The organism is Serratia rhizosphaerae, assembly GCF_009817885.1.
Taxonomy (GTDB): Bacteria; Pseudomonadota; Gammaproteobacteria; order Enterobacterales; family Enterobacteriaceae; genus Serratia_B; species Serratia_B rhizosphaerae.
Genome location: NZ_CP041764.1, coordinates 3,088,497 through 3,145,428 on the forward strand (window position 1 = coordinate 3,088,497; position 56,932 = coordinate 3,145,428).

Genomic DNA, 56,932 nt, shown 5'->3' on the forward strand with positions numbered 1-56,932 from the left:
CCCCTGCGCCGGAATACGCGCCAGGCAGTAAGGCACCGGTTCGCCGTCGACCACCAGAATGCGTTTGTCGCCTTCTTTAATCGCCGGCAGGAAGTTCTGCGCCATGCAGAAACGGCCGCCGTGTTCGGTCAGCGTTTCGATAATTACCGACAGGTTCGGGTCTTCCTGCTTAACGCGGAAAATTGAAGCGCCGCCCATGCCGTCCAGCGGCTTGAGGATAATGTCGCCGTGCTGCTGGTGGAACCTGCGGATGTGCGCGGCGCTGCGGCTGACCAGCGTGTCCGGCGTCAGCTCCGGGAACCAGGCGGTGAACAGTTTTTCGTTGCAGTCGCGCAGGCTCTGCGGTTTGTTGACGATCAGCGTGCCTTTGACCTCGGCGCGCTCCAGAATATAGGTCGCATAAATATATTCGGTATCAAACGGCGGGTCCTTACGCATCAGGATCACGTCCAGTTCCTGCAGCGCCAAGTCCTGCTCGGCGCCGAAGCTGAACCAGGATTCTTTGTCTTCCTTGACGCTCAGTACGCGCGTGCGGGCGCGGCCGTCGCCGGCGTGCAGATAGAGATCGTCCATCTCCATATAGTGCAGCTCCCAGCCGCGGCGCTGTGCTTCCAACAGCATGGCGAAGCTGGTGTCTTTCTTGATGTTGATGGATGAGATGGGGTCCATCACTATGCCGAGCTTAATCATTGTTCTTTCTCCTTTAACCCAGATCGCCGAAACGCACCTGGAGGGCGGTAATTGCGGTGAGCGCGGTAGTTTCGGTACGCAGTACGCGTGGCCCCAGCAGGATATCGGTAAATCCGTGCCCGGAGGTCATGGCTATTTCATCGGCGGACAGGCCGCCTTCCGGCCCGATCAGCAGGCGGACGTGGTTCACCGGCAGCGGCAGCGTATTGATGCTGTGGCTGGCGCGCGGGTGCAGATTCAGTTTCAGGCTGTCGTCCTGCTCGGCGCACCAGGCTTCCAACGCCATGGCCGGGCGGATCTGCGGAATACGGTTGCGGCCGCACTGTTCGCAGGCGGCGATGGCGATTTTTTGCCACTGCTGGAGTTTCTTTGCCAGCCGCTCGCCGGACAGCGAGACGCCGCAGCGTTCGGAAAACAGCGGCGTAATGGTGTTCGCCCCCAGCTCGATGGATTTCTGGATGGTGAACTCCATCTTGTCGCCGCGTGAGATGACCTGGCCGAGATGCAGGTTCAGCGGCGATTCGCGATCTTCCAGCCGGCCGTCGGCGATGCGCACCCGTACGCTTTTTTTATCCGCCTGGGTGATTTCAGCGTCGAACACCTGGTTGCTGCCGTCAAACAGCTGCAGAGCCTGGCCCGGACTCATGCGCAACACGCGTCCGACGTGGTTGGCCGCGTCTTCGCTCAGGGCGATTTCCGAATGGGAACTCAGCGGTTCCGGGTGATAGATGCGAGGTATGCGCATAATGACGTTCTAATCCTGACGAAATTCGCAGCCGAAGCGCTGCGTCCTGAAAGACCAAGAGTATATACCCAAAGGCGGCCGATCGGCAGCGGCGCCGTTGCCACTGCCTTTATGCAGACTATTTAGCTTTTGCGCTGCTGGCAAGCCTGCTGAATATACGGGTTATGGTTTCCCTGTACCTTAGCGATGCGTGCCTCGCGGCGACATTCCCAGTCGCTGACCGGGTACTGGCGGTCCCACACCTCAAACAGCCGGGTCTGCTGGCGTGACAGACGCAGCCGGTAGCGATCGCGCATATAGAAATAGGTGCGGGCGATGGCACCGCGGGCGCGGGCCGGCGGTTCCGCCTGTTTGTGTTTGAAGTCGACCTTCATCGGACACTGGCCGTATTGGCCTTCACCGCCGCGCCACTGGCTGTACATAAAGTTACTACGGTCGCCGTTTACTTCGCCGATCGCCGGCTGCAGGTTGTGCAGATCGGTTTCGATTTTACGGTATACCGGATCCTTGTTGCAGTTTTTACGCCCGCCGTCGCGCCAGCACTGCAGCTGGTGGCCGAACTGCCAGGCTGGCACCACGTGTTCCCATTCGATTCGGCCGGCGCGCTGGGCATTTTTACGCGGCTGAAAGCCGCAGCCGTGGAGGTTGGGGATGCCTTTCTTGCCGTGCCACTGAATTTGGCAGCCGCAGTAGAAGCTGCCGGGGGCGTCCTGATTGATTTTGACCGCTGTCGCTTTGGCCTGGGAGAAGTTGTTGATGCCATGCGCGTTAACCGCGCCAGAAATGAAAACCATTGCGAACAAAATTTTGCGAAGCATATTCCAAAACAGCTCAAAATCGGAAAAGCACGCAGGGTAGCGGAAGTCGCAGGCAGTGGCAAATCAGGCTAATTATTTGTTTATCCGGCAGACTTGCCGGCGTTATGCATAGCGAGCCGTGCCGGCCGCTGGCGGAAAGCGGCGGCCGGAAGCGAGGTGAGGGATGGCGGAAAGTCTCAATCGCGCAGTTCGCGCGTTTCGCCGGCGGAGAAGACCAGTTTTTCGCCGCAACGGCGGCAGCGGTACTCGCTTTCGCCGCGCTGGATGCGGTTATGGCGACGCACCGTCAGCTGATGCAGCTGGCAGCGGCACTGGTAGGGAAAGGTTTTGCTCTGCACCGAAGCGATGCCGAATTGATGGGTACGGCTGGCCGGCGTCTGCAGCACTTCTTCCATCATCCAGCGCCATTCGCGGCCGTGCGGCGCTGCCGCCTGACCGAAACGGCGGAACACCAGCAGGTGCGCCAGTTCGTGCGGCACCACTTCATCAATAAACGGCTGCTTGTTTTCCATCAGCAGCACCGGGTTAAGGCGGATCTCCCAGTCTTGCAGCCAGGCAGTGCCGGCGCTGGTGCCGCGCTGCTGGTAAACGACCTTGGGTTCCGGAAATTCTTCGGCAAAATGTTGCCGGGCCAGCTGCAGTTTTTCCCGCAGGCAGCGCATCACTGCTTGTTGCAGTGCGATAGGGATTCTGATTTTGTTCATCGCCGCTAGCATAGACGCGGCGCGCGGGGCTGGCAATATGCCTCAGGATGAAAAAAACGTATCGGTTTATGTAGGCTTACGTGCTTTTTTCACCACAATGATAAGCCGATCGGGCGGTGCGGATTGTAATCAAGGTGTTAACTGCGGGATAATAAAACGTGCCAGATAAGTCTGTACCCGCAGTTCTCACAGGACGTGGTCGAAAAAGCTCAAACGGCATTGCACCCGCGATTCAGGGGCGTTTTGCGATTTAGCGCAATAAGCGGCTACCTAAAAATAAGTAAGGTGTGGTGAGTTTTTTTGACGCAGCGACCCGAGTCATGCGCTGAAAGTGTGAATTTAACGCAGCTAATTGTTGCAAGTGAGAGATAAATGTCGAATAAACCGTTCCATTATCAAGATCCGTTTCCACTGAAGAAAGACGATACCGAATACTATCTGCTAAGCCGCGACCACGTTTCCGTCGCAGAATTTGAAGGGCAGGAAGTCCTGAAAGTTGCACCGGAAGCCCTGACCCTCCTTGCCCAGCACGCCTTCCACGACGCCTCATTTATGTTGCGCCCGGCGCACCAGCAGCAGGTCGCCGATATCCTTGCCGACCCGGAAGCCAGTGAAAACGATAAGTACGTTGCGCTGCAATTTCTGCGTAACTCAGAAATCGCCGCCAAGGGTATTTTGCCGACCTGCCAGGATACCGGCACCGCGATCATCGTCGGTAAAAAAGGCCAGCGCGTCTGGACCGGCGGCGGTGATGAAGCGGCGCTATCGCGCGGGGTGTACAACACCTATATCGAAGACAACCTGCGCTACTCGCAGAACGCCGCGCTGGATATGTATAAAGAGGTGAATACCGGCAGCAACCTGCCGGCACAGATCGACCTCTACAGCGTCGACGGCGACGAATACAAATTCCTGTGCATCGCCAAGGGCGGCGGCTCCGCCAACAAAACCTATCTGTACCAGGAAACCAAGGCGCTGCTGTCGCCGGGTAAACTGAAGGATTACCTGGTGGACAAGATGCGTACCCTGGGCACCGCGGCCTGCCCGCCGTACCATGTGGCCTTCGTGATTGGCGGCACCTCCGCCGAAGCGACGCTGAAAACGGTCAAGCTGGCTTCCACCAAGTATTACGACGGCCTGCCGACTGAAGGCAATGAGCACGGCCAGGCGTTCCGCGACGTGGCACTGGAAGAAGAATTGCTGAAAGAGGCGCAGAACCTGGGGTTGGGCGCACAGTTCGGCGGTAAATATTTTGCTCACGATATCCGGGTGATCCGCCTGCCGCGCCACGGTGCGTCGTGCCCGGTCGGCATGGGGGTATCCTGCTCCGCAGACCGCAATATCAAGGGGAAAATCAACCGCGACGGTATCTGGCTGGAGAAACTGGAGCACAATCCGGGCCGCTATATTCCGCAGGAACTGCGTCAGGCGGGCGAAGGGGAAGCGGTGAAGGTGGATCTGAACCGTCCGATGGCCGAGATCCTCAAGCAGCTGTCGCAATATCCGGTGTCCACGCGCCTGTCGCTGAGCGGCACCATCATCGTCGGCCGTGATATCGCGCACGCCAAGCTGAAAGAGCGTCTGGAGCGCGGTGAAGGGCTGCCGCAGTATGTGAAAGACCACCCGATTTACTATGCTGGCCCGGCCAAAACGCCGGACGGCTATGCTTCCGGTTCTCTGGGGCCGACCACCGCCGGGCGGATGGACTCCTATGTGGATCTGCTGCAGTCCCACGGCGGCAGCATGATTATGCTGGCGAAGGGTAACCGCAGCCAGCAGGTGACCGACGCCTGTAACAAACACGGCGGCTTCTATCTTGGCAGCATCGGCGGCCCGGCGGCGGTGCTGGCGCAGCAGAGCATCAAGAGTCTGGAGTGCGTGGAGTACCCGGAACTGGGGATGGAAGCCATCTGGAAAATTGAAGTGGAAGATTTCCCGGCGTTTATCCTGGTGGATGACAAGGGCAATGACTTCTTCCAGAAGATCCAGAGCTCTCAGTGCACCCGCTGCGTGAAATAACGCGGCTGAAATAAAAACGGGGACGGGCTGCGCGCCCATCCCCGGATAAGGTTTCCCATAAGGGCGCGGCGGATGTCGCGCCCTTATCTGTTTTAGCGTGAGCCGATATCGCGCAGCGCTTTGCCGGACATCAGATTACGCTCGATCTGTTCCAGAGAAATGTTTTTGGTTTCCGGAATCAGCACGATGGTCAGCACGATAAACAGCAGGTTCAGCGCGGCGTATACCCAGAAGGTGTGCGCACTGCCCAGGCTGTTCAGCATGGTCAGGAAGGTGGCGCCGACGATCATATTGGCGATCCAGTTCACCGCCGTGGAGCAGGTGATGCCGAAATCGCGGCCCTTCAGCGGCTGAATTTCCGAGCACAGTACCCAAATCAGCGGGCCGGCGCTCATGGCGAAGCCGACGATAAACATCAGCAGCATCAGGACGGCGAAGTACTGTGCGGCGGTGCTGGCGATGCCGATGTTCATCATGGTGCCGAGTACGCCCATACCGACCGCCATCACCAGGAAGCCCAGTTTCAGCGTCGGCTTGCGGCCCCAGCGGTCAACCAACCCGATGGCGATAAAGGTCGCCAGCACGTTGACCAGACCGACGATCACCGTACCCCACATTTGCTGTGAGGTGCTGGCGAAACCGGCCAGATCGAAGATTTTCGGCGCGTAATACATGATGACGTTCATGCCGGTGAACTGTTGCATAACTTGCAGCAGAATGCCGAGATATACCGCGCGGCGGAAATTCTTGTTGTCTTTAAACAGCGACCAGCCGCCCTGTTTGATCTTCAAGCTTTCGCGGATTTCATCCAGTTCGGCCTTAGCCTGTTCGGTGGTGTCACGCAGCATGTCCAGCACTTGGCGCGCCTCTTCATGCCGTCCGCGTGACGCCAGCCAGCGCGGGCTGCGCGGCAGGAAGAACACGCCGATCAGCAGCAGCAGCGCCGGGATGGTGATGACGCCCAGCATCCAGCGCCAGGCGCCGCTGTAGCTGAACGCGGTATCCGACAGGTAGGCCGCCAGAATGCCGATGGTGATCATCAGTTGGTACATGGAAATCATACTGCCGCGGATGCGCTCCGGCGCGATTTCCGACAGGTACAACGGCGCGGTGAACGAGGCGATGCCGACGGCCAGCCCCAATAGCACGCGGGAAACCACCAGCACTTCGACGTTAGGGGCGAAGGCGGAACACAGCGATCCGATGACAAACAGCACGGCGCCGATCATCAGGCTGTATTTACGTCCCAGTCGGTAGGAGAGCCAGCCGCTGCCGACTGCGCCGACCGCCGCGCCGAACATCATGGAGCTGACTACCCACTCCTGCTGGTGCGCGGTGATCTGGAACTCATTGGTAATAAACGGCAGCGCACCGGCAATAACGCCGATATCCAGGCCGAACAGCAGACCCGCCAGTGCGGCGAGGAAACAGACAAAGAAAGTCATTTGGGCATTTGACCGGCTTTTGCCTGTGGTTGTTACGGTACTCATAACGCCTCCAAAAGGGGGATATAAAACGCCGAGTGGCTTTGGGGGATAATGTTATTGATCATGATGATGGTTAAAAGTGCGCCGGATCACATTAATGTAATCGCTTACATCAGTGGGGGCTTTTGAGAGGATTCCAATCGCCTAGTAAATAAAGATAAAAGCCACTATAGCCAGCCATAGGCGGTCATATTACGGTACTTTTATTGTAATCGTTTTCAATTTGGGGGCAGACGCGCTCCCAAATTAACCAGGGGGAAGCGCTTCCCGCCCGGTTCAGGAGAAATTATGCCATGAGAGAAGGGCTCAGTCCGAGGAAGGACGGATATTTTTTTGTTTCACAATATCAGCCATGACCGCCAGGGCGATTTCCGCCGGGGTCTTGCTGCCGAGCGGCAGGCCAATCGGCGCGTGAATGCGGCTTAGCTGCTGCGGATTAAATTCGGCAATGTTTTGCAGCCGCTGGCGGCGGCGGGCGCTGTTCTGCTGGGAGCCCATCGCGCCGATATAAAACGCCGGGGTATGAATGGCTTCCATCAGCGTCAGGTCGTCCATACGCGGGTCGTGGGTCAGCGCGACTACCGCCGTGTTGCCGTGGCAGCCGCCTTCCTCAATAAATTTGGCCGGAAATTGCCGCACCAGCGTGACCGACGGCGTCAACTGGGCGGCGAAGTTCTCCAGCGCCTCGGGACGGTTTTCACACACCAGCACTTCAAAACCCAGCGCGGCGGCGAAGTCGGCGCAGTACAGCGCCACGCTGGACAGGCCGGCGATCAGCAGGCGCGGCGCGGCGGCGATATGCAGGGCGATCTCCTCACCGCGGCGTTCAATCTGCGTGGCGCTGGCAAAGGGCGTTTCTTCCAGCACGGTGCAGGCGTGCGGCAGCGTCAGGCGTTTGACCAGCGCGTGGTGGCCGTCCAGCGCCGCGGCCATCTGCGCCAGATAGCGAATGCTATGTTCACCGGCCGGCAGGTACTCAATCAGCACCTCCAGCACGCCGCCGCAGGGCAGCGCCACGTTCGGCGTCAGGCCGCCTTCGCCGTAGCGCACCACCTGGCTGGCCGCCTGATAGTCGCCGGCGGCGATGCGCTGCAGAAAATCCTCCTCCACGCAGCCGCCGGAGAGCGAGCCGCAGTAGCGGCCATCGGCGCCGGCCGCCATCAGCGCGCCGGGCGATCGCGGCGAAGAGCCGTAGGTGGCCAGCACGGTGCACAGCCAGACCGGCTGCTGTTGCAGCCAGGACATGGCCTGACCGACGACGGTGATATCGAGATGTTGCATGGAGCTACTCGCTGTCCGCTAACTGAGAGGGAAGATCAATATCCTGTACGATGCCCGGGTTATCAACCGAAATCAGGTGCACTTCCCGGCCAAACAGCACGGAACGTCCACCGTCATCGCCGCGCAGGGCGCACAGCGCGTTGCGCAGCGTAGCGGAAAAGCCGACGGGATGCCCCGGGCGCCCGTTAACGCAGGGGCGGGCGATCGCATATTTTTGTAGCGCCGCTGCGGTTTGCCTGAATATTTCAGCGGGCACAAAGGGCATATCCGCCAGATGGATCAGCCAGCCGTCCCACTGCGGGCGGGCCGCCACGCCGGCGGCGATGGAGTCCCCCAGCCCGCGGCTGTCCAGCAATACCGTCTCGACGTGATGTGCGGCGCAGTGCCGGCGTACGGGCTGATTGTCCGGCCGGGTCACCACCACCAGCGGCAGGCCGCTGGCCTGCGCCTGCTGCAGCGTCTGAGCGAACAGGGTGCGTTCGCCCAGGGGCGCATTCAGTTTGTTTCCGCTGCCGCCGGCCCGGATAAAGCGTTCACTGCGTCCGGCGGCGGCAATCACAATACCTGTCGTCATATTGATCACCTGTTTTGGCTATAGGCATATGCCAACAGCGTTAGGGTAAGCCGGAGCCGCTTATGAAACGGCGCCGACTACAAAAGAAGGGAATCATTATGAATATTGTAACCTGTCACGGCGTCATTTTAGTCACCGCGCCGTAACGGCGGAAGGCGGCATCACTGATTATCCGCCGGTGGTTCGCCAAACAGCGGCATGCCCTGTTCATCCCAGGACAGGGTTTTGATGCGCGTATGCCGGTTAGGGTCGTACAGCGGATCGCCGTCAATCTCGGTGTAGTTGCGTGCGTGGTACACCAGCACGTCGTTGCCGTCCTCATCCTGGGTAAAGCTGTTGTGGCCGGGGCCGTACTGGCGGTTGTCGTAACTGGTGCGAAACACCGGCTGCGGCGACTTATGCCATTGTGCCGGGTCGGTCAGGTCGGCGTCGATATCCGCCCACAGCAGCCCGAGACAGTAATTCTCGTCGGTGGCGCTGGCGGAGTAACTGATGAAAATCCGCTGCCCGCGGCGGATCACCGCCGGCCCTTCGTTCACCCAAAAACCCCGCGTCTCCCAGGGCAGTTCCGGCTTGCTGAGCATCACCGGCTCCCCTTGCAGCGTCCACGGGTTGGCCATTTCCGCCAGATACAGGTTGGAGTTGCCGCGAATGGCCGGATCTTTTTGCGCCCACAGATAGTAATGCCTGCCGCGGTGGTTAAAGTAGGTGGCGTCAAGGGAGAAGCTGTCGAGATGGCTGTGAATGCGTCCTTTCTCCTGCCATTCGCCGGTGAGCGGATCGGCGTCGCTGCAAGCCAGTGCGAACATGCGGTGCTGAAACAGACCGTCCTTAATCTCCGGGCTGTGGGCGGCGGCGAAGTAGATATACCAGACGCCGTCGATCACATGCAGCTCCGGCGCCCAGATCAGGGCGCTCATCGGCCCGCTGGCCGGTTTGCGCCAGACGACGTGCGGCGTGGCTTGCGCCAGACCTGTCAGGCTGGTGGCGCGGCGCAGCTCCAGCCGGTCGTACTCCGGCACCGACGCGATAAAGTAGTAGTTGCCGTCGCTATGGCGCAGGATAAAGGGATCGGCGCGTTGCGTAATCAGCGGGTTGGGATAGATTTTCATCATTTTCTCTCTTAGCTGTGCCGGGTTTCAAGCTGGCGCTCACGGTAGTCGGCCAGTTCCTGGTAGTTGGCGCGGCGCTTGGCCAGATCGCTTTGGATTTGTCGCATCAAATCGCGATCCACTTTCAGCAGCCGCACCACGCCGGCGGTGATCAGGTAGCCGATACCGGGAATGACGGTAAACAGCAGGACGATGCAGTCAAGCGCGCCGGCGCTCTGGCTGGCGGCGTCCGCCTGGTAGCCGGACAGCGACATCAGGAAGCCGACCATCGCGCCGGCCACCGCCAGCCCCACCTTCAGGAAGAACAGATTACCGGAAAAGCTGATGCCGGTGATGCGTTTGCCGGTTTTCCATTCGCCGTAGTCATCGACGTCGGCCATCAGAGACCAGTGCAGCGGCGACGGGATTTGGTGCAGGATATTCAGCAGGAAATAGGCCACCACGATGGTCCAGGTCAGCTGCGGGTTGAGGAAATAGAAGGCGCAGGAGAACAGCGCCAGCGCGATATTAGTCCAGAAGAATACCTGCAGTTTGCAAAAGCGGTCGGTGAGCGGTTTGGCCAGCGCGCTGCCGATCATCATCCCGACCACGCCGAGCGCGATGAACAGGCTGGCGAAAGACGATGACTGCTGCATCACATAGGTGACGTAGTACATGGTGGCCGCCATGCGGATAAAGCCGGGGCAGACGTTGCAGAAGGTCAGCAGCAGAATGCGCACCCACTGATCGTTTTTCCAGACGTCTCGCAGGTCGGCTTTCAGCGCGTCGTTGGTCGGCACCGCCGGACGGATACGCTCTTTGACCGTCGCGAAGCAGAACAGAAACATAAACAGCGCCACCAATGCCAGCACGCCCATTGCCATCTGATAACCGCGCGCCTTGTTGTCGCCGCCGAACCAGTCGGCCAGCGGCAGCAGCGTCAGCGACAGCAGCAGGGTGGCGATGCCGACCATGATAAAGCGGTACGACTGGCAGGAGACCCGCTCATGCGGGTCGGCGGTGATGACGCCGCCCAGCGAGCAGTAAGGAATGTTGATGGCGGTATAGGTCAGCGACATCAGGAAATAAGTGGCGAAAGCGTAGATTACCTTGCTGTTATAGCTCCACTCGGGGGTGGTGAACATCAGCACGCTGAACAGCACATAGGGCAGGGAGAGCCATAGCAGCCAAGGGCGAAAGCGCCCCCAGCGGCTCTGGGTGCGGTCGGCGATGGCGCCCATAATCGGATCGGTGACCGCGTCCAGCACCCGCACCGACAGCAGCAGAATGCCCACCAGCGCCGGCGTCAGGCCGAAAATATCGGTGTAGAAATAGTTGAGAAACAACATGATGGCGCCGCCAATAATATTGCATCCGGCGTCTCCCATGCCGTAACCGATCTTTTCTTTTATCGAAAGGGCATTGCTCTTCATGGACATTTTCTCCGTGCTGACAGGATCAGACTTAATGATCATGATTATTGTCTTGTCTAGCGCTGTCTGGTCAGGAGCTGATGGTTATAGAGCTGGACAAACCTGCCATGGCGGAAGAAGTGTGAGCTTGTTAGCAAACTTGACCCGGAGAAGGGACGGCAGAAGCCGATGGCCCATAGAAGAGAACACGGCGTGAGCCGTGTTTTTTCAGGATGGCGTGGGCATTCAGTGGCTCACGATATGGGAACTGCCGAGACGATGTCCCGGTTTGAAAGCGTATTCACGGGACGACCAGGCGATGGCGAACGCAACGGCCAGCAGGATCAGCAATGCCCAGGGGAAAACGCTGGCCTCCCAGGTATCAAGCAGCATGCCGCCGATCACGCCGCCGCCGGCGATCGCCGAGTTCCAGGCCACCACATTCATGGAGAGCGCCACGTCGGCGCCGTCTCCCGCCGCATCGGCCAGCGCGGTTTGCAACAGGGTTGCCGCACCGCCGAACGTGATGCCCCATACGATCACCCCCAGATAAATCACGGCGGGATCTTGCGCACCGACGCCGAAGGCGAACGCGGTGAGCGCGAAGGCGGCGAGACTGGCCAGTACCGTGGCGCGCAGGTGGCGCTCCACCAGCCGGCCGGTGATCCAGATGCCGGCGAGCGCCGCTGCGCCGAAGGCGAACAGCACCAGATCGGTTCGGTCAGCCATTCCCGCCGGCGCGATAAACGGAGCGATATAGGTATAGAGAATGTTGTGCGCAAGCATCCAGGTGACCACCACCGCCAATACCGGGCGTACGCCGGGCGTGGTGAAGACCCGGCGCAGCGGTATGTGTTGATGGGCGGACTGGCCGGGGTAATCGGGGACTTTGGCGTATACCCAGACGATCAGCAGCAGCGTCAGGGCCGACATGATCCAGAATGCGCTGCGCCAGCCGATAGTCGATCCCATGAAGGTCCCCAGAGGCACCCCCAGAGAGAGAGCGATCGGGGTTCCCACCATGGCGATGGCCAGGGCGCGTCCTTGCTGATAAGGCGCGACCATCCGCCGGGCGTAGCCGGCCAGCAGGCTCCAGGCCAGCCCTGCGGCGACGCCGGCAAAGAAGCGGGCGACCAGCGTGACGGCATAGTGGGTAGATAGCGCGGTGGCTGAGTTGAAGAGAAGGAAGCCGATGATAGTCAGCAGCAGGACGTTACGCCGCCGCCAACTGCGTGTTGCAATCGTCAGCGGGATGGCGGCCAGCAGTGAGCCCAGCGCATATGCCGTCACCATTTGCCCGGCCAGAGCCGGATTGACGCCGAGTCCCTGACTGATTTGCGGTAGCAGGCCTGCAGGCAGCGTTTCGGTCACGATACAGATAAATCCCGTCATGGCCAAAGCCAGCAGGGCGGCGACGGGCAGGCGGGCGGCGGTGGCCGATGTCGCCTGAGTGGATGAGTGATTCACGCAAAAGATCCTTTCGACGATGAGAAGGTTCCGGCGTCGCTTGGTGCAGCCGGCGTCTGAAGCATATCGATATCTATACCGATCGGTATAGATGTAATCATCATCGTCGCTGCGTTGTCAATAAATTATATATCGATTAGTATATATATCGTAAAAGATAAGGAGTCAGCGATGGCGCAAATGGGACGTCCCCGCAGCTTTGACCGCCAGCAGGCCATCGAACAAGCGATGCACCTGTTCTGGGAGCAGGGCTATGAATCAACCTCGCTCAGCCAGCTAAAGGCGAGCATTGGAGGTGGTATCTCCGCCCCGAGTTTTTATGCGGCTTTCGGGTCGAAAGAGGCGCTGTTCAACGAGGCGGTGCAGTGTTATCTGGCGAGTTATGCGCGCGTCACTGCGTGCCTTTGGAACGACGCGCTGGCGCCTCGGGAGGCCGTTGAACTGGCGCTGCGTCAGTCGACGACCATGCAGTGCGAGCCGGGGCATCCGAAGGGGTGTATGGTCGCTTTCGGCGTCATGAGTGCGCCGACGCCCGCGCATGCCGACGTGGCCAAACCGCTGGCGGAATCGCGTGCGCGAACGTATGCCGGATTTATCCGCTGCGTCGAACGTGCCATTGCCGCCGGCGAGCTGACGGCGAACACCGACGCCCGGGCGCTGGCGACCGTATTCAACAGCTTTTTGCTGGGCATCTCAACGTCAGCTCGGGATGGTGTTGACGTAGCGACTTTCCAGGGAGCGATTGCCGAAGTGATGAAAGTCTGGGACGCGCTGCGTAAGCAGGCGTAGCGGGCGGGAAAAGGCGTGATATGAAACAGGCCCGCCGTGGCGGACCTGCGGCAGAGATGAAATCAGCGCGTGGCGCTGCCGAGCGCCCGCTGGCTGCGCTGCTTGATGGCGTAGCCAATCGCCAGCACCGCCACCCAGAGCGGGATCAGCAGCACGGAAATGCGAATGCCCGGCGTCAGATACATAATCACCAGAATACCGGCCATAAACAGCAGGCACAGGTAATTGCTCAGCGGGTACCAGAACGCCTTGAACTTCGGCTCCACGCCTTCACGGCGTTTTGCCGCGCGGAATTTCAGGTGGGCCAGGCTGATCATCGCCCAGTTGATCACCAACGCGGACACTACCAGCGCCATCAGCAGTTCAAACGCGCGCCCCGGCAGCAGATAGTTAATCAGCACGCAGAATGCGGTCGCCAACGCCGAGACGCCGATAGCGACGATCGGCACGCCGCGGCCGTCCACTTTCAGCAGGCTTTTCGGCCCGTTACCCTGCTGCGCCAGGCCGTACAGCATGCGGCTGTTGCAGTAGACGCAGCTGTTATACACCGACAGCGCCGCCGTCAGCACCACGATATTCAGCACCGTTGCCACCAGGTTGCTGTTCAGCGCGTGGAAGATCAGTACGAACGGGCTGCCGCCTTCCACCACTTTGCCCCACGGGTAGAGGGAGAGCAGAATCGTCAGCGAGCCGATATAGAAGATCAGGATGCGGTAGATCACCTGATTGGTGGCTTTGGGAATGCTTTTGGCCGGGTTATCCGCCTCGGCGGCGGTGATGCCGACCAGCTCCAGGCCGCCGAAGGAGAACATGATCACCGCCATCGCCATCACCAGCCCGCTGACGTCGTTCGGGAAGAAGCCGCCCTGCGCCCACAGGTTGCTGACCGTGGCCTCCGGGCCGCCCATGCCGCTCAGCAGCAGGTAGGCGCCAAAGACGATCATGCCGATAATCGCCACCACCTTGATAATGGCGAACCAGAACTCCAGTTCGCCATATACCTTGACGTTGGCAAGGTTGATGGCGTTGATCGCCAGGAAGAACACCGCGGCGGAGACCCAGGTGGGGATCTCCGGCCACCAGTACTGTACATAGATGCCGACCGCCGTCAGTTCGGCCATCGCCACCAGCACATACAGCACCCAGTAGTTCCAGCCGGAGGCGAAGCCGGCAAAGTTGCCCCAGTATTTGTAGGCAAAGTGGCTGAACGAGCCGGCGACCGGCTCTTCAACCACCATTTCACCCAGCTGGCGCATAATTAAAAAGGCGATAAAGCCGCCGATAGCGTAGCCCAGGATAACTGACGGCCCGGCCATTTTTATTGTTTGCGCGATGCCCAGAAATAGCCCGGTGCCGATTGCGCCGCCTAAGGCGATAAGCTGAATATGGCGGTTCTTCAGCCCGCGTTTCAGTTGGTCGCCCTGTTGTTGACCATCCATCAGTGTTTACCCTCTGTCGTTGCAAATGCTCACACGTTGTAAAAGTGTGATTACGATGTGTGTATATTTTTGTTTACGGCGTTGTAGGTATTAATTAAACGGCGCCGCTACCGTTTCATGAAGAATAATGTTATGTGAAAAAGTTTGCATCTCCTTTGTTTTGGTGGTGATTAAGATTTCAGCAGTTTAGGCAACAAAATGCGGATTGTGTGATGAGAACGGCTGTTGCGTGCATGAAATAAGCAATAAATCACATAATTCGCAAAAAGATTGTTCTTACCTCCAACCGATGTCTCATCTTGCCGTTTCCCTCCCGTAACTAACCCTTTATGGTCATAGCTATTCACCAAAGCGTCATAAACATGCAATAAATCTCTGGCATTGACGGTTCACTCTGGAGGGGGAACGGCGAGCCTAAATGATGGAATGTGACCTGTGTCACATAAGGTGGCGACGGCGTCTGGGTAAAGCTTTGTAAATGGTATTACCACTTAAGAGTAGCCAGCAGCGGCGGGGGCGTATTTCAGGTAGTAAAACGTGCGGGCCGCACGGATTTCGGCAGGCGGCCATATGGACAGGAGGTGAATACTTTGTTACTTTACCGTCACGTTTGTGAAATTGGTATTACCAATTGACTCCGCGCTATTCGCAGAGAAGAAATCACCCATGGCCTATAGCAAAATCCGCCAGCCCAAGCTGTCAGACGTTATCGAGCAGCAGCTCGAATACCTGATACTCGAGGGTACGCTGCGCCCAGGAGAGAAGTTGCCTCCGGAGCGCGAACTGGCGAAACAGTTTGACGTTTCCCGCCCTTCTCTGAGAGAGGCAATCCAGCGCCTGGAAGCAAAGGGGCTGCTGTTGCGCCGTCAGGGCGGGGGAACCTTTGTGCAAACCAACCTCTGGCAAAGCTTCAGCGATCCGCTGGCTGAACTGCTGGCCGATCACCCTGAATCACAGTTCGACCTGCTCGAAACCCGTCATGCGCTCGAAGGCATCGCCGCCTATTACGCGGCCCTGCGCGGCACCGACGAAGATCTGGCGCGCATCCGCGATTGCCATATCGTGATTCAGCAGGCGCAGGACAGCGGCGATCTGGACGCTGAAGCCGACGCGGTCATGCAGTATCAAATTGCCGTTACCGAGGCGGCGCACAACGTTGTGTTGCTGCATTTGCTACGCTGCATGGGGCCGATGCTGGAACAGAACGTCCGACAGAACTTTGAATTGCTCTACTCGCGCCGTGAGATGTTGGCGAAAGTGAGCAGCCACCGCGCCGGGATTTTTGAGGCGATAGTGGCGCGCGAGCCGGAAAAGGCCCGCGAAGCCTCTCACCGCCACTTGGCGTTTATTGAGGAAATCTTGCTGGATCTCAGCCGGGAGCATACCCGTCGTGAGAGATCGCTACGGCGGCTCCAGCAACGCAAGGAGTAAGAGCGGTTCCCGTCTTGGGGTAACACCAGCCCAATATCAGGGATAAAGCTCGCAGTGCTTAATTAAGTACTTTAGCGGCAACTAAACTGATGAGCCTGTCTTCGTGCGCTTTGCCGCAGAGCGCAGGAAGACAGGCTCCAAATAAACCATTAGACAGATAAGGAATACCACCATGTCAGAACGTTTAAACAATGACGTGGATCCGATCGAAACCCGCGACTGGCTGCAGGCGATCGAATCGGTCATCCGTGAAGAGGGTGTTGAGCGAGCTCAGTTTCTGATTGATCAGGTATTGGGTGAAGCCCGCAAAGGCGGCGTTAATGTAGCGGCCGGTTCCGCTGCTAACGACTACATCAACACCATCGCGGTGGAAGACGAGCCTGAATATCCGGGTAACCTGGATCTGGAACGCCGCATCCGCAGCGCGATCCGCTGGAACGCCGTGATGACCGTTCTGCGTGCTTCCAAGAAAGACCTGGAGCTGGGCGGCCACATGGCTTCCTTCCAGTCTTCCGCGACCTTCTATGAAGTCTGCTTTAACCATTTCTTCCGCGCACGCAACGCGAAAGATGGCGGAGATCTGGTGTACTTCCAGGGCCACATCTCTCCGGGCGTTTACGCACGCGCCTTCCTTGAAGGCCGCCTGACCGAAGAGCAAATGAACAACTTCCGTCAGGAAGTTCACGGCAACGGCCTGTCCTCTTATCCGCATCCAAAACTGATGCCGGAATTCTGGCAGTTCCCGACCGTGTCCATGGGCCTTGGCCCGCTGAGCGCCATCTACCAGGCTAAATTCCTGAAATATCTGGAACACCGCGGCCTGAAAGACACCTCCGCACAGACCGTATACGCCTTCCTGGGCGACGGTGAAATGGATGAGCCGGAATCCAAAGGCGCCATCACCATCGCCACCCGTGAAAAACTGGACAACCTGGTGTTCGTCATCAACTGCAACCTGCAGCGTCTGGACGGCCCGGTAACCGGCAACGGCAAAATCATCAACGAACTGGACGGCATCTTCTCCGGCGCAGGCTGGCAGGTGCTGAAAGTGATCTGGGGCGGCCGCTGGGACGAGCTGCTGCGTAAAGACACCAGCGGTAAACTGGTTCAGCTGATGAACGAAACCCTGGACGGCGACTACCAGACCTTCAAATCCAAAGACGGCGCCTACGTGCGCGAGCACTTCTTCGGCCGTTATCCGGAAACCGCCGCGCTGGTTGCCGACTGGAGCGACGAGCAGATCTGGGCGCTGAACCGTGGCGGTCACGATCCGAAGAAAGTCTTTGCCGCGCTGAAAAAAGCGCAGGAAACCAAAGGCAAGCCTACCGTTATCCTGGCCCACACCATCAAAGGTTACGGCATGGGCGACACCGCGGAAGGCAAGAACATTGCTCACCAGGTGAAGAAAATGAACATGGAAGGGGTGCACCACTTCCGCGATCGTTTCAACGTGCCGGTTGCCGATGCCGACATCGAAAAACTGCCGTACGTCACCTTCGAGAAAGATTCCGAAGAGTACAAATACTTGCACGAGCGCCGCGAGAAGCTGGAAGGCTACCTGCCGAGCCGTCAGCCTCACTTCAGCGAGAAGCTGGAACTGCCTTCTCTGGAAGACTTCGGCCCGCTGCTGGAAGAGCAGAACAAAGAGATCTCCACCACCATCGCCTTTGTGCGCGCCCTGAACGTGATGCTGAAGAACAAGTCGATCAAAGATCGTCTGGTGCCGATCATCGCCGATGAAGCACGTACCTTCGGTATGGAAGGTCTATTCCGTCAGATCGGTATCTACAGCCCGAACGGCCAGCAGTACACCCCGCAGGACCGTGAGCAGGTGGCTTACTACAAAGAAGACGAGAAAGGTCAGATTCTGCAGGAAGGGATCAACGAACTGGGCGCCGGCGCGTCCTGGCTGGCGGCTGCGACCTCTTACAGCACCAACGACCTGCCGATGATTCCGTTCTACATCTACTACTCGATGTTCGGCTTCCAGCGTATCGGCGATCTGTGCTGGGCGGCGGGCGACCAACAGGCGCGCGGCTTCCTGGTCGGCGGCACCTCCGGCCGTACCACGCTGAACGGCGAAGGTCTGCAGCACGAAGACGGCCACAGCCACATTCAGTCGCTGACCATCCCGAACTGTATCTCTTACGATCCGGCGTATGCCTATGAAGTGGCGGTCATCATGCATGACGGTCTGGTGCGTATGTACGGCGAAGCGCAGGAGAACGTTTACTACTACCTGACCACGCTGAACGAAAACTACCATATGCCGGCGATGCCGCAGGGCGCCGAGGAAGGCATCCGCAAGGGTATCTACAAGCTGGAAACGCTGGAAGGCAGCAAAGGCAAGGTACAGCTGATGGGCTCCGGCGCGATCCTGCGTCACGTGCGCGAAGCGGCACAGATCCTGGCGAACGACTACGGCGTTGGTTCCGACGTGTTCAGCGTGACCTCGTTCACCGAACTGGCGCGCGACGGCCAGGACTGCGAACGCTGGAACATGCTGCACCCGACCGAAGAGCCGCGCGTACCTTACGTTGCTCAGGTGCTGAGCGATGCGCCGGCGGTAGCGTCTACCGACTACATGAAACTGTTCGCCGAGCAGATCCGCAACTTTATCCCGGCCAGCGATTATCGCGTACTGGGCACCGATGGCTTCGGTCGTTCCGACAGCCGTGAGAACCTGCGTCACCACTTCGAAGTGGATGCATCTTACGTGGTGGTTGCTGCTCTGGGCGAGCTGGCTAAACGCGGCGAAATCGATAAGAAAGTGGTTGCCGAGGCGATCGCCAAATTCGATATCGATGCTGATAAAGTAAACCCGCGTCTGGCCTAAGAGGTAAAGAATAATGTCTATTGAAATCAAAGTACCGGACATCGGTGCAGATGAAGTCGAAATCACCGAGATTCTGGTGAAGGTCGGCGATAAGGTCGACGCAGAGCAGTCGCTGATCACCGTAGAAGGCGACAAGGCGTCGATGGAAGTGCCATCGCCGCAGGCCGGCGTGGTGAAAGAAATCAAGGTTGCGGTCGGCGATAAAACCGAAACCGGCAAACTGATCATGATCTTCGAAGCAGAGGGCGCAGCGGCTGCAGCGCCTGCTCAGGAAGCGAAGCAGGAAGCGGCGGCTCCGGCAGCGGCGCCTGCTGCTGCGGCGGCAAAAGACGTTCAGGTTCCGGACATCGGCGACGACGAAGTGGAAGTCACCGAGATCATGGTGAAAGTGGGCGACACCGTGACGGAAGAACAGTCGCTGATCACCGTGGAGGGCGATAAAGCCTCCATGGAAGTGCCTGCGCCGTTCGCCGGCACCGTGAAAGAGATCAAAATCAACACCGGCGATAAAGTAAAAACCGGCTCGCTGATTATGGTGTTCGAAGTAGCTGGCGCCGCGCCGGCCGCAGCGCCTGCTCAGGCGGCGGCACCGGCGGCCGCTGCGCCGGCGGCTTCCGCAGCGAAAGACGTGGCCGTGCCGGATATCGGCGGCGACGAAGTGGAAGTGACCGAAGTGATGGTGAAAGTGGGCGATAAAATCGCCGCTGAACAGTCGCTGATCACCGTGGAAGGCGACAAGGCTTCGATGGAAGTGCCTGCGCCGTTCGCCGGCACCGTCAAAGAGATCAAAGTCAGCACCGGCGATAAAGTGAAAACCGGCTCGCTGATTATGGTGTTCGAGGTGGAAGGCGCAGCCCCTGCCGCCGCCCCGGCTGCCAGCGCCGCTGCGCCGGCTCCGGCTCAGCAGGAAAGCAAAGCCGCCGCGCCGGCCGCGAAAGCGGAAGGTAAAAACGAATTCGCCGAAAACGACGCCTACGTGCATGCGACGCCGGTTATCCGCCGTCTGGCGCGCGAATTCGGCGTTAATCTGGCGAAGGTTAAAGGTACCGGTCGTAAAGGCCGTATCCTGCGTGAAGACGTTCAGGCCTACGTGAAGGACGCGGTGAAACGCGCCGAGTCCGCACCGGCTGCCGCAGCCGGCGGTGGTCTGCCGGGTATGCTGCCATGGCCGAAAGTGGACTTCAGCAAGTTCGGCGAGATCGAAGAAGTGGAAATGGGCCGCATCCAGAAGATTTCTGGCGCCAACCTGAGCCGTAACTGGGTGATGATCCCGCATGTTACGCACTTCGATAAAACCGATATCACCGAGCTGGAAGCGTTCCGCAAGCAGCAGAACGAAGAAGCCGCCAAGCGCAAGCTGGACGTGAAGTTCACCCCGGTGGTGTTCATCATGAAAGCGGTTGCCGCAGCGCTGGAGCAGATGCCTCGCTTCAACAGTTCACTGTCTGAAGACGGCCAGAAGCTGACGCTGAAGAAGTACATCAACATCGGCGTGGCGGTAGATACGCCGAACGGCCTGGTGGTTCCGGTGTTCAAGGATGTTAACAAAAAAGGCATCACTGAGCTGTCCCGCGAACTGATGGCGATCTCCAAGAAAGCGCGCGACGGTAAACTGACCGCCGGCGAAATGCAGGGCGGTTGCTTCACCATCTCCAGCCTGGGCGGTATCGGGACAACCCACTTCGCGCCGATCGTCAACGCGCCGGAAGTGGCTATCCTGGGCGTCTCCAAGTCGGCGATGGAGCCGGTCTGGAACGGTAAAGAGTTCACGCCGCGTCTGATGATGCCGATGTCGCTCTCCTTCGACCACCGTGTGATTGACGGTGCCGATGGCGCACGCTTTATCACCATCATCAACAATATGCTGTCTGACATTCGCCGTCTGGTGATGTAAGGAAAAAAGGGCGCAGCATGCTGCGCCCTTATCGCTTCGGTAGCAGTTTTGTCGGTTTTTGCATGATTCGACAAGATTGTTGAGACACGGGTCACTTCGAACATGCTTTGCAGATTATTAACAATTCTGTAAACTGCTCGCGGTGTAAGCGTCCCGGTGGATGAAGGGCGTTATGAATTCGATTAAAAATATACCCTATAGATTTCACATGGCAGCTAGGCGGCAAATTCTTGAATTCTCAGGAGCTTACTGAAGTAAGTGACTGGGGTGAGCGAATGAAGCCAACAACGCGGCAAGGTGAAAGATGACGGGTATAAAAATGACGTCTGACCCGCCGGACAATAAATTAAGAGGTCATGATGAGTACTGAAATAAAAACTCAGGTCGTGGTACTTGGGGCGGGCCCAGCAGGCTACTCTGCTGCCTTTCGTTGCGCTGACTTAGGTCTTGAAACCGTTCTGGTTGAACGTTATTCCACGCTGGGCGGGGTTTGCCTGAACGTGGGATGTATCCCTTCCAAAGCACTGTTGCACGTTGCCAAAGTGATTGAAGAAGCCAAAGCACTGGCTGAACACGGCATCGTTTTCGGTGAGCCGAAAACCGACATCAACAAGATCCGTACCTGGAAAGAGAAAGTCATCACTCAGCTGACCGGCGGTCTGGCGGGTATGGCTAAAGGCCGTAAAGTTAAAGTGGTTAACGGTCTGGGCAAATTTACCGGCGCTAACACCCTGGTTGTTGAAGGCGAAAACGGTCCGACCACCATCAACTTCGATAACGCCATCATTGCCGCAGGTTCTCGTCCAATCCAACTGCCATTTATCCCTCATGATGACCCACGCGTGTGGGATTCCACCGATGCGCTGGAGCTGAAAACCGTCCCAGAGCGTATGCTGGTGATGGGCGGCGGTATCATCGGTCTGGAAATGGGCACCGTCTACCACGCGCTGGGTTCTCAGATTGACGTGGTGGAAATGTTCGATCAGGTGATCCCGGCGGCTGATAAAGACGTGGTGAAGGTGTTCACCAAGCGTATCAGCAAGCAGTTCAACCTGATGCTGGAAACCAAAGTGACTGCGGTAGAAGCCAAAGAAGATGGTATCTACGTCACGATGGAAGGCAAAAAAGCGCCTGCGGAACCACAGCGTTATGACGCGGTGCTGGTGGCTATCGGCCGTGTGCCGAACGGTAAACTGCTGGATGCCGACAAAGCGGGCGTGGCGGTTGATGAGCGCGGCTTTATCAACGTTGACAAGCAGATGCGCACCAACGTACCGAACATCTTCGCCATCGGCGATATCGTCGGCCAGCCGATGCTGGCGCACAAAGGCGTGCATGAAGGCCACGTGGCGGCGGAAGTTATCTCCGGTCTGAAGCACTACTTCGATCCGAAAGTGATTCCATCCATCGCGTATACCGAGCCGGAAGTGGCATGGGTAGGTCTGACCGAGAAAGAAGCGAAAGAGAAAGGCATCAGCTATGAAACCGCCACCTTCCCGTGGGCGGCGTCCGGCCGTGCTATCGCTTCCGACTGTGCAGACGGCATGACCAAACTGATCTTCGACAAAGAGACTCACCGTGTTATCGGCGGGGCGATTGTCGGCACCAACGGCGGCGAGCTGCTGGGTGAGATCGGTCTGGCTATCGAGATGGGTTGTGATGCGGAAGATATCGCGCTGACCATCCACGCTCACCCAACCCTGCACGAATCGGTAGGTATGGCGGCTGAGATGTTTGAAGGCAGCATTACCGACCTGCCTAACCCGAAGGCCAAGAAAAAGTAATTTTTCCGGCTTAAACGGTTGATAAGCGGCTCCTGAGAAGGGGCCGTTTTTTATGACGCCGCTAAAAGGCCGCTCAGAGAGCGGCCAGTAGCTTACTTGTTCTGGACTATCACGTTCAGCGTCAGGCTGTTGCCGTTGACCGACCAACCGCCTTTATCAACCCCAAACGCCGCGCCCAGTACAATGAGCAGGATAAATAACGAACTCCTTTTCATTGCGCGATCCCTGTGGAACCACGACCACCGCGACTTCACCGGGAAAATCCCGGTGGAACAAGCGCTTTGTGACGCTCGCATCGCAGTTGTGGCAGAACTGTCCTCAAGCCCGGTGACCGGCTGCTAAACCGGCAGAACAGACCCGGTGAGATAGTAACGTGGAATCATGTTTTCCACATTCTTTTTGTTGATTTTTTAAGCGTGATTGCGCAGAATGTCTCTGCTTTGTGGCGCTTGTATCGTACTTAATCGATGTAAGTATTCCGTCCGGTGCCTGCTAACGCCGTACGGAACAAAGGAACCGCCTTAACGGCGGTTTTTTTGTTTTTGTCTCCGGCGTTTTTTCCGCTGTTCAAACAATAGTTATTGTAATAGTGTGGCTATTACGATGCGCCCGACCGCCTTGTCCTGCCTGCATTGCAGCCGATTACTCTGTGCTCAACGATTCAGCAAAGATTTAATGTTGCTTTTATGTGAACGAATTAACAACCGATTCAAATCCTGATATGCTGGCTGGGCGGAACCGGGCACTGTACCTTACAGTCCAGGACATCGACAGCAGTGCCTCGTAATATCGCCGTGCGCTAAAAAACCCGGCTTTGATAACAAATCCGGAGTCTCAGAGGCTGCAGCCGACAGCGCTGCCGTTTCAGCGACGCAAGGTATGGACGCCAGGCACAATAAATGACAATGAGAGCGAGGAGAAAGTCGTGCTAGAAGAATACCGTAAGCACGTGGCCGAGCGTGCTGCAGAGGGCATCGTCCCTAAGCCATTAGATGCATCACAAATGGCAGCGCTGGTCGAATCATTAAAGAATCCGCCGCAAGGCGAAGAAGAATTCCTGTTAGACCTGCTGATTAACCGTGTTCCACCAGGCGTCGACGAAGCCGCCTACGTCAAAGCAGGTTTCCTGGCAGCCATCGCCAAAGGCGAAGCCACCTCCCCCCTGATTACTCCGGAAAAAGCCGTTGAACTGCTGGGCACCATGCAGGGCGGTTACAATATTCATCCGCTGATTGAAGCGCTGGACGATGACAAGCTGGCGCCTATCGCCGCCAAAGCGCTGTCTCATACCCTGCTGATGTTTGACAACTTCTACGACGTGGAAGAGAAGGCCAAAGCGGGCAACGCCTACGCCAAGCAAATCATGCAGTCATGGGCCGATGCCGAATGGTACCTGTCCCGTCCGGAACTGGCGGAAAAACTCACCGTTACCGTCTTTAAGGTAACCGGTGAAACCAATACCGATGACCTGTCTCCGGCGCCGGATGCCTGGTCACGCCCGGATATTCCGCTGCACGCGCTGGCAATGCTGAAAAACGAACGTGACGGCATCGTACCGGATCAGCCGGGCAGCGTCGGCCCGATCAAACAGATTGAAGCGCTGAGCGAAAAAGGCTTCCCGCTGGCTTACGTCGGCGACGTGGTCGGCACCGGCTCTTCCCGTAAATCCGCCACCAACTCGGTGCTGTGGTTTATGGGCGACGACATCCCTCACGTGCCGAACAAACGTGGCGGCGGCGTGGTGCTGGGCGGTAAAATCGCGCCTATCTTCTTCAACACCATGGAAGATGCCGGCGCACTGCCGATCGAAGTGGACGTTTCCGACCTGAATATGGGCGATGTGATCGACATCTTCCCGTACAAAGGCGAAGTGCGTAACCACGAAACCGGCGAGCTGATCGCCAGCTTCGAGCTGAAAACCGACGTGCTGCTGGACGAAGTGCGCGCCGGCGGCCGTATCCCGTTGATCATCGGCCGCGGCCTGACCACCAAGGCGCGCGAGGCGCTGGGCCTGCCGAATACCGACGTATTCCGCATCTCCAAACCGGTTGCGGCAAGCGATCGCGGCTTCTCGCTGGCGCAAAAAATGGTTGGCCGCGCCTGCGGCGTAGCCGGCGTGCGCCCGGGCGAATACTGCGAACCGAAGATGACCTCGGTCGGCTCCCAGGACACCACCGGCCCGATGACCCGTGACGAGCTGAAAGATCTGGCCTGCCTGGGCTTCTCCGCCGATCTGGTGATGCAGTCCTTCTGTCATACCGCCGCCTATCCGAAGCCGGTTGACGTGACCACGCACCACACGCTGCCGGACTTTATCATGAACCGTGGCGGCGTCTCGCTGCGTCCGGGCGACGGCATCATCCACTCATGGCTGAACCGCATGCTGCTGCCGGATACCGTCGGCACCGGCGGCGATTCCCACACCCGTTTCCCGATCGGCATCTCCTTCCCGGCCGGTTCCGGTCTGGTGGCGTTTGCCGCCGCGACCGGCGTGATGCCGCTGGATATGCCTGAGTCGGTGCTGGTGCGCTTCAAAGGTAAAATGCAGCCGGGCATTACGCTGCGCGACCTGGTGCACGCCATCCCTTACTATGCGATCCAGCAGGGTCTGCTGACCGTTGAGAAGAAAGGCAAGAAAAACATCTTCTCCGGCCGCATTCTGGAAATTGAAGGCCTGCCGGAACTGAAGGTTGAACAGGCCTTCGAACTGGCGGATGCGTCCGCCGAACGTTCCGCCGCCGGCTGTACCATCAAGCTGGATAAGTCGCCGATCGAAGAGTATCTGAACTCCAACATCGTGCTGCTGAAATGGATGATCTCCGAAGGTTACGGTGACCGTCGTACGCTGGAGCGCCGTATTCAGGGCATGGAAAAATGGCTGGCGGATCCGCAGCTGCTGGAAGGCGACGCCGATGCGGAGTACGCGGCGGTGATCGAGATCGACCTGGCGGAAATCAACCAGCCGATCCTGTGTGCGCCAAACGATCCGGACGACGCGCGTCTGCTGTCCGACGTGGCCAACAGCAAAATCGACGAAGTGTTCATCGGTTCCTGCATGACCAACATCGGCCACTTCCGTGCGGCGGGCAAGCTGCTGGATCAGCACAAAGGCCAGCTGCCGACCCGTCTGTGGGTGGCGCCGCCGACCAAGATGGATGCGGCCCAGCTGACCGAAGAAGGCTACTACAGCGTATTCGGCAAGAGCGGGGCGCGTATCGAGATCCCAGGCTGCTCGCTGTGCATGGGCAACCAGGCGCGCGTTGCTGACGGCGCGACGGTGGTGTCGACTTCAACCCGTAACTTCCCGAACCGTCTGGGCACCGGCGCCAATGTTTATCTGGCATCGGCAGAGCTGGCGGCGGTGGCTTCGCTGCTGGGGCGCTTACCAACGCCGGACGAGTATCAGACCTATATGGAGCAGGTGGATAAGAGCGCGGCCGACACTTACCGCTATCTGAACTTCAACCAGCTGGAGCAGTATACGGAGAAAGCCGACGGTGTGATTTTCCAGACCGCCGTGTAAAAACCGCACGCTGTTAATGCGCTATCAGGGGAGCCGCCAGGCTCCCTTTTTTTATGCCTGAACTGTGACCTTTTCCGCATTTGTATGTTTTTAATTAACTAAAAATTAAAGGTTATTTTAAATCATTAACCTTTGGCTAATGATTGCCTCTGGTGGTTGATTGATGGTTAATAGTTAGCGTCCTAATCTAATCCTGTCCGTAATTCTTACTGCGTGAAGCGTAAATCAATTAAACCGGGGAGGTTTAGCTATGTCGCTTTATCAACAGCCCGCCCGCGTCTGGGATACCCGGCGTCAGGAGAAACAACGCCGGCTGGCCAGCGTACAGGGGCAGGTGCAAGGGAAGGTGATCCCTACCGCAGATTTAACCGCGGCGCTGGAACGGCTGCTGGTGCCGGGGGACCGCGTGGTGCTGGAAGGGAACAACCAAAAACAGGCAGATTTCCTTTCCCGCATGCTGGCGCAGGTCGACCCGTCGACCGTGCACGATCTGCATATGATTATGCCGAGCGTCGGCCGCGCCGAACATCTGGATATTTTCGAAAAAGGCATTGCCCGCAAGCTGGACTTCGCCTTTTCCGGCACCCAGAGCCTGCGTATTTCTCAGCTGCTGGAAGATGGCCAGCTGGAAATCGGCGCCATCCACACCTATATCGAACTCTATTCGCGTCTGTATGTTGACCTGGTGCCGAACGTGGCGCTGGTGGCCGGCTTCAAGGCCGACCGGCAGGGCAATCTGTATACCGGCCCCAGCACCGAGGATACCCCGGCGCTGGTGGAGGCCGCGGCGTTTAAAGACGGGATCGTGATTGCTCAGGTCAACGAGCTGGTGGACGACGAAACTGACCTGCCGCGGGTCGATATTCCCGGTTCGTGGATCGACTTTGTGGTGGTGGCGGATCGGCCGTTCTTTATCGAACCGCTGTTTACCCGCGATCCACGGCTGATCAAACCCGTCCACGTACTGATGGGCATGATGGCCATCAAAGGCATCTATGCCGAGCATCAGGTGCAGTCTCTTAACCACGGTATCGGCTTCAACACCGCCGCTATCGAACTGCTGCTGCCGACCTACGGCGAGCGGCTGGGGCTGAAAGGCAAAATCTGCAAACACTGGACCCTGAACCCGCACCCGACCCTGATCCCGGCGATTGAAAGCGGCTGGGTGGAAACCGTGCACTGTTTTGGCGGCGAACTGGGCATGGAGGATTACATCGCCGCGCGTCCGGATATTTTCTTCACCGGCCGCGATGGTTCGATGCGTTCCAACCGCGCCTTCTGCCAGATGGCGGGCCAGTACGCGGTGGATATGTTTATCGGCTCCACGCTGCAGATTGACGCCATGGCGCACTCGTCCACCGTAACGCGCGGGCGGCTCTCCGGCTTCGGCGGCGCGCCGAATATGGGCCACGATCCGCATGGCCGCCGTCATGCCACTCCCGCATGGCTGGATATGATCGAGGAGCCGGATCCGCTGGCGCGCGGCCGCAAGCTGGTGGTGCAGATGGTGGAAACCTTCCAGGCCGGCGCGAAGCCGACCTTTGTCGAGAAGCTCGATGCAATCGACGTCGCCAAAGACGCCGGCATGCCGCTGGCGCCGGTGATGATTTATGGCGATGACGTCACCCACGTACTGACCGAAGAGGGCATCGCCTATCTGTACCGCGCCCGTTCGCTGGAGGAGCGCCGCGCGATGGTCGCCGCCGTGGCCGGCATTACCGATATCGGCCTGGGCGTGGACGCCGCGCGGGTGGCGCAGCTGCGCCGCGAAGGCAAAGTGGCGTACCCGGAAGATATGGGCATCCGCCGCACCGAGGCCGATCGTTCGCTGCTGGCGGCGGGCAGCGTGGCCGATCTGGTGGACTGGTCCGGCGGTCTGTACAACCCGCCGGCTAAATTCCGGAGCTGGTGATGACACTTTCCCCCTGCAGCAGTGCGTCGCGGGTCGATGCCGTCGCGCTGAGTCTGGCGGACGCCGCCACTCAGGCGCTGATTGACGAGGCGCGCCTCAGCCCGAAGCCGGGGCTGGTGGACGCGCGCGGCAGCGGCGCGCATCAGGATCTGACGCTGGCGCTGATGGAGCGCTCTGCTCTCAGTCTGCATGACACCTTTTATGCGTTGGCGATCGCCGGCTGGCAGCGCCCGGCGGACGGCGCGCTGCGTCAGGAGGTTGGCCGCATCGGTCGCGAGGGCGAACGGCGGATGATGGCGGCGACCGGCGGGGTGAACACCCATCGCGGCGCCATCTGGGCGCTGGGGCTGCTGGTGACGGCGCTGGCGATGCGGGAGGGGCGCGCCGACGCGCGGCAAACCTGCCTGCGGGCGGCGCAGCTGGCGCAGTTGGCAGACCCGGCCAGCCCGAAATCGTTCAGCAACGGGCTGCGCGCTTCCCGGCGCTATCGGGTGCCTGGCGCGCGGGAAGAGGCGCAGCAAGGGTTTCCGCACGTGATGCGTCTGGCGCTGCCGCAGCTGTGGCGCAGCCGCGCAGCCGGCGCCGACGAACAGGCGGCCCGGCTCGACGCGCTGATGGCGATCATGACCAGCCTGAGCGACACCTGCGTACTGTCGCGCGGGGGCTGGCCGGCGCTGCAGGCGATGCGGCAGGGCGCGCAGGCGGTACTGTGCGCCGGCGGCTATCAGCGGCCGGAAGGGCGGGTGCAGCTGGCGCGGCTGGAACAGCGGCTGCTGGCCTGCAACGCTTCGCCGGGCGGGGCGGCGGACTTATTGGCGGCGGCGCTGTTGCTCGATCGGGCGGCGGGCCGCTGAACATCTATTCGGGAGGACGTTATGGAACGTATTGAATTGAGCTATCCGGCTGCGGAGCGCGTGGTCGGCCAACGGTTGGCCGGCGTGGTTGGCTCCGGCGATATGGAGGCGCTGTTTGAGCCTGCAGAGGGCGACGTGCTGCGGGTGGTGATTAAAACCTCGGTCGACGGCAGCCAGCAGCGTTGGCGGCATCTGTTCGAGCGTTTGGCTGCGCTGCGCAGCCTGCCGGCGGGGCAACTGGAGATCAACGATTTCGGCGCGACGCCGGGGGTGGCGCGTCTGCGGATTGAACAGGTATTTGAGGAGGCCGGCCATGCGTGAAGATCTCAGCTTTATTGAACTCAGCGCCCGCGAGCGGGCGCGGCATTTACTTGACGACGGCAGCTTCCGCGAACTGCTGGGGCCGTTTGAACGTATTACCTCACCGTGGCTGGAGCCGCAGGGCATCGTCACCCAGGCGGATGACGGCATGGTGGTGGCCAAAGGCACCCTGAACGGCCAGCCGGCGGTGGTGGCTGCGGTTGAGGGGGCGTTCCAGGGCGGCAGCATGGGCGAAGTCTCCGGCGCCAAAATGGCGGCGGCGCTGGAGCTGGCGGCAGAGGATAACCGCAACGGCATTCCGACGCAGGCGGTGCTGCTGCTGGAAACCGGCGGCGTGCGTTTGCAGGAGGCCAATCTGGGGCTGGCGGCGATCGCCGATATTCATGCCGCCATCGCCGACCTGCGGCGCTATACCCCGGTGGTGGGCATTATCGCCGGTACCGTCGGCTGCTTCGGCGGCATGTCGATTGCCGCCGGCCTGTGCAGCTACCTGATCGTCACCCGCGAGGCGCGCCTGGGGCTTAACGGTCCGCAGGTGATTGAGCAGGAGGCGGGAATTGACGAGTACGACTCCCGCGATCGGCCGTTTATCTGGAGCATGACCGGCGGCGAGGTGCGTTACCGCAGCGGTTTCGCCGACGTTGAAGTGGAGGACGCGCTGCATCAGGTGCGCGCTGCGATGCTGGATTGCCTGGCGCGCGGCGTGCCGGGGCAGCACCGCAGTGAACGCTATGACTATTACCTGCCGAAACTGACGCAGTTTGACAGCCGTCAGCAGGCGGACGCCGCCGTGGTGGCGCAACTTTTCACTCGGGAGGATCGCGCATGAGCACGCAGACAAAAAGCCGCGGCGACTATTGGTTTTCGCTGCTGACGCAGGGGGGTGAGGAACGGTGCGGACAGTGCGCCTCGGTCAGGGTCGCCGACGGCGATCTCGACGGACAGGCGGCGCGCTTTATCGCCGTGGTACCGGACGCCGACAACCATTACCCGCGCGCCGCGCGCGGCGAGGTGGGACTGCTGGAGGGCTGGACGCTGGCGCAGGTGGTGAGTGAAGCGGTGGCGGCAGACCAGAATCAAACGCAGAAACGCGCCATCGTGGCGATTATCGACGTACCGAGCCAGGCCTACGGCCGCCGCGAAGAGGCGTTCGGCATTCATCAGGCACTGGCGGGCGCGGCGGGTGCCTACGCGGCGGCGCGGCTGGCCGGGCATCCGGTGATTGGGCTGATCGTCGGCAAGGCGATGTCGGGGGCGTTTTTGGCGCACGGCTATCAGGCTAACCGGCTGATCGCCTTTAACGATGACGGCGTGATGATCCACGCCATGGGCAAGGCATCCGCCGCGCGCATTACGCTGCGTTCGGTCGAGGCGCTGGAGAAGCTGGCCGCCTCTATCCCGCCGATGGCCTACGACATCGGTCACTACCGTTCGCTGGGGCTGCTGGACCAGTTGCTGGACATCCGCGATCCGCAGCGGGCGACGCAGCAGGAGCTGGCGCTGGTGCGCCAGACGCTCGCCACGGCGATCGCAGACAGCCGGCAGCAGGGCTGCGGGCTGGAAAATCGCCTGGGGGCGGACAATCGCCGCAGTTCCGCGCTGGTGCGCGAGCGCATGCGCGCCGAATGGTAAGACAGGCTTTCGTTAACGTCAGTTCGTCATAACCGGGCCGGGGAGGGAGCGAACCCTTTCCGGCTGATAACAACCAATCGCTACCTTCATCTGCATCTTTGCTACGGGCACGACAACACCAGTAAATAAGAAACACATCGCACCTGAACTGACTGAATTTTTTTCTTTTTAACAGGTGATTTATGACATACATCATTATTCATGCGTTGGCACCGATTTTTGTCATCATGCTGCTGGGGTTTTACGCCGGCAAGACAAAAATGGTCGATAACCAGAATGTTTCTTTGCTTAATATTTTTGTGATGGATTTTGCTTTGCCCGCGGCGCTGTTCAGCGCCACCGTACAAACCCCGTGGTTGGGCATCGTGCAGCAGTCGCCGTTGATTGTGGTGCTGGTGTTGGCGATGTGGCTGACCTACGCGGCGATTTATGCCGTCAGCACCCGGCTGTTTCACAAATCGCCGCAGGATGCGGCGGTGCTGACGCTGACCGTGGCGCTGCCTAACTATGCGGCGCTTGGCCTGCCGATCCTCGGCAGCGTGTTGGGCGAGTCGCCGGGCACCTCGCTGTCGGTGGCGGTTTCCATTGCCTGCGGCTCGGTGCTGATGACGCCGTTTTGTCTGCTGATCCTGGAGCGAGAAAAAGCCCGCGCCGGCGGCGGTGCACAGCAGGCGGGGTTGCGTATGCTGCCGCTGCTGATGTGGCGCTCGGTGATTAAACCGATTGTCTGGGGGCCGCTGTTGGGCGTGGTGCTGTCGGCCATCGGCGTGCGGATGCCGGAGATGGTGCTGGCGGCGATCAAACCGCTCGGGCTGGCGGCCACCGCGGCGGCGCTGTTCCTGACCGGGGTGATCTTGTCGGCGCGCCGCCTGCAAATCAATGCCTCGGTGCTGCTGGCCAGCGTCACCAAACTGCTGATCCAGCCGTTTATCGCCTGGGGCATCGTGCTGGCGTTAGGGCTGCACGGCAGCGTGGCGATCACCGCGATCCTGATGATTGCGCTGTCGGCGGGCTTTTTCGGCATCGTGTTCGGCAACCGTTTCGGCGTCCAGTCGCCGGATGCGGAAGCCACACTATTGATAAGCTCGGTGCTGTGTATCCTGACGCTGCCGCTGTTTATCACTCTGACTGCCGGTCTGTAACGGAGGAAACCATGATACGTCCGCATGACCTGCTATGGACGGAAAGCGTCGAGGCGCTGATATTTCCCGGCGTTTCACCGACATGGGTGGCGCGGCAGCAGCTGCGCGACTTGCCGCTGGTGGTGCGGCGCGATATGCCGCGCGACGGCGCCGTTCCGGTGGGGATCCGCGGCGAAACGCGCGCGCAGCGGGCGGCGGCCTGGTTGCCCCCTGCGGCGGTGCGCCGGCGGGTGACGCCGGAGTCGCTGGTGGCCGGGCTGTCGGCGGCGTCGCCTTTCGCCGCCCTGCCGCCGGTGCGGGCGCTGCGCGAACTGGCGGCGCAACCGTGGCGCTGGGCGTGGGGCGTGACCGGCAGCTGCGGCTATGCGCTGGCCACCGGCCTGCCGGTGATGCATCCGGACAGCGATCTGGACCTTACCGTACGCTGCCCGCAGCCCGTCGGGCGTGCGGCGCTGCATGCGCTGGCGCAGCGGCTGCGCACGCTGCCGTGCCGGGTCGATCTGCAGGTTGAAACCCCATACGGCGGTTTTGCGCTGAACGAGTGGCTGCGCGACGGACGGGTGCTGTTAAAAACCAACGGCGGCCCTTATCTGACCGATGCGCCATGGTCGGCGCCGCAGGAGTGACGATGAAGATTCTGTTTACCTTTCCCGGCCAGGGGCCGCAGACGCCGCAGATGCTGCATCAACTGCCGGATAACGCCGTCAGCCGCGAGCTGCTGGCGCAGGCGCGCCAGGTGCTGGGGGAGGATCCGCTGTTGCTGGACAGCGCGCAGGCGCTGCGAAAAACGCGCGCGGTGCAGCTCTGTCTGCTGATTGCCGGCGTAGCCTATGCCCGCGAACTGGAGCAGAACGGCGTGACGGCCGATTTCGTCAGCGGCCTGTCGATCGGCGCATTTCCGGCGGCGGTGGTGGCCGGCGCGCTGAGTTTCGAGGATGCGCTGCAGCTGGTGGCGCTGCGCGGCGAGCTGATGGAGCAGGCTTATCCGCAGGGCTATGGTCTGGCGGCGCTGGTTGGTCTGTCGCAAGGCCGGGTGGAGGCGTTAATCGCGCAGCTGCATGGCGGGCAGTCGCCGCTGTATCTGGCCAATATCAACGCCGAAGATCAGATGGTGGTGGCCGGCAGCGACGACGCGCTGCAGCAAATTATGGCGCTGGCAAAGCAGGACGGTGCGGCGAAGGCCAGCCGGCTGGCGGTCAGCGTGCCGTCCCACTGCCCACTGCTGGCGCAGCCGGCGGACAGGCTGGCGGCAGCTATGCGGGCGGTGACGCTGCGGCGTCCGCGCATTGCCTATCTGAGCGGCAGCAGCGGGCGGGTGCTGTGGCAGCCTGAACGTATCGCCGACGATCTGGCCTATAACATGGCGCGCACCGTGCGCTGGCATGAGGCGATGACGGCGGCGTATGAACGGGAGGTACGTCTGGCGGTTGAGATGCCGCCGGGGGCGGTGCTCACCGGGCTGACGCGTAAGGTGATGACGCAGGGAGAAGCGCTGTCCCGCTGCCAGCTGGGGCTGGCGGCGGTCGTCGGCATCGTCGCGCGCTATCGCCGCGAGGTTTAACGGGGCCGCTCCCCGCGGGCGTACATGCGGCTCTCCGCCGTCAGCGCCAGCAGGTTCGGATCCTGCTGCTGATTGCGGTTGAACACCAGCGCGATGGTCTGGCGCATTTGGTAGCGTTCGCACAGCGGCATCAGACGCACCGTGTGCTCGTAAACCTTTTTCATGCGGCCGGGCAGCAGGGTATAGCCGACGCCGGCCTGCACCAGACTGAGCATCGAGAAGATATCGTTGACCCGGGTGACGATCTCCGGCTCAAAACCGGCGATCTGAAAAGCTTCGGTAAAGCCGTGGTAGGTGGCGAACCCTTCGGTCAGCGAGACAAATTTCTGGCTGCGGAAATCCTGCAGGTCCGCCGGGCCGTCGACGATCAGCGCGGAGCTGGCGGGCGCGGCAAGAAAAATATCGTCTTTAAACAGCGGCTGGATCTCAAAGCGCTGCGGATCTATCTGGCTGTCGGAGACGGAAATCAGAATCGCGTCCAGCTGCTGCGTCTGCAATTGCGCCAGCAGCGCGGCGTTAGAACCCATCGTCAGATTGATTTCCAGCTCCGGGCGGCGCAGTTTAAGGCCCATAATCAGGCGCGGCACCGTTTCCAGCGTCAGCGAATAGAGCGTGCCGAGCCGCAGGCGCTGCTGCCCGAAGCCGGCCTTCAGCCGCGTCTCTTCAATACCTTTATGGGTCAGCCCGACGATATCGCGGGCGTAGTCCGCCAGCGTATGGGCGGCGGGCAGCGGCTGCAGGTTGCGCCCCTGATGGATAAACAGCGGGCAGCGTATGCCGGCTTCCAGCGTATGCAGCGCGCGGTGGACGCTGACGCCGCTCAGCCCCAGCCGTTCGGCGGCGCGGGCGATGTTTTCCGTCTCCATAAAGGCCAGAAAGATTTCCAGTTTTTTCAGGGTTATTTCACTGTCGATCATTGACGCGTCCCTTGGCGGTGTCTGCGCATCATCATAACAACAATCGCGGCGGGCGGCTTCCCATTGCCGCGTCAAGCCGCTATATTGCCCGCCGCAAAAAAGAGCTGAACTTTGCGAGCGCTCGCTGAAATCTGGGCTGAACAAAGCAGTACACTTACCATAAACAGGCCTGGGGAGGGCGCACGATGGATTACGAATTTCTGCGGGATGTGACCGGTCAGGTAATCGTCAGATTTTCTATGGGACATGAAGCCATCGGCCATTGGATCAATGAAGAGCTGAAAGGCGATCTGAATCTGCTGGACCGGATTGAGAGCGGCGCAGCGCAGGTGAAGGGCAGCGAACGTCAGTGGCAGCTGGAAGGGCATGAATATACGCTGCTGATGGACGGCGAAGAGGTGATGATCAGAGCCAATCAGCTGCTGTTCGAAGGCGACGAGATGGAGGAGGGGATGAGCTATTACGATGAAGAGAGCCTCTCCTTCTGCGGCGTGGAAGACTTCCTGGCGGTGCTGAAGGCCTACCGGCACTTTATGTTGAACTACTGAACCAGGCTGTTGCTGACCGGGCGGCGTCCGCCGCCCGCATATTCTTATTTTAGCCACCACCTTGTTGATTAAATAAAATCAAAAAATCATCTTCCGGTCGTGATAACTGCGATCGCGCTCTCTATTTTTTATAATTTGATTCAATATAATCATTATGATTAAAATGAATCAAAAATGAGGGTGCTATGAAACTGAAAGCGGCAATAGAGAAGATCCCCGGCGGGATGATGGTTGTTCCGCTGGTGCTTGGCGCGCTGTTGAACACGTTTACACCAGAGGCTTTAGACATTGGCGGCTTCACCACCGCGTTATTCAAAAACGGCGCCGCGCCGCTGATCGGCGCTTTCCTGCTGTGCATGGGGGCCGGCATCAGTTTTAAAGCGGCACCGCAGGCGCTGCTGCAGGGCGGCACCATTACGCTGACCAAACTGCTGGTGGCGATGGCGCTGGGGCTGGGCGTGGAACGGCTGTTTGGCGCCGACGGCGTCTTCGGCCTGACCGGCGTGGCGATTATCGCGGCGATGAGCAATTCCAACGGCGGCTTGTATGCGGCGCTGGTCGGCGAGTTCGGCAATGAGCGCGATGTCGGCGCTATTTCCATTTTATCGCTCAACGACGGCCCCTTCTTCACCATGATCGCGCTCGGCGCCGCCGGCATGGCCAACATTCCGCTGATGGCGCTGGTCGCGGTGCTGGTGCCGCTGTTGGTGGGTATGTTGCTGGGCAACCTCGATCCGAACATGCGCGAGTTTCTGACCAAAGGCGGCCCGGTGCTGATCCCGTTCTTCGCCTTTGCGCTCGGTGCCGGCATTAATCTGGAAATGCTGCTGCAGGGCGGGCTGGCGGGCATTCTGCTGGGGGCATTGACCACCTTTGTCGGCGGTTTCTTTAACATCCGCGCCGATCGGCTGGTCGGCGGCAGCGGTATCGCCGGGGCGGCGGCTTCCAGCACCGCGGGCAATGCGGTGGCGACGCCGCTGGCGATTGCACAGGCGGACCCCTCGCTGGCATCGGTCGCTGCGGCGGCTGCGCCGCTGATTGCCGCCTCGGTGATTACCACGGCGATCCTGACGCCGGTTCTTAGTTCCTGGGTGGCGAAGCGTAATGCAGCAGCGAAGGAGAAGGCGGCATGAAAATGATTGTGATTGCCGATGATTTTACCGGCGCCAATGATACCGGCGTGCAGCTGGCGAAAAAGGGCGCGCGCACCAATGTGCTGTTGAATGACCGGCAGCAGGCGCCGCGCGGCGGCGATGTGCTGGTGATCAATACCGAAAGCCGTGCGCTGCCGGCTGCGGAGGCGGCGCGCAAAGTCAGCGATGCGCTGCGTCCGTACTGCGACGATGAACGGCCGCCGCGGGTGTACAAAAAGATTGATTCCACCTTCCGCGGCAACGTCGGGGCGGAAATTGCCGCAGCGATGCAGGCCAGCGGCGCACGGCTGGCGATTGTCGCGGCGGCGATCCCGGCTGCCGGACGGGTTACGCGGGATGGGGCGTGCTGGGTGCACGGCGTGCCGCTGCTGGAAACCGAATTCGCCAGCGATCCGAAAACGCCGATTGCCTCGTCACAAATTAGCACCCTGATTGGCCTGCAAACCGATATTGCCATCCATGAACTGGCTCTGGCGACGGTGCGCGGTGCGCAGTTGGATGAGCGACTGGCGCTGCTGGCGCAGCAGGGCGGCATTGTGGTGGCGGACGCCGAACTGGATGGCGATCTGGCGCTGCTGGCGCAGAGTATCGGCCGGCTTGCCACGCCCGTTCTGCTGGTGGGCGCCGCCGGCCTGGCGAATGCGCTGCCGTCGGACTGGTATCTCAGCGACCGGCATCGGCTGCCGGTGCTGGTGGTGGCCGGCTCGATGAGTGAGGCCACCCGTCGGCAGATTGCCTTCGCCGAGCAGGAGAAGTCGCTGGGCATCGTCGATATCGATGTGCAGGCATTGCTGTCGGCACATGGCGCGCAGGTGTGCAGCGACATCGTCGCGCAGGCGGTGGCGATACTGCAGGCGCGTCAGCACTGCGTACTGCGTACCTGCCGTGACGACGATGCGCGTCAGCAGGTCGAGCAGCTGTGCGCCGAATTGTGCATCAGCCGCCAGCAGTTGGGCGATCGCATCAGCCAGTCGCTGGGGGAGATGACGCTCGGGATTATCAACCACACGCGTATCGGCGGCCTGTTCCTGACCGGCGGGGATATCGCGATTGCCGTCGCCCGGGCGCTGGGGGCGGAAGGCTACCGCATTAACGGCGAAGTGGCGCCCTGCGTACCGTGCGGCGCCTTTATCAACAGTGAAATTGACGATCTGCCGGTGATCACCAAGGCCGGCGGCTTTGGCGGCGAAACCACGCTGCGCGATGCGCTTTATTTTATTGAGGAGATGTACAGTGGCAAATAACATCATAGCGATTACCATGGGCGACCCGGCGGGCATCGGGCCGGAAATTATCATCAAGGCGCTGGCCGAGGGAGAGCTGTCCGGCGCCCGCGTCGTGGTGGTGGGCTGCTTGCAGACGCTGCAGCGTATCCAGGCGCTGGGCATTACGCCGGCGGCGGAACTGCGGCCGATAGCAACGGTGGCCCAGGCGCGTTTTGCGCCGGGGGTGATCAACGTGATCGATGAGCCGCTGGCGGATCCCGCGGCGCTGGAGGCGGGCAAAGTACAGGCGCAGGCGGGGGATCTGGCCTACCGCTGTGTAAAACGCGCTACCGAGCTGGCAATAGCGGGTGACGTGCAGGCTATCGCCACCGCGCCATTGAACAAAGAAGCGCTGCATCTGGCGGGACATATGTACCCGGGTCATACCGAGCTGCTGGCGACGCTGACCCACAGTCGTGATTACGCCATGGTGTTGTATACCGATAAACTGAAAGTGATCCACGTTTCCACCCACATTGCCCTGCGCACGTTCCTGGATACATTGAGCGCCGAGCGGATCGAAACGGTAGTGTCGATGGCGGATACCTTCCTCAAACGGGTGGGCTTCAGCCAGCCGCGCATCGCCGTCGCCGGCGTTAACCCGCACGCCGGGGAAAACGGCCTGTTTGGTGATGAAGAGATCAAGATTGTCAGCCCGGCGATTGCGGCGGCGAAGGCGCGGGGCATTGATGTCTACGGGCCTTGCCCGCCGGATACGGTTTTCCTGCAGGCCTATGAAGGGCAGTACGATATGGTGGTGGCGATGTACCACGATCAGGGACATATTCCGCTGAAGCTGCTGGGTTTTTATGACGGGGTGAATATTACCGCCGGGCTGCCGTTTATCCGCACCTCCGCCGACCACGGTACGGCCTTTGATATTGCCTGGACAGGTAAAGCCAAGTCTGAGAGCATGGCGATCTCGATACAATTAGCCACGCAGCTTGCCTAATCAAGGGACTATGAAGCCACAACATCGTCTGGACCAGATTCTGGACTATTTAAAGGGCCATAATCTGGTCACGGTTGAACAACTGGTTGCGGCGATCGACGCATCGCCGGCCACCATTCGCCGCGACCTGATCAAACTGGATGAACAGGGCGTTATCAACCGCAGCCATGGCGGCGTGGCGCTCAATCGTTTTATTCCCGCCCAGCCCACCACCAATGAAAAACAGCTGCGTCATCTGCAGGAAAAGCGCGCCATTGCCCGGCAGGCGCTGGCGCTGATTAAGCCCGGCGATGCGGTGGTGCTGGACGCCGGCACCACCATGCTGGAGCTGGCGCGTAATCTGACCCATCTGCCGTTGCGGGTGATCACCGCCGATCTGCGCATCGCCCTGCTGCTGTCGGAGTTCAAACAGATAGAGGTCACCATTATCGGCGGACGCATTGATGACAGCAGCCAGTCCTGCATCGGCGACCATGGCCGCCGGCTGCTGCGCGGCGTCTATCCGGACATTGCCTTTATCAGCTGTAACTCCTGGAGCCTGGAGAAGGGTGTCACCACGCCGACGGAAGAGAAGGCCGGGCTGAAGCAGGATCTGGCGGCCAACGCGCGCCGGCGCGTGTTGTTGGCGGACAGCAGCAAATACGGCGCCTATTCGCTGTTTTGCGTGACGCCGCTGGCCGAGCTGACCGACATTGTGACCGACGGCGCCCTGCCGGCGGAGATACAGCAGCAATTAACGGCGTTGCCCGCACAGTTGCATCTGGCGTAGCCGTCCGCAGGCCTGGCGGGCCGCTCGTCCGCCAGGCGTTATTCCCCCCCTCTATTTTCCCCGTGTATGTCACCGACGGACAACGTGACCTACCCCCGGTTTAATGCCGATTTATTTTGTATCCCTACCATTTTTAGGTTACATCTTGTTAATAAATATAAATCATTTTGTTACAAATAAGGCAGGGGGAAGCGATGGATTGGGTGATCGCGGGGTTGTCGGCCGTTAATGGCGTGGTATGGGGTGTCCCGATGCTGATCGGCATTCTGGGCATTGGTATTTTTCTGCAGGTTCGGCTCTCTTTTTTGCCGATTCGCCGGTTAGGCACCGGCTTTAAGCTGCTGTTCGAGCGTAATCACGACCGTGGCGACGGGCAGATCTCACCGTTCAACGCGCTGATGACCGCGCTGTCCGCCACCATTGGCACCGGCAATATTGCCGGCGTTGCCACGGCGGTGGTGCTCGGCGGCCCCGGTGCGCTGTTCTGGATGTGGATCACAGCGCTGGTGGGCATGGCGACCAAGTATTCCGAGGCGGTGCTGGCGGTGCGCTTTCGTGAGGTTGACGATCGCGGACACTATGTCGGCGGGCCGATGTACTACATCAAGCACGGGTTAGGCAAAAAATGGATGTGGCTGGGGACGCTGTTTGCCTTTTTCGGCAGTATCGCCGGCTTCGGCATCGGCAATACCGTGCAGGCCAACTCGATTGCCGAGGCGCTGAACAGTAACTTCGGCATTTCCCACGGGATGACCGCCGGCGTTCTGGTGGTGCTGGTGGGGGCGGTGCTGATCGGCGGTATTAAACGCATCGCCGACGTGGCGGGGAAACTGGTGCCGCTGATGACGGTGGGCTATTTCGCCGCCGGCATCATCGTGCTGGGGCTGAACGTGAGCGAGATCCCTGCGGCCTTCTCGCTGATTATTACCTCCGCCTTTACGCCGGTGGCGGCGCAGGGCGGCTTCGCCGGCGCGGCGGTCTGGGCGGCGATTCGCTTTGGCGTGGCGCGTGGGGTGTTCTCCAACGAGGCCGGTCTGGGCAGCGCGCCGATCGCCCACGCGGCAGCAAAAACGCAGAACCCGATTCGTCAGGGGCTGATCGCCATGCTGGGCACCTTTATCGACACCATCATCGTCTGCTCCATCACCGGTCTGACCATCATTATCAGCGGTAAATGGATCAGCGGTGAGACGGGCGCGGCGCTGACCTCGACGGCCTTCTCGTCGTCTCTGCCGGGCGGTAACTACATCGTGGCGGTGGCGCTGGCAATTTTTGCCTTTACCACCATTCTGGGCTGGAGTTTTTACGGCGAAAAGTGCATTCAGTATCTGTTCGGGCCGAAGATGATCGTGCCGTTCCGCATAGCCTGGATCATCGCGCTGCCGATTGGCGCCACCCAGTCGTTGGAGTTTGTCTGGCTGCTGGCCGATACGCTGAATGCAATGATGGCGATCCCGAACCTGATCGCCCTGGCGCTGTTAAGCCCGGTAGTGTACCGCCTGACGCGCGCGCATATTAATGACGTGAATGCGCCATCGGTGCAGGCCGACAGCACTAATCAGTAGCGTTGGTCGCTAAAACAGCGGGGCAGCCTTGGCTGCCCCGTGTGGTTTACAGGTGAGGAATATTCCGCCCGTAATAGATCTCCTGCATCTCTTTCCACAGCAGATCGGTAATCCGTTGTCGTTCTTCCTCGCTCAGCGCCTCGGGTTTGGCGTTGAACAGATAGTGCTTCAGGTCGAAATCTTTCAGCAGCATCTTGGTATGGAAGATATTTTCCTGATAAACGTTCACATCCATCATGTGGTACAGCGCCTTCATATCCTCAGACATAAAGTTCTGGATCGAATTGATCTCATGATCGATATAGTGCTTCACGCCGTTAACGTCACGGGTAAAACCGCGTACGCGGTAATCCATGGTGACGATATCCGACTCCAGCTGGTGGATCAGATAGTTCAGCGCCTTCAGCGGGGAAATCACGCCGCAGGTTGAGACTTCTATGTCGGCGCGGAAGGTGCACAGACCGCCCTCCGGATGGCTCTCCGGGTAGGTGTGTACGCAGATATGGCTCTTGTCCAGGTGTGCCACCACCGTATTGGGCAGCGGGCCGGGGTGCTCCGAGGTATCAACATCTTTCGGATCGACCGGTTCTTCGCTCACCAGAATGGTGACGCTGGCGCCTTGCGGCTCGTAGTCCTGACGTGCGATGTTCAGAATATTGGCGCCAATGATCGAGCAGGTCTCGCTGAGGATCTCGGTCAGGCGATTGGCGTTGTATTGTTCGTCAATGTAGGCGATATAGCCATCGCGGTCGTCCGCGGTTTTGGCGTAACAAATATCGTAAATACAAAAACTCAGGCTTTTGGTCAGGTTATTGAAGCCGTGCAGTTTCAGCTTTTGCAATTTGGTTCACCCCCTTTGTTTTTCTCGGGTCTAGCGTGGAATGCGCTCTTTGCCGCTTATGCCGGTGCGTTGGCCAGGGCATTGAGCAGGTATTGCGGCAAGGCAAAGCTGCCGCTGTGGACCGCCGGGTTGTAATAACGGCAGTGTAAACCGCTTTGGTTAAAGCGCTGTTGCAGCGTGGCGAGGTCAAGCTGACGCAGCGCCGGGTTCTGGCTGGCCCAGGCAAAGGTCATAATGCCGCCGTAATAGGTCGGGATTGCCGCCTGATAAAAGCTGACGTCCTGGAAATAGTGGCTTAACCGGGTGTGGCTGTTGACGGCCTCATCCTGCTGCAGGAAGCAGACGCCGTTCTGCGCGACGAAAATGCCGTTCTCATTCAGGCAGCGGGCGCAGCCTTCATAGAATGCCGAGGTAAACAGGCTTTCGCCGGGGCCGATCGGGTCGGTGCAGTCGGAGATAATCACATCGAATTTTTCATCGGTCTGATTAACGAAGTTAACGCCGTCGTCGATCACCAGTTTGAAACGCGGGTCGTCGTAGGCGCCGGCGTTGTGGTTGGGCAGGTACTGGCGGCAGAACTCCACCACGCCGGCATCAATTTCCACCATGGTGATCTGCTCAACGCCGCGGTGGCGGCTGACTTCACGCAGCATACCGCCGTCGCCGCCGCCGATGATCAATACTTTCTTCGCCTGGCCGTGGGCCAGCAGCGGTACGTGAGTCATCATCTCGTGGTAGATGAACTCGTCGCGTTCGGTGGTCTGCACCACGCCGTCGAGCGCCATCACGCGTCCTAACACTGCGTTTTCAAAGATCACCAGATCCTGATGCTCGGTTTTTTCACGGTACAGCTCTTTCTCTACCGCGAAGTACTGACCAAAGCTGTCGTGCAGCGTTTCATACCAAATTTCTTTTTGGGCCATGTCGGGATGCTCCGTAATAACAGCCATGAAAAATCGGCGCAACATAATAGCTAACTCTGCTACAGGTTGCACGGTGGAATTTCACACAATCGGCGGGAAAAGGGACGAGCGGCGGCGGGGGAGCCGGCCGCCTTTAGTTGGCGTAGGCCAGCAGGCTGAGGGAGTCGCGTGCCAGCGATTTGCACTTGGTCGGCGTGGGGATGGCGATGCCGCTGAGATCGCGGTAGCTGTCCTCGCCCAAGGCTTTCATATCAAAGTGATTATAGTTGCTGAGATCCCAACGGTTCTGCTGGGCAAAATAGACGATGGCTCGTTTGACCTGCTCGTTAGGCAAATCTTTGTAACCACAGTTGTTTTTCAGGTACACAAACACCGCGGTCAGATCCGCCAGGTCTTCCGCCTCTGATTCATTGAGCGCCAGGCTGGCGTTGGAAAAGCCCAGCGTACTCAGCAACAGTATCAATAAAGTTGTCTTTTTCATCGTGACAATGGGGCCGTTGGTTGTCTGCAGACGTTACCACACTTTTTCCCTTCCCACTCTACTTTCGTCTGCGGGGGATGCTTTGCAGTTTATCCGGCCTGCACGTATGATTTCTGTTCGTTTCACAGGAGGGTAGGCACAAGGAGTGTATAACGATGACGGCATTAATGTTCCCCTGTACGGTATTCGAGACCCAAAAACGGATGGATGACTACGGAGCGGAGGATATGCGCAGCGGCGACCTGACGGCTGGCCAGTTAAAGACGCAGTTTCGTTTAACGGACATCTCTACCAAGGTAGAGCCGTACACGCTGAGGCGGCTCGCCGCTTTTGGCGGCCGGTCGTCAATGTTCAGGCCGCCGGCTGCGGGTGGGCCGGTAGGGCGTCAGGAATGCGCCCGGATACTGTTTGATGAGTTCCGGGAACTGTCAGCGACCTTTGCGCTATACGGCCCGTATCGGCATTTGATTGGCAAGATGATCAACCATATGCAATACGGTAACGGCACGCCGTTTCGGGATGCGTTGTTAGACCAGGCGCTGAAGGAGCATATTCTTAATGATAGGACTGACGAGAGTTCATTAATAAGAATAAGGGATACATTAAAAACATATATTAACAAGGATAGGAAAATATACCCATCCGGAGATTTTGATAAAATAAACTCAATCATACGTGGGAGTAAACTTCCTAAGTTTGATCGGTTCCAGGATAACTTTAATGGCATGGGGATTACAGTTCATGATACATGGGCTACACATATAAAAATAAAGTCTTTAAAGATAAATGACGCTGGTTATTTAGCTGTGGTGAACTACAAAGTACAAGATCACTTCGGTTTGGATGCAGAGGATGTTTTAAAATTCAAATTTCATCAGTTTCGTTTTTTTCGCATCTGGTTTGTACTTCAGCGCTATAATCAATTTGGTTTCAAACCTTTCATGACAAATATGGAAGTTGATATCCATGTTAAGGAGATGATATGAGAGATGCTAAGAGTGCTAAAGGAAAGGTTTTTTTTATCTTTATTAGTGCTGTATTTACTGTTTTTTTATTATACTTAATGCTTCGTCCAGTTAAAATTATTGGGTTTCATTCCCTTAGTGATGATGTTAACGTTATTTTAGTAGATAATTTTCCGCTAACTGATAAAGGAAAGATTGACTGGTGGTTAAAAAATGAAAAGAAATTAGAAGAAATGAATGAAATACCTGATGGAAATGGAGATGGGTATTATCATATTGATTTTCTTGATTTTGGTGATGGATATAAAGAAGAAGGTAAGTATGATCGCCTTTGCTTTTATGATATGAATACAGAAAAAAACTGCATTGATAAAAACATCGTTTTTTCTGTTAGTAAAAGTCGTAATTTGGGAACTGTGTTTACAACTTATGAGGGACGCTACAGATTGGGGAAAAACGATGAAATTATTGAGGATAAGATTTCCTTTAAAGTCTGGTGAACTGATGGGGGCGAGTCTTAAATGCTCAGTGATTGAGTCAAAAATAGCGCGTTGGTCACACATCATTGTACTGTTGTCATGATTATTGCAGGCATCGGTTGTCGAGCCCAAATAACTTGACGTAACTTAACAAAACAAGACGAATCAAACTATTATTGATACTTGACCTTCCACCAAGGGGAGGGTTTAGGCTGGCCTGATGCTTTCATGTAACTGGAAAAGGGAGTCAGCTATGTTACGTCGTGATTTTATTAAGTTTACCGCTGCGCTGGGCGCGGCCAGCGCATTACCGCTCTGGAGCCGGGCCGCCTGGGCGGCCGATCTGCCCGCGCTGCCGATACCGCCGCTGCTGATGCCGGATGCGCAAGGAAAGCTGGCGCTGGCGCTGCAGACCGGCGAGATGAACTGGCTGCCGCAGGCGGCGACCAAAACCTGGGGCGTCAACGGCGCTCTGCTGGGGCCGGCGGTGCGTTTGCAGCGCGGCAAGCCGGTGACGGTCGATATCAACAACCAACTGCCGGAAGCCAGCACCGTACACTGGCACGGGCTGGAAATTCCCGGCGACGTCGACGGCGGCCCACAGGCGCTGATCGCGCCGGGCACTACCCGCACCGTACATTTCACCATTGACCAGCCGGCGGCCACCTGCTGGTTCCACCCGCATACGCACGGCAAAACCGGCCATCAGGTGATGATGGGGCTGGGGGGGCTGGTGCTGCTGGAAGATGAAGAGAGCGGCAAGCTGCCGCTGCCGAAAACCTGGGGTAAGGACGATATCCCGGTGATTTTGCAGGATAAACGCCTGGGCAAAGATGCGCAGATTGAGTATCAGCTCGATATCATGAGCGCGGCGGTGGGCTGGTTTGGCGACCGCATGTTTACCAACGGCGCGCAGTATCCGCAGCACATCGCGCCGCGCGGTTGGCTGCGCCTGCGTTTTCTTAACGGGTGTAACGCGCGCTCGCTGCAGCTGGCGACCAGCGATCGGCGCCCGCTGTATGTGATCGCCAGCGACGGCGGCTTCCTCGGTGAGCCGGTGAAGCTGACGGAACTGCCGATGCTGATGGGCGAACGGTTTGAGGTGCTGGTTGACGCCAGCGACGGTAAACCGTTTGATATCGTCACGCTGCCGGTACAGCAGATGGGCATGACGCTGGCGCCGTTCGATCGGCCGCTGCCGGTGCTGCACATTCAGCCATCGCTGGCGCAGGGGATTAAATCCATGCCGGACAGCCTGGTGAAACTGCCGGCGCTGCCTGCCGCCGCCGGCGTACAGCAGCGTGAGTTCCGTCTGATGATGGATCCAAAGCTGGATATGCTGGGGATGAAAGCGCTGATGGACCGCTACGGCCATCAGGCGATGGCCGGCATGAGCATGGATCACGGCAGCATGGGCCACGGCGCACCGGAGAGCGGCGACAAGATGGCCGGTATGGATCACGGCAAGATGGATCACGGCAACATGGCCGGTATGGATCATGGCAAGATGGACCACAGCAAGATGGCGGGGATGAAGCACGGCGAGCAGCCGTATGATTTCAGCCACGGTAATACCATCAACGGCAAGGCGTTTGATATGAGCAAGCCGATGTTCGCCGCCAAGCGCGGACAGTATGAGAAGTGGGTCATCTCCGGTGAAGGCGACATGATGCTGCATCCTTTCCACATTCACGGCACCCAGTTCCGTATTTTGAGTGAAAACGGCAAGCCGCCGGCGGCGCATCGCGCTGGCTGGAAGGACACGGTGCGGGTGGAAGGCGCGCGCAGTGAAGTGCTGGTGCAGTTCAACCATGAAGCCAGCGCGGAGCACGCCTATATGGCGCACTGCCACCTGTTGGAGCATGAAGATACCGGCATGATGATGGGCTTTACCGTCGCCTGACGGTAAAAATAGCAGGGCGGCGCGCTCGCGTCGCCTCTGCTGTCAGGCTATGCTAGAATCTGCGCCTTTCTTCCGGCAATAGACCTGAAAACTATGAAACACACTGTAGAAGTAATGATTTCCGAGCAGGAAGTTAAGACCCGAATCGCCGAACTTGGCCGCCAGATCACCGAAAATTACCGCGACAGCGGCAGCGATATGGTGCTGGTCGGGCTGCTGCGCGGCTCATTTATGTTTATGGCCGACCTGTGCCGCACCATTGAGGTGTCGCATGAGGTTGATTTCATGACCGCCTCCAGCTACGGCAGCGGCATGTCCACCACCCGCGACGTGAAAATCCTCAAAGATCTGGATGAAGACATCCGCGGCAAAGACGTGCTGATCGTGGAAGATATTATTGATTCCGGCAATACGCTGAACAAAGTGCGCGAGATTCTGGCGCTGCGCGGCCCGAAATCACTGGCGATCTGTACGCTGCTGGATAAACCGGAGCGTCGTGAAGTGGATGTGCCGGTAGAGTACGTCGGTTTCTCTATTCCGGACGAGTTTGTGGTCGGCTACGGCATCGACTATGCCCAGCGCTACCGCCATCTGCCGTATGTCGGCAAAGTGGTGCTGCTCGACGAATAATCAAGATTGGGGGCGGCGCGGTTTAACGCGCGCCCCGCCAGCTTACCGCTATCTATCAGACTTCGCTTACGGCTGCTGTAAGCCTTTACTCTGCAACAGCGTCGAAATGCCTTTGTTATAGCCCAGCTCCAGGCTTTCGCGGCTGGTCGCCGTAACGTCCAGATCGCGCAGACGCCCGTCCTGAATGCCATATACCCAGCCGTGAATCATCACTTTCTGGCCGCGCTGCCAGGCGGACTGCATGATGGTGGAGTGGCCCAGGTTATGCACCTGCTCGATCACGTTGATTTCGCAAAGGGCGTTGAGACACTCTTCCTTTTCGAGTTTTTCCAGTTGCGGGCTATGCTTGTACCACAGATCGCGGATATGCAGCAGCCAGTTGTTGATCAGCCCCAGTTCCGGGTTTTCGACCGCCGCCTGCACGCCGCCGCAGCCCAGGTGGCCGCAGATGATGATATGTTCGACCTGCAGGACGTCAACGGCGTACTGCACCACTGACAGACAGTTCAGATCGGTGTGTATCACCAGGTTGGCCACATTGCGATGCACGAACAGTTCTCCCGGCTCCATCCCGGTCAGACGTTCGGCAGGCACGCGGCTGTCGGAACAGCCAATCCACAGAAAACGCGGTTTTTGCGCCTGCGCCAGACGTTCAAAGAATTCGGGGTCTTCCTGGTTGATGTTAGAGGACCACGCTTGGTTGTTGGCAATTAGCCTTTCGATCTCTTTCATGGAGGTTATGCACCTGTAATGAACACTTTGCGTTTGAGTAATATAGGACAAGCGTCACAGTTTTGAAATCGGAACAGTGGCGTTAACCGCACGGATTCAACTCGGCAGGCGCGCCGTTGATGGTAAGATCAGAGAAATTATTCAATAACATCAGTCTCGAAGACATGGTCATAGGGTACCCTTATCGCTTATGAATTATGCACTGGAATTAACACAGTTGACCAAGACCTACGCCGGCGGGGTCAAGGCATTGCGCGGTGTCGACCTTCGTGTCGAAGCCGGTGATTTCTATGCCTTGCTGGGGCCGAACGGCGCGGGGAAATCCACCACAATCGGCATCATCAGCTCGCTGGTGAACAAAACCTCCGGCAAGGTGCAGGTGTTTGGTTACGACACTGACAAAGACATCGTCAACGCCAAACGCCAGCTGGGGCTGGTGCCGCAGGAATTCAACTTCAACCCGTTTGAAACCGTGATGCAGATTGTGGTCAATCAGGCGGGCTATTACGGCGTGACGCGGCGCGATGCGCTGTCGCGCGCGGAAAAATACCTGACGCAGCTGGACCTGTGGGAAAAACGCAACGAGCGGGCGCGCATGCTGTCCGGCGGGATGAAACGCCGCCTGATGATCGCCCGTGCGCTGATGCATCAGCCCAAGCTGCTGATCCTCGATGAGCCGACCGCCGGGGTGGATATTGAACTGCGCCGCTCCATGTGGGGCTTCCTGAAAGACCTCAATGCGCAGGGCACCACCATCATTCTGACGACCCACTATCTGGAAGAGGCAGAGATGCTGTGCCGCAATATCGGCATTATCCAGAACGGCGAGCTGGTGGAGAACACCTCGATGAAAGGGCTGCTGGCGAAGCTGAAGTCGGAGACCTTTATCCTCGATCTGGCGGCGAAAAGCCCGCTGCCGGCGCTGGACGGCTATCACAGCCGCCTGGTCGACACCTCGACGCTGGAAGTGGAAGTAATGCGCGAACAGGGGCTGAACGGGCTGTTCAGCCAACTGAGCGCGCAGGGCGTACAGGTGCTGAGCATGCGCAACAAGGCCAACCGGCTGGAAGAGCTGTTTGTCACCCTGGTTAATGGTAATGGAGAAAAAGCATGACACGTTTGTACTGGGTGGCATTGCAGAGCATCTGGGCGAAAGAAGTGCACCGTTTTGCGCGCATCTGGGTGCAGACCCTGGTGCCGCCGGTAATCACCATGACGCTGTATTTTATCATCTTCGGTAATCTGATCGGTTCGCAAATCGGCAGTATGCATGGTTTCACCTACATGCAGTTTATCGTGCCCGGTCTGATTATGATGGCGGTGATCACCAACTCGTACGCCAACGTCGCCTCATCGTTCTTCAGCGCCAAATTCCAGCGCAATATCGAAGAGCTGCTGGTGGCGCCGGTGCCGACCCACGTGGTGATTGCCGGTTACGTCGGCGGCGGTGTGGCGCGCGGCATCTGCGTGGGCGTGCTGGTGACGGCAATCTCGCTGTTCTTCGTGCCGCTGCAGATCCACGCCTGGTGGGTGATTGCCGTCACGCTGCTGCTGACGGCGATCCTGTTTTCGCTGGGCGGCCTGCTTAATGCGGTCTTCGCCACCACCTTTGACGATATCAGCCTGATTCCGACCTTCGTGCTGACGCCGCTGACCTATCTGGGCGGGGTGTTCTACTCGCTGTCGCTGCTGCCGCCGTTCTGGCAGGCGGTGTCGAAGCTGAACCCGATCGTGTATATGATCAGCGGCTTCCGCTACGGCTTCCTCGGCGTGCACGACGTGCCGCTGACGCTGACCATGGCGGTGCTGCTGGCGTTTATCGCGGTGTTCTACCTGCTGGCCTGGTATCTCATTGAGCGCGGCCGCGGTCTGCGCACCTGATGTTTTCTCCCCTCCCGCATTGTTTACAGCGGGAGGGGATGTTGCTTATCCCGCCTTTTTCTCCCCGCTGTAAATCATGCTATGCTGACGCACCCCCGACTTCTGGTCATTACGCACGGTTAAGCAGAACACTCTCATGCGGTTTCACATCAAAATAGCGGCCACGCTGGCTGGCGTGTTGACGTCGCTGCTGGCGCCTGCGGCGTCGGCCGGCCTGGTGTCGGCAGACAACGCGCTAAAATCCGGTTATATGGAAGCAAAACGCGACAGCGAAATCTATTCGCTGATTGGCGAACAGGTCATTCCGGTGGGAGAAGTGAAGGAAGGGCAGCTGGTGCAGGTCTTTCCGGCGGACGCGGAATATTATGAGCTGAAGTTCGGCCACGGCGTGGGGTTTATCGATAAGGATGACGTCGATCGCCTCAACAGGGCGCAGGCGGAAAAGGTGAAAGATCCGTTGGGTGAGCTGAACAAGCCGCTGACCAATCAGAACCTGATTACCCATAAAGCAATCAACGTCTACACCGCAGCGGATAACAAAAGCGAAATCTTCGGCATTCTGGAAGAGAACCTGCGCTACCCGATTATCGGCCGGCTGAAGGATCGGTTGAATAACACCTGGTATGAAATCAATCTCGGCGACCGGCTCGGTTACGTCAGCGAGCTGGACTGTGAGGTCGATAACGGTATCCCGGTGCTGACCTACCACCACCTGCTGAAAAACGACGAGAATAAGCGTTTTCGGCATACCTCCACTACCACCTCGGACGTGGCCTTCAGCAATCAGATGACCTACCTGAAGCAGGCCGGTTATGACACCATTTCGCTCTATCAGCTGGAAGCCTATCTGAAGAACCGGATTAACCTGCCGGGCAAAGCGGTGGTGCTGACCTTTGACGACGGCCTGAAATCGGTATACCGCTATGCCTATCCGGTGCTGAAACAGTACGGCTTCCGCGCGACGGCGTTTATTATTTCGTCACGCATCAAGCGTCATCCGCAGAAGTGGAACCCGGACTCGCTGCAGTTTATGAGCATTTCAGAGCTGAAGCAGCTGCAGGATGTGTTTGATATCCAGTCGCATACCCACTTCCTGCACCGCATCGACGGCTATAAACGGCCGATCCTGCTGAGCCGCAGCCTGCACAATATCACGTTTGATTTTGAGCGCTCACGCCGCGCGCTGTCGCAGTTCAACCCGCATGTGCTGTACCTTTCCTACCCGTTCGGCGCCTATAACCAGAAGGCGGTGCAGGCTGCAGAAGACGCCGGCTTCCATCTGGCGGTGACGACGGTGCAGGGAAAAGTAAAGCCGGGCGACAACCCGTATAAGCTGAAACGGCTGTATATTCTGCGCACCGATTCGCTCCAGACGATGGCGGACCGCATCGCCAATAAGCCGGGCACGGTGGTGCAGTAACGCCGATAAAAAAGGGGCTGAACCCGGTTCAGCCCCTCGTCATGTTTTCCGACCGTCAGGCAACCTGTACCGGCACCGCTTTTGCTTTGCGCTGCAGCTGGTTATCGCCCTCAAAGTAGGCGACTTTCGGGTGATGCTGGCGGGCATCGGCATCGCTCATCTGCACGTAAGAGCAGATAATCAGCAGATCGCCGACGCAGGCGCAGCGGGCCGCCGCGCCGTTGACGGAAATAATGCGCGAGCCGCGTTCGGCGGCGATGGCGTAGGTCGAAAAACGCTGACCGTTATCAACGTTATAAATATCGATAGCTTCATATTCCAGAATGCCGGCGGCATCCAGAAAATCCTGGTCGATGGCGCAGGAGCCTTCATAATGCAGGTCTGCCTGGGTGACTTTTACCCGGTGCAGTTTGCCTTGCAGCATAGTACGTATCATAGCGTTACCTTTCACAGGCGTGAGTTAAGTTCCGACAGCGAACAGCAATATCGTCACCGATATCTCCGGCCTTGTCTACTTGGCTGCGGGGGAAATGGTGACGACTGTACAAAAAATGGTTACTCGGTCAGGTCGACCTGCTGATTATCAATCAGCCGGGCCTTGCCCAGCCAGGCGGCCATCAGCACCACCGCGCGCCGGCTGTCGGTGCCGAGCGGCTGCAGGCTGTCGGCGTCGCGGATAAACAGCTCGTCCGGGGTGAAGCCGGCGTTGCGCAGTTGCTCGGCGGTCTGCGTCAGCAGTTCATCAATCTGCCGCTCGCCGTTGCCCAGCCGTTCGGCCAGCGCCTGCATGATGCGGCTGAGCTGCGGCGCCTTCTTGCGTTCGTCCGCCGTCAGATAACCGTTGCGCGAGCTGAGCGCCAGGCCGTCTTTGGCGCGCACGGTCGGCACGCCGACGATCTCGATGTCATAACCCATATCGGCCACCATTTTGCGAATCAGCGCCAGCTGCTGGTAGTCTTTCTCGCCGAAGCAGGCCAGATCCGGCTGCACCAGGTTGAACAGTTTGCTGACGATGGTCGACACGCCGCGGAAATGGCCGGGACGGCTGGCGCCCTCCAGCATTGCGGAAATGCCGGGGACTTCGACGAAGGTCTGCTCGCCCAACCCTTGCGGATAGACCTCCGCCGGCGCCGGCGCAAACACCAGATCGACGTTGTTGCGGGTCAGCTTCTCGCAGTCTTCCTGTAGGGTGCGCGGGTAGTTGGTCAGATCTTCCGGCCGGTCGAACTGCATCGGATTGACGAAGATGCTGACCACCACGATATCGCCGCGGGCGCGGGCCTCGTCGATCAGCGTCATATGACCGTCGTGCAGATTGCCCATGGTCGGCACCAGCGCGATGCGTTTTCCTTCCTGACGATAGCGGCGAATATGCTGGCGCAGCAGCGGCAGGGTTTGAATAATTAACATGTTGGCTCCCGGTTCAATAGGGCTGACGCTTAGTTAAATGAGTGTTCGGCCGCAGGATAAATACCCTGTTCGACTTCCTGAATATATTGCTGCACCGCGCTGCGCAGATCGCCGCTTTGGGCGAGGAAGTTTTTGGCGAATTTCGGCGTATGGCCGCCGGTGATGCCAAAGGCGTCGTGCATCACCAGAATCTGACCGTCGGTGCCGTTGCCCGCGCCGATGCCGATCACCGGAATAGACAGCATGGCGGTGATTTTACGCGCCAGCTCGGTCGGCACGCACTCCAGCACCAGCAGCTGAATGCCGGCCTGCTCCAGATTTCTGGCGTCTTCAATCAGCTGGTTGGCTGCCGCCTCATCGCGGCCCTGCACCTTGTAGCCGCCGAAGATATTGACCGACTGCGGGGTCAGCCCCAGGTGGCCGCACACCGGTACGGCGCGATCCACCAACATCTTCACCGTATCGCACAGCCAGCTGCCGCCTTCGATTTTGATCATATTGGCGCCGGCGCGCATCACTTCCGCCGCGTTGGCGAAGGTCTGTTCCGGAGTGGCGTATCCCATAAACGGCAGATCGGCCAGCAGCAGGCAGGCCGGCGCGCCGCGGCGTACCGCGCGGGTGTGATAGGCGATGTCGGCCACGGTGACCGGCAGCGTGGAGTCGTGTCCCTGCAGCGTCATGCCCAGTGAGTCGCCAACCAGCATGAGTTTGATACCCTGTTCTTCAAACAGTCTGGCGAAGCTGGCATCGTAGGCGGTCAGCGTCGCAAATTTGCGCTGCTCCTGTTTCCACTGGCGTAAGTGGGTCACGGTGGTGGGTTTCATCACAACGTCTCCTTGATAGCGCCGTGTGGCGTGCACCGGCGCTGACGGAAAAAAAGTGCAGTCATTCTACTGTAACCCTTCGGGGGTGGGTAGCGACGATAGTTATGGTTAAGATGTTCTTAAGAACCTTATGATGTAATAAGTAAATATCTCTTTCCAGACGGCCCGGCGAGCGCTGAAAACATGGCCGCCTGCGGCGAACAAAAGGACGCGCATGAGAATTCTGCTGATTGAAGACGACAAGATTATCGGCGACGGCATCAAGGTCGGGCTGAGCCAGCTGGGTTTCACCCTCGACTGGTTTACCGACGGCAAGCTCGGCAGACAGGCGCTGGGCAGCGCGCCCTATGATGCGGTGATCCTCGATCTCAGCCTGCCGGGCATCGACGGCCTCGATCTGCTGCGCGAATGGCGTCAGGCCGGCGAGGACGTGCCGGTGCTGATCCTGACCGCGCGCGATGCGCTGTCGCAGCGGGTGGACGGTCTGCAGAGCGGCGCCGATGACTACCTGTGCAAGCCGTTTGCGCTGGCGGAGGTGGCGGCGCGCCTGCAGGCGCTGATTCGCCGGCGTCACGGCCAGCTGAGCGCGCAGCTGACGCACGGCCGGCTGGTGTTCGACACCGCCGCGCGCAGCGTCACGCTGGACGGCGGGGTGGTGACGCTGACGCCGCGTGAACTGGCGGTGCTGGAGCTGTTCTTGCACAACAAGGGGCGGGTGCTGGCGCGGCCGCTGATTCAGGAAAAGCTGTACAGCTGGGACGATGAGGTGAGCAGCAACGCGGTTGAGGTGCATATTCACCACCTGCGCCGCAAGCTGGGCAACGGCTTTATCCGCACGGTGCACGGCGTGGGCTACACGCTGGGGGATGCCGGGTGAAACGTCTGAGCCTGCGGCTGCGTCTGATTATCCTGTTCAGCCTGCTGGCGCTGCTGACCTGGTGCGTCGCCAGCGCGGTGGCGTGGAACATCACGCGCGATAACCTGAATGAAGTGTTCGACACCCAGCAGATGCTGTTCGCCAAACGGCTGGCGACGGCCAACCTCGGCGATATCCCGCGAGCCGCGAGTCTGCCGAAAACCAAAAAGCTGGTGCGCCACGGCAAGCGCGGCCAGCAGGATGACGATGCGCTGGCGTTCGCGATTTTCGACCGTCAGGGGCGCATGCTGCTGAACGACGGTGAGAACGGCAAGGACATCGAATTTGACGGCCAGACGGCAGGGTTCGTCGATGGCCGGCTGAAAGGTGATGACGACCGCTGGCGGCTGGTCTGGCTGACCAGCCCGGACGGCCGCCAACGCATCGCCGTCGGCCAGGAGATGGAGTATCGGCAGGATATGGCCTGGGCGCTGGTGACCGGGCAATTGACGCCGTGGCTGGCGACGCTGCCGCTGCTGATGCTGCTGATCGCCATTGTGGTCGGGCGCGAGCTGCGTCCGCTGCGCAGCGTGGCGCAGGAACTGCACCGCCGCGCGCCGGATGATGACGCGCCGCTCAGGGCGCACCGGGTGCCGAGCGAAGTACGCCCGCTGGTGGAGGCGCTTAACGCGCTGTTCGCCCGCATCAGCGCCATGCTGCAGCGCGAGCGGCGCTTTACCTCAGACGCGGCGCATGAGCTGCGCAGCCCGCTGGCGGCGCTGCGGGTGCAGACCGAGGTGGTGCAACTGGCCGGCGATAACGTCGAGGTGCGCGCGCACGCGCTGGAGAACTTGACCATCAGCATCGATCGCGCCACGCGGCTGGTGGACCAGCTGCTGACGCTGTCGCGGCTGGATGCGCTGCCGGATCTGCATCAGCAGGAGCGGGTTGACTGGCATCAGCTGGTGACGGCGACGCTGGCCGAACAGGAGCACGACGCTCATCGCGCGGGGATCGTGCTGCGTTATGAGGCGCAGGGAGCGCCGGCGCCGAGGCCGGGGCAGTCGCTGCTGCTGTCGCTGCTGGTGCGTAACCTGGTGGATAATGCGCTGCGCTATACGCCATCCGGCGGCACGGTGACCGTGACGTTAGAACAGCGCGTGCTGACGGTGGAGGATAACGGGCCGGGGGTGACGGATGAACATCTGGCGCGGCTGGGGGAACGTTTTTATCGTCCGCCGGGGCAGGAACAGACCGGCAGCGGGCTGGGGCTGTCGATTGTACAGCGGATTGCGGCGCTGCATGGTTTGCGGGTCAGCTTTGCCAACCGGCAAAACGGGGGCTTTAAAGTGCGGGTGATGCTGTAGCCGGCGTCAGGCCGAGTGCCACAGCGTCATGCCGTTCATCGGCACACGCTGCAGGCAGGCGGCCAGCGGCTCGCCGTCCGGCAGAATCAGGTCGGGGGCGATTTCCGCCAGCGGGTAGAGCATAAACTCGCGTTCTTTCAGGCCATAATGCGGCACCGTCAGGCGCTCGCTGTCAATCACGCTGTCGCCGTACAGCAGCATATCGAGGTCGAGCGTACGCGGCCCCCAGCGCTCATCCTTGCGCACCCGCCCCTGGTTGCGCTCAATCTCCTGCGTGTGATCGAGCAGCTGTTCGGCGGGCAGCAGCGTATCCAGCGCCGCCACGGCGTTGAGAAAGTCCGGCTGGTTCTGCGGCCCCAGCGGTTTGGTGCGATAGAACGATGAACAGGCGATCAGCCGGCTGCGCGGGAGATGCTCCAGCGCCTCCAGCGCGGCGTGAACCTGTTGCAGCGGCTGCGCCAGGTTGCTGCCCAGCGCGATATAAACGCGGATCATTATGCCCCTTCTTTACGCGGCGCGCGGCGGCGCGGGCGGCGCTGACGTGAACGGCGCGGCGCGGGATCGTCGCCCAGCGAGCTGAGCATGGTTTTTTGTCGCGCCGGCGTTGCATCCTGGAACTCGGCCCACCATTCGGCCAGGCGCTGCATCTCCGGGTTGTTCTCCACCTGGGCGCGTAGCGCCAGCAGATCGTAAGCGGCGCGGAATTTCGGATGTTCCATCAGCTTGTGCGCACGCTTGCCCTGACGACGCGACAGACGCAGCTGCAGCTGCCAGATATCGCGCACCAGCGTGGTGATGCGTTTCGGGATCGCCAGCGAGCGGCACTGCTCGTCCAGCACGTCGTTCATCGCCAGCGCGAAGGCGTCGTAATAGGCCAGGCCGCTCTCCTGCGCCAGTTTCTGCGCGTGCTCCAGCAGCGGATACCACAGCATGGCGGCGAACAGGAACGCCGGGTTGACGCGCATATTGTTCTGCAGACGGTGGTCGGTGTTTTTCAGCACCTGCACCAGAATACGCTCCATCGGCGTATTGTGGTTCGGCGTGAACTGACGGGCGATCAGCGGGAACAGCGGCTGGAACAGCTGGTATTCGCACAGTTTCAGGTAGGTCTGGAAGCCGTAGCCGGACTGCAGCAGCTTCAGCGACTCTTCAAACAGGCGCGCCGGCGGAATATCGTGCAGCAGCGACGCCAGGCGCGGAATCGGCTCGGCGGTTTCTTCGCTGATGGTCATATCCAGCTTGGCGGCGAAGCGCACCGCGCGCAGCATGCGCACCGGGTCTTCGCGGTAGCGGGTTTCCGGATCGCCAATCAGGCGAATCACGCCCTGTTGCAGATCGCGCAGGCCGCCGACATAGTCGCGCAGGGCGAAGTCCGCTACGCCGTAGTACAGGCTGTTGATGGTGAAGTCGCGACGCTGGGCATCTTCCTCAATGGAACCGAAGATATTGTCGCGTAGCAGCATGCCGTTCTGGGCCTGCTGGGAGGAATTCTTGTCGTGCTCCGGATTCTGCTCATGATGGCCGCGGAACGTGGCGACCTCAATGATTTCCGGCCCGAACATCACGTGCGCCAGACGGAAGCGGCGGCCGACCAGACGGCAGTTGCGGAACAGCTTGCGTACCTGCTCCGGCGTGGCGTTGGTG

52 protein-coding genes (2 of these 52 only partly in view) are annotated in these 56,932 nt (G+C 59.3%); 30 read left to right on the forward strand and 22 right to left on the reverse strand.

Going from position 1 to position 56,932, the window contains the following annotated elements; translation table 11 throughout:
• The 4 genes from gshB to FO014_RS14420 all read right to left on the reverse strand — a co-directional run.
• On the reverse strand, positions 1-690 hold the 5' portion of the coding sequence (gene gshB, locus FO014_RS14405; RefSeq protein ID WP_160030039.1) for a glutathione synthase. Its footprint begins 261 nt before the window's first position; 690 of the gene's 951 nt are visible here — the first part of the coding sequence; the start codon lies at positions 688-690; its stop codon lies off the left edge, out of view.
• Positions 691-703: 13 nt separating this feature from the next.
• On the reverse strand, positions 704-1,435 hold the full coding sequence (gene rsmE / locus FO014_RS14410) for a 16S rRNA (uracil(1498)-N(3))-methyltransferase (protein WP_160030040.1): 732 nt from the start codon (positions 1,433-1,435) through the stop codon (positions 704-706).
• Between the two features lie 122 nt (positions 1,436-1,557).
• A complete protein-coding gene (gene endA / locus FO014_RS14415) occupies positions 1,558-2,253 on the reverse strand; it encodes a deoxyribonuclease I (RefSeq protein ID WP_160030041.1) in 696 nt (231 codons plus the stop codon).
• A gap of 176 nt (positions 2,254-2,429) precedes the next feature.
• The gene (locus FO014_RS14420) at positions 2,430-2,957 is read right to left on the reverse strand and encodes a SprT family zinc-dependent metalloprotease (protein ID WP_160030042.1); all 528 of its coding nucleotides are present in this window, start codon (positions 2,955-2,957) and stop codon (positions 2,430-2,432) included.
• A 372-nt stretch (positions 2,958-3,329) separates the two neighbouring features.
• Here FO014_RS14420 and fumA point away from each other — a divergent pair, with 372 nt between their 5' ends.
• On the forward strand, positions 3,330-4,976 hold the full coding sequence (gene fumA, locus FO014_RS14425; protein ID WP_160030043.1) for a class I fumarate hydratase FumA: 1,647 nt from the start codon (positions 3,330-3,332) through the stop codon (positions 4,974-4,976).
• 92 nt (positions 4,977-5,068) lie between these two features.
• Here the strand turns inward: fumA and FO014_RS14430 are convergent, their stop codons facing one another.
• The 6 genes from FO014_RS14430 to FO014_RS14455 form a co-directional block, all read right to left on the reverse strand.
• Positions 5,069-6,466 carry a sugar porter family MFS transporter gene (locus FO014_RS14430; protein ID WP_160030044.1) on the reverse strand — a complete coding sequence of 466 codons (1,398 nt, stop codon included), beginning with the start codon at positions 6,464-6,466 and terminating at the stop codon, positions 5,069-5,071.
• Positions 6,467-6,769: 303 nt separating this feature from the next.
• On the reverse strand, positions 6,770-7,744 hold the full coding sequence (locus FO014_RS14435) for an XdhC family protein (RefSeq protein WP_160030045.1): 975 nt from the start codon (positions 7,742-7,744) through the stop codon (positions 6,770-6,772).
• 4 nt (positions 7,745-7,748) lie between these two features.
• Complete coding sequence (locus tag FO014_RS14440; protein WP_160030046.1) at positions 7,749-8,318, reverse strand: nucleotidyltransferase family protein; 570 nt, start codon at positions 8,316-8,318, stop codon at positions 7,749-7,751.
• A 161-nt stretch (positions 8,319-8,479) separates the two neighbouring features.
• Positions 8,480-9,430 carry a glycoside hydrolase family 43 protein gene (locus FO014_RS14445; protein ID WP_160031417.1) on the reverse strand — a complete coding sequence of 317 codons (951 nt, stop codon included), beginning with the start codon at positions 9,428-9,430 and terminating at the stop codon, positions 8,480-8,482.
• A gap of 11 nt (positions 9,431-9,441) precedes the next feature.
• Positions 9,442-10,842: a glycoside-pentoside-hexuronide (GPH):cation symporter gene (locus tag FO014_RS14450; protein ID WP_160030047.1), complete on the reverse strand. Its 1,401-nt coding sequence runs from the start codon at positions 10,840-10,842 to the stop codon at positions 9,442-9,444.
• A gap of 225 nt (positions 10,843-11,067) precedes the next feature.
• Entirely contained in the window at positions 11,068-12,288 is a 1,221-nt protein-coding gene (locus FO014_RS14455) for an MFS transporter (protein WP_160030048.1), read from the reverse strand.
• Between the two features lie 171 nt (positions 12,289-12,459).
• Here FO014_RS14455 and FO014_RS14460 point away from each other — a divergent pair, with 171 nt between their 5' ends.
• Positions 12,460-13,077: a TetR/AcrR family transcriptional regulator gene (locus tag FO014_RS14460; RefSeq protein WP_160030049.1), complete on the forward strand. Its 618-nt coding sequence runs from the start codon at positions 12,460-12,462 to the stop codon at positions 13,075-13,077.
• A 62-nt stretch (positions 13,078-13,139) separates the two neighbouring features.
• Here the strand turns inward: FO014_RS14460 and FO014_RS14465 are convergent, their stop codons facing one another.
• Complete coding sequence (locus FO014_RS14465) at positions 13,140-14,516, reverse strand: amino acid permease (protein WP_105232488.1); 1,377 nt, start codon at positions 14,514-14,516, stop codon at positions 13,140-13,142.
• Positions 14,517-15,182: 666 nt separating this feature from the next.
• Here FO014_RS14465 and pdhR point away from each other — a divergent pair.
• The 4 genes from pdhR to lpdA all read left to right on the forward strand — a co-directional run bounded on the left by pdhR (position 15,183) and on the right by lpdA (position 22,461).
• Complete coding sequence (pdhR, locus tag FO014_RS14470) at positions 15,183-15,947, forward strand: pyruvate dehydrogenase complex transcriptional repressor PdhR (protein WP_015673774.1); 765 nt, start codon at positions 15,183-15,185, stop codon at positions 15,945-15,947.
• Positions 15,948-16,119: 172 nt separating this feature from the next.
• Positions 16,120-18,783 carry a pyruvate dehydrogenase (acetyl-transferring), homodimeric type gene (gene aceE / locus FO014_RS14475; RefSeq protein ID WP_105232487.1) on the forward strand — a complete coding sequence of 888 codons (2,664 nt, stop codon included), beginning with the start codon at positions 16,120-16,122 and terminating at the stop codon, positions 18,781-18,783.
• A 13-nt stretch (positions 18,784-18,796) separates the two neighbouring features.
• Entirely contained in the window at positions 18,797-20,677 is a 1,881-nt protein-coding gene (gene aceF / locus FO014_RS14480; RefSeq protein ID WP_160030050.1) for a pyruvate dehydrogenase complex dihydrolipoyllysine-residue acetyltransferase, read from the forward strand.
• Between the two features lie 359 nt (positions 20,678-21,036).
• Positions 21,037-22,461 carry a dihydrolipoyl dehydrogenase gene (gene lpdA / locus FO014_RS14485; RefSeq protein WP_105232485.1) on the forward strand — a complete coding sequence of 475 codons (1,425 nt, stop codon included), beginning with the start codon at positions 21,037-21,039 and terminating at the stop codon, positions 22,459-22,461.
• Between the two features lie 92 nt (positions 22,462-22,553).
• On the opposite strand, the gene FO014_RS24175 is transcribed toward lpdA, so the two are convergent.
• Positions 22,554-22,676, reverse strand: a complete 123-nt coding sequence (locus FO014_RS24175) for a hypothetical protein (protein ID WP_255265501.1) — start codon at positions 22,674-22,676, stop codon at positions 22,554-22,556.
• 710 nt (positions 22,677-23,386) lie between these two features.
• Here FO014_RS24175 and acnB point away from each other — a divergent pair.
• The 9 genes from acnB (at position 23,387) to mdcH (ending at position 33,406) form a co-directional block, all read left to right on the forward strand.
• Positions 23,387-25,984, forward strand: a complete 2,598-nt coding sequence (gene acnB, locus FO014_RS14490) for a bifunctional aconitate hydratase 2/2-methylisocitrate dehydratase (protein ID WP_160030051.1) — start codon at positions 23,387-23,389, stop codon at positions 25,982-25,984.
• Positions 25,985-26,234: 250 nt separating this feature from the next.
• The gene (gene mdcA, locus FO014_RS14495; RefSeq protein ID WP_160030052.1) at positions 26,235-27,896 is read left to right on the forward strand and encodes a malonate decarboxylase subunit alpha; all 1,662 of its coding nucleotides are present in this window, start codon (positions 26,235-26,237) and stop codon (positions 27,894-27,896) included.
• On the forward strand, positions 27,896-28,750 hold the full coding sequence (locus FO014_RS14500) for a triphosphoribosyl-dephospho-CoA synthase (RefSeq protein WP_160030053.1): 855 nt from the start codon (positions 27,896-27,898) through the stop codon (positions 28,748-28,750). The genes mdcA and FO014_RS14500 overlap by 1 nt, the downstream gene beginning before the upstream one ends.
• Positions 28,751-28,771: 21 nt before the next feature.
• Positions 28,772-29,071: a malonate decarboxylase acyl carrier protein gene (gene mdcC, locus FO014_RS14505; RefSeq protein WP_160030054.1), complete on the forward strand. Its 300-nt coding sequence runs from the start codon at positions 28,772-28,774 to the stop codon at positions 29,069-29,071.
• Positions 29,064-29,900, forward strand: coding sequence for a biotin-independent malonate decarboxylase subunit beta (locus tag FO014_RS14510; protein ID WP_160030055.1), 837 nt, complete (start codon positions 29,064-29,066; stop codon positions 29,898-29,900). Before mdcC ends, FO014_RS14510 begins: the two co-directional genes overlap by 8 nt.
• Entirely contained in the window at positions 29,897-30,703 is an 807-nt protein-coding gene (gene mdcE / locus FO014_RS14515) for a biotin-independent malonate decarboxylase subunit gamma (protein ID WP_160030056.1), read from the forward strand. Before FO014_RS14510 ends, mdcE begins: the two co-directional genes overlap by 4 nt.
• A gap of 182 nt (positions 30,704-30,885) precedes the next feature.
• Positions 30,886-31,845 carry an AEC family transporter gene (locus tag FO014_RS14520; RefSeq protein WP_105232478.1) on the forward strand — a complete coding sequence of 320 codons (960 nt, stop codon included), beginning with the start codon at positions 30,886-30,888 and terminating at the stop codon, positions 31,843-31,845.
• Positions 31,846-31,856: 11 nt separating this feature from the next.
• Positions 31,857-32,471 carry a malonate decarboxylase holo-ACP synthase gene (locus FO014_RS14525; protein ID WP_160030057.1) on the forward strand — a complete coding sequence of 205 codons (615 nt, stop codon included), beginning with the start codon at positions 31,857-31,859 and terminating at the stop codon, positions 32,469-32,471.
• Between the two features lie 2 nt (positions 32,472-32,473).
• Complete coding sequence (gene mdcH / locus FO014_RS14530) at positions 32,474-33,406, forward strand: malonate decarboxylase subunit epsilon (protein WP_160030058.1); 933 nt, start codon at positions 32,474-32,476, stop codon at positions 33,404-33,406.
• Here mdcH and FO014_RS14535 read toward each other — a convergent pair.
• Positions 33,403-34,323 carry a LysR family transcriptional regulator gene (locus FO014_RS14535; protein WP_105232475.1) on the reverse strand — a complete coding sequence of 307 codons (921 nt, stop codon included), beginning with the start codon at positions 34,321-34,323 and terminating at the stop codon, positions 33,403-33,405. The genes mdcH and FO014_RS14535 overlap by 4 nt on opposite strands.
• Before the next feature lie 185 nt (positions 34,324-34,508).
• Here FO014_RS14535 and yacL point away from each other — a divergent pair, with 185 nt between their 5' ends.
• The 6 genes from yacL to FO014_RS14565 all read left to right on the forward strand — a co-directional run bounded on the left by yacL (position 34,509) and on the right by FO014_RS14565 (position 40,576).
• Positions 34,509-34,871: a protein YacL gene (gene yacL / locus FO014_RS14540; RefSeq protein WP_054307103.1), complete on the forward strand. Its 363-nt coding sequence runs from the start codon at positions 34,509-34,511 to the stop codon at positions 34,869-34,871.
• A gap of 185 nt (positions 34,872-35,056) precedes the next feature.
• Positions 35,057-36,004 (forward strand): 2-keto-3-deoxygluconate permease 1, encoded by a 948-nt coding sequence (locus FO014_RS14545; RefSeq protein ID WP_105232474.1) that lies wholly within the window; start codon positions 35,057-35,059, stop codon positions 36,002-36,004.
• On the forward strand, positions 36,001-37,269 hold the full coding sequence (gene dtnK, locus FO014_RS14550) for a D-threonate kinase (protein ID WP_160030059.1): 1,269 nt from the start codon (positions 36,001-36,003) through the stop codon (positions 37,267-37,269). Before FO014_RS14545 ends, dtnK begins: the two co-directional genes overlap by 4 nt.
• Positions 37,229-38,242, forward strand: coding sequence for a D-threonate 4-phosphate dehydrogenase (locus FO014_RS14555; protein WP_160031418.1), 1,014 nt, complete (start codon positions 37,229-37,231; stop codon positions 38,240-38,242). The genes dtnK and FO014_RS14555 overlap by 41 nt, the downstream gene beginning before the upstream one ends.
• 10 nt (positions 38,243-38,252) lie before the next feature.
• Complete coding sequence (locus FO014_RS14560) at positions 38,253-39,011, forward strand: DeoR/GlpR family DNA-binding transcription regulator (RefSeq protein ID WP_105232471.1); 759 nt, start codon at positions 38,253-38,255, stop codon at positions 39,009-39,011.
• 194 nt (positions 39,012-39,205) lie between these two features.
• The gene (locus tag FO014_RS14565) at positions 39,206-40,576 is read left to right on the forward strand and encodes an alanine/glycine:cation symporter family protein (protein ID WP_160030060.1); all 1,371 of its coding nucleotides are present in this window, start codon (positions 39,206-39,208) and stop codon (positions 40,574-40,576) included.
• 46 nt (positions 40,577-40,622) lie between these two features.
• Here FO014_RS14565 and speD read toward each other — a convergent pair whose 3' ends face one another.
• The 3 genes from speD to FO014_RS14580 form a co-directional block, all read right to left on the reverse strand.
• Complete coding sequence (gene speD, locus FO014_RS14570; RefSeq protein ID WP_015673754.1) at positions 40,623-41,417, reverse strand: adenosylmethionine decarboxylase; 795 nt, start codon at positions 41,415-41,417, stop codon at positions 40,623-40,625.
• Between the two features lie 56 nt (positions 41,418-41,473).
• Positions 41,474-42,340: a polyamine aminopropyltransferase gene (gene speE, locus FO014_RS14575; protein WP_111736504.1), complete on the reverse strand. Its 867-nt coding sequence runs from the start codon at positions 42,338-42,340 to the stop codon at positions 41,474-41,476.
• Positions 42,341-42,473: 133 nt separating this feature from the next.
• Positions 42,474-42,821: a YacC family pilotin-like protein gene (locus FO014_RS14580; RefSeq protein WP_105232467.1), complete on the reverse strand. Its 348-nt coding sequence runs from the start codon at positions 42,819-42,821 to the stop codon at positions 42,474-42,476.
• A 155-nt stretch (positions 42,822-42,976) separates the two neighbouring features.
• On the opposite strand from FO014_RS14580, the gene FO014_RS14585 reads away from it, so the two are divergent.
• The 4 genes from FO014_RS14585 to hpt all read left to right on the forward strand — a co-directional run bounded on the left by FO014_RS14585 (position 42,977) and on the right by hpt (position 46,798).
• Entirely contained in the window at positions 42,977-43,807 is an 831-nt protein-coding gene (locus FO014_RS14585; protein WP_160030061.1) for a DUF3289 family protein, read from the forward strand.
• Complete coding sequence (locus tag FO014_RS14590) at positions 43,804-44,286, forward strand: DUF943 family protein (RefSeq protein ID WP_160030062.1); 483 nt, start codon at positions 43,804-43,806, stop codon at positions 44,284-44,286. Before FO014_RS14585 ends, FO014_RS14590 begins: the two co-directional genes overlap by 4 nt.
• Before the next feature lie 232 nt (positions 44,287-44,518).
• Positions 44,519-46,168, forward strand: a complete 1,650-nt coding sequence (gene cueO, locus FO014_RS14595; RefSeq protein ID WP_160030063.1) for a multicopper oxidase CueO — start codon at positions 44,519-44,521, stop codon at positions 46,166-46,168.
• A gap of 93 nt (positions 46,169-46,261) precedes the next feature.
• Positions 46,262-46,798, forward strand: coding sequence for a hypoxanthine phosphoribosyltransferase (gene hpt, locus FO014_RS14600; protein ID WP_105232463.1), 537 nt, complete (start codon positions 46,262-46,264; stop codon positions 46,796-46,798).
• A 66-nt stretch (positions 46,799-46,864) separates the two neighbouring features.
• Here the strand turns inward: hpt and can are convergent, their stop codons facing one another.
• A complete protein-coding gene (gene can, locus FO014_RS14605; RefSeq protein ID WP_105232462.1) occupies positions 46,865-47,530 on the reverse strand; it encodes a carbonate dehydratase in 666 nt (221 codons plus the stop codon).
• 190 nt (positions 47,531-47,720) lie between these two features.
• Between can and FO014_RS14610 the strand changes: the two genes are divergently transcribed.
• The 3 genes from FO014_RS14610 (at position 47,721) to FO014_RS14620 (ending at position 50,831) form a co-directional block, all read left to right on the forward strand.
• On the forward strand, positions 47,721-48,644 hold the full coding sequence (locus tag FO014_RS14610; RefSeq protein ID WP_160030064.1) for an ABC transporter ATP-binding protein: 924 nt from the start codon (positions 47,721-47,723) through the stop codon (positions 48,642-48,644).
• Positions 48,641-49,411, forward strand: coding sequence for an ABC transporter permease (locus FO014_RS14615; RefSeq protein ID WP_105232461.1), 771 nt, complete (start codon positions 48,641-48,643; stop codon positions 49,409-49,411). Before FO014_RS14610 ends, FO014_RS14615 begins: the two co-directional genes overlap by 4 nt.
• Before the next feature lie 136 nt (positions 49,412-49,547).
• A complete protein-coding gene (locus tag FO014_RS14620; protein WP_160030065.1) occupies positions 49,548-50,831 on the forward strand; it encodes a polysaccharide deacetylase family protein in 1,284 nt (427 codons plus the stop codon).
• A 55-nt stretch (positions 50,832-50,886) separates the two neighbouring features.
• On the opposite strand, the gene panD is transcribed toward FO014_RS14620, so the two are convergent.
• From panD to panB, 3 genes are all read right to left on the reverse strand, one after another.
• Positions 50,887-51,267 (reverse strand): aspartate 1-decarboxylase, encoded by a 381-nt coding sequence (panD, locus tag FO014_RS14625; protein ID WP_015673742.1) that lies wholly within the window; start codon positions 51,265-51,267, stop codon positions 50,887-50,889.
• A gap of 119 nt (positions 51,268-51,386) precedes the next feature.
• Entirely contained in the window at positions 51,387-52,241 is an 855-nt protein-coding gene (gene panC, locus FO014_RS14630; RefSeq protein WP_160030066.1) for a pantoate--beta-alanine ligase, read from the reverse strand.
• A gap of 29 nt (positions 52,242-52,270) precedes the next feature.
• Positions 52,271-53,065 carry a 3-methyl-2-oxobutanoate hydroxymethyltransferase gene (panB, locus tag FO014_RS14635; protein ID WP_105232458.1) on the reverse strand — a complete coding sequence of 265 codons (795 nt, stop codon included), beginning with the start codon at positions 53,063-53,065 and terminating at the stop codon, positions 52,271-52,273.
• Between the two features lie 214 nt (positions 53,066-53,279).
• On the opposite strand from panB, the gene qseB reads away from it, so the two are divergent.
• Both qseB and qseC read left to right on the forward strand, forming a co-directional pair.
• Positions 53,280-53,942 (forward strand): quorum sensing response regulator transcription factor QseB, encoded by a 663-nt coding sequence (qseB, locus tag FO014_RS14640; RefSeq protein WP_160030067.1) that lies wholly within the window; start codon positions 53,280-53,282, stop codon positions 53,940-53,942.
• Positions 53,939-55,288 (forward strand): quorum sensing histidine kinase QseC, encoded by a 1,350-nt coding sequence (gene qseC, locus FO014_RS14645; RefSeq protein WP_160030068.1) that lies wholly within the window; start codon positions 53,939-53,941, stop codon positions 55,286-55,288. Before qseB ends, qseC begins: the two co-directional genes overlap by 4 nt.
• Before the next feature lie 6 nt (positions 55,289-55,294).
• On the opposite strand, the gene folK is transcribed toward qseC, so the two are convergent.
• Entirely contained in the window at positions 55,295-55,783 is a 489-nt protein-coding gene (gene folK, locus FO014_RS14650) for a 2-amino-4-hydroxy-6-hydroxymethyldihydropteridine diphosphokinase (RefSeq protein ID WP_105232455.1), read from the reverse strand.
• Positions 55,783-56,932: the 3' portion of a polynucleotide adenylyltransferase PcnB gene (gene pcnB, locus FO014_RS14655; protein ID WP_246167969.1), read on the reverse strand. 167 nt of this gene lie beyond the right edge of the window; only the last 1,150 of its 1,317 coding nucleotides appear in the window; its start codon lies off the right edge, out of view; its stop codon occupies positions 55,783-55,785. Before pcnB ends, folK begins: the two co-directional genes overlap by 1 nt.

What these genes read in the sequence shown, in the direction of transcription:
- rsmE (WP_160030040.1), bottom strand. Translation starts at nt 1,435, where the DNA reads ATGCGCATACCTCGCATCTATCACCCGGAACCGCTGAGTTCCCATTCG.
- endA (WP_160030041.1), bottom strand. Translation starts at nt 2,253, where the DNA reads ATGCTTCGCAAAATTTTGTTCGCAATGGTTTTCATTTCTGGCGCGGTT.
- FO014_RS14420 (WP_160030042.1), bottom strand. Translation starts at nt 2,957, where the DNA reads ATGAACAAAATCAGAATCCCTATCGCACTGCAACAAGCAGTGATGCGC.
- fumA (WP_160030043.1), top strand. Translation starts at nt 3,330, where the DNA reads ATGTCGAATAAACCGTTCCATTATCAAGATCCGTTTCCACTGAAGAAA.
- FO014_RS14430 (WP_160030044.1), bottom strand. Translation starts at nt 6,466, where the DNA reads ATGAGTACCGTAACAACCACAGGCAAAAGCCGGTCAAATGCCCAAATG.
- FO014_RS14435 (WP_160030045.1), bottom strand. Translation starts at nt 7,744, where the DNA reads ATGCAACATCTCGATATCACCGTCGTCGGTCAGGCCATGTCCTGGCTG.
- FO014_RS14440 (WP_160030046.1), bottom strand. Translation starts at nt 8,318, where the DNA reads ATGACGACAGGTATTGTGATTGCCGCCGCCGGACGCAGTGAACGCTTT.
- FO014_RS14445 (WP_160031417.1), bottom strand. Translation starts at nt 9,430, where the DNA reads ATGAAAATCTATCCCAACCCGCTGATTACGCAACGCGCCGATCCCTTT.
- FO014_RS14450 (WP_160030047.1), bottom strand. Translation starts at nt 10,842, where the DNA reads ATGAAGAGCAATGCCCTTTCGATAAAAGAAAAGATCGGTTACGGCATG.
- FO014_RS14460 (WP_160030049.1), top strand. Translation starts at nt 12,460, where the DNA reads ATGGCGCAAATGGGACGTCCCCGCAGCTTTGACCGCCAGCAGGCCATC.
- FO014_RS14465 (WP_105232488.1), bottom strand. Translation starts at nt 14,516, where the DNA reads ATGGATGGTCAACAACAGGGCGACCAACTGAAACGCGGGCTGAAGAAC.
- pdhR (WP_015673774.1), top strand. Translation starts at nt 15,183, where the DNA reads ATGGCCTATAGCAAAATCCGCCAGCCCAAGCTGTCAGACGTTATCGAG.
- aceE (WP_105232487.1), top strand. Translation starts at nt 16,120, where the DNA reads ATGTCAGAACGTTTAAACAATGACGTGGATCCGATCGAAACCCGCGAC.
- aceF (WP_160030050.1), top strand. Translation starts at nt 18,797, where the DNA reads ATGTCTATTGAAATCAAAGTACCGGACATCGGTGCAGATGAAGTCGAA.
- lpdA (WP_105232485.1), top strand. Translation starts at nt 21,037, where the DNA reads ATGAGTACTGAAATAAAAACTCAGGTCGTGGTACTTGGGGCGGGCCCA.
- FO014_RS24175 (WP_255265501.1), bottom strand. Translation starts at nt 22,676, where the DNA reads ATGAAAAGGAGTTCGTTATTTATCCTGCTCATTGTACTGGGCGCGGCG.
- mdcA (WP_160030052.1), top strand. Translation starts at nt 26,235, where the DNA reads ATGTCGCTTTATCAACAGCCCGCCCGCGTCTGGGATACCCGGCGTCAG.
- FO014_RS14500 (WP_160030053.1), top strand. Translation starts at nt 27,896, where the DNA reads ATGACACTTTCCCCCTGCAGCAGTGCGTCGCGGGTCGATGCCGTCGCG.
- mdcC (WP_160030054.1), top strand. Translation starts at nt 28,772, where the DNA reads ATGGAACGTATTGAATTGAGCTATCCGGCTGCGGAGCGCGTGGTCGGC.
- FO014_RS14510 (WP_160030055.1), top strand. Translation starts at nt 29,064, where the DNA reads ATGCGTGAAGATCTCAGCTTTATTGAACTCAGCGCCCGCGAGCGGGCG.
- mdcE (WP_160030056.1), top strand. Translation starts at nt 29,897, where the DNA reads ATGAGCACGCAGACAAAAAGCCGCGGCGACTATTGGTTTTCGCTGCTG.
- FO014_RS14520 (WP_105232478.1), top strand. Translation starts at nt 30,886, where the DNA reads ATGACATACATCATTATTCATGCGTTGGCACCGATTTTTGTCATCATG.
- FO014_RS14525 (WP_160030057.1), top strand. Translation starts at nt 31,857, where the DNA reads ATGATACGTCCGCATGACCTGCTATGGACGGAAAGCGTCGAGGCGCTG.
- mdcH (WP_160030058.1), top strand. Translation starts at nt 32,474, where the DNA reads ATGAAGATTCTGTTTACCTTTCCCGGCCAGGGGCCGCAGACGCCGCAG.
- FO014_RS14535 (WP_105232475.1), bottom strand. Translation starts at nt 34,323, where the DNA reads ATGATCGACAGTGAAATAACCCTGAAAAAACTGGAAATCTTTCTGGCC.
- yacL (WP_054307103.1), top strand. Translation starts at nt 34,509, where the DNA reads ATGGATTACGAATTTCTGCGGGATGTGACCGGTCAGGTAATCGTCAGA.
- FO014_RS14545 (WP_105232474.1), top strand. Translation starts at nt 35,057, where the DNA reads ATGAAACTGAAAGCGGCAATAGAGAAGATCCCCGGCGGGATGATGGTT.
- dtnK (WP_160030059.1), top strand. Translation starts at nt 36,001, where the DNA reads ATGAAAATGATTGTGATTGCCGATGATTTTACCGGCGCCAATGATACC.
- FO014_RS14555 (WP_160031418.1), top strand. Translation starts at nt 37,229, where the DNA reads ATGCGCTTTATTTTATTGAGGAGATGTACAGTGGCAAATAACATCATA.
- FO014_RS14560 (WP_105232471.1), top strand. Translation starts at nt 38,253, where the DNA reads ATGAAGCCACAACATCGTCTGGACCAGATTCTGGACTATTTAAAGGGC.
- FO014_RS14565 (WP_160030060.1), top strand. Translation starts at nt 39,206, where the DNA reads ATGGATTGGGTGATCGCGGGGTTGTCGGCCGTTAATGGCGTGGTATGG.
- speE (WP_111736504.1), bottom strand. Translation starts at nt 42,340, where the DNA reads ATGGCCCAAAAAGAAATTTGGTATGAAACGCTGCACGACAGCTTTGGT.
- FO014_RS14580 (WP_105232467.1), bottom strand. Translation starts at nt 42,821, where the DNA reads ATGAAAAAGACAACTTTATTGATACTGTTGCTGAGTACGCTGGGCTTT.
- FO014_RS14585 (WP_160030061.1), top strand. Translation starts at nt 42,977, where the DNA reads ATGACGGCATTAATGTTCCCCTGTACGGTATTCGAGACCCAAAAACGG.
- FO014_RS14590 (WP_160030062.1), top strand. Translation starts at nt 43,804, where the DNA reads ATGAGAGATGCTAAGAGTGCTAAAGGAAAGGTTTTTTTTATCTTTATT.
- cueO (WP_160030063.1), top strand. Translation starts at nt 44,519, where the DNA reads ATGTTACGTCGTGATTTTATTAAGTTTACCGCTGCGCTGGGCGCGGCC.
- hpt (WP_105232463.1), top strand. Translation starts at nt 46,262, where the DNA reads ATGAAACACACTGTAGAAGTAATGATTTCCGAGCAGGAAGTTAAGACC.
- can (WP_105232462.1), bottom strand. Translation starts at nt 47,530, where the DNA reads ATGAAAGAGATCGAAAGGCTAATTGCCAACAACCAAGCGTGGTCCTCT.
- FO014_RS14610 (WP_160030064.1), top strand. Translation starts at nt 47,721, where the DNA reads ATGAATTATGCACTGGAATTAACACAGTTGACCAAGACCTACGCCGGC.
- FO014_RS14615 (WP_105232461.1), top strand. Translation starts at nt 48,641, where the DNA reads ATGACACGTTTGTACTGGGTGGCATTGCAGAGCATCTGGGCGAAAGAA.
- FO014_RS14620 (WP_160030065.1), top strand. Translation starts at nt 49,548, where the DNA reads ATGCGGTTTCACATCAAAATAGCGGCCACGCTGGCTGGCGTGTTGACG.
- panD (WP_015673742.1), bottom strand. Translation starts at nt 51,267, where the DNA reads ATGATACGTACTATGCTGCAAGGCAAACTGCACCGGGTAAAAGTCACC.
- panC (WP_160030066.1), bottom strand. Translation starts at nt 52,241, where the DNA reads ATGTTAATTATTCAAACCCTGCCGCTGCTGCGCCAGCATATTCGCCGC.
- panB (WP_105232458.1), bottom strand. Translation starts at nt 53,065, where the DNA reads ATGAAACCCACCACCGTGACCCACTTACGCCAGTGGAAACAGGAGCAG.
- qseB (WP_160030067.1), top strand. Translation starts at nt 53,280, where the DNA reads ATGAGAATTCTGCTGATTGAAGACGACAAGATTATCGGCGACGGCATC.
- folK (WP_105232455.1), bottom strand. Translation starts at nt 55,783, where the DNA reads ATGATCCGCGTTTATATCGCGCTGGGCAGCAACCTGGCGCAGCCGCTG.